The organism is Brevundimonas sp., from assembly GCF_035999125.1.
In the GTDB taxonomy this organism is placed as follows: Bacteria; Pseudomonadota; Alphaproteobacteria; order Caulobacterales; family Caulobacteraceae; genus Brevundimonas.
In genome coordinates this window covers 54,048-111,718 of record NZ_DASYGX010000004.1, presented here as the reverse complement: position 1 = coordinate 111,718, position 57,671 = coordinate 54,048, and the positions used below count along the sequence as shown (strand labels likewise).

The 57,671-nt window shown below is 68.9% G+C and carries 46 protein-coding genes and 1 pseudogene (2 of these 47 cut by a window edge); 25 read left to right on the top strand and 22 right to left on the bottom strand.

What is annotated here, in order from left to right; genetic code table 11:
- The 4 genes from VGN45_RS02220 to VGN45_RS02205 all read right to left on the bottom strand — a co-directional run.
- Positions 1–2,142 carry the 5' portion of a glucan 1,4-alpha-glucosidase gene (locus VGN45_RS02220; protein ID WP_327458841.1) on the bottom strand. Its footprint begins 228 nt before the window's first position, so the window shows 2,142 of its 2,370 coding nt (coding positions 1–2,142); it begins with the start codon at positions 2,140–2,142; its stop codon lies off the left edge, out of view.
- A gap of 8 nt (positions 2,143–2,150) precedes the next feature.
- Complete coding sequence (locus VGN45_RS02215; protein ID WP_327458839.1) at positions 2,151–3,071, bottom strand: alpha/beta hydrolase; 921 nt, start codon at positions 3,069–3,071, stop codon at positions 2,151–2,153.
- A complete protein-coding gene (locus VGN45_RS02210; protein WP_327458837.1) occupies positions 3,068–4,624 on the bottom strand; it encodes an MFS transporter in 1,557 nt (518 codons plus the stop codon). The genes VGN45_RS02215 and VGN45_RS02210 overlap by 4 nt, the downstream gene beginning before the upstream one ends.
- Before the next feature lie 100 nt (positions 4,625–4,724).
- Positions 4,725–6,788, bottom strand: a complete 2,064-nt coding sequence (locus VGN45_RS02205) for a glycoside hydrolase family 97 protein (protein WP_327458835.1) — start codon at positions 6,786–6,788, stop codon at positions 4,725–4,727.
- 29 nt (positions 6,789–6,817) lie between these two features.
- Between VGN45_RS02205 and VGN45_RS02200 the strand changes: the two genes are divergently transcribed.
- Positions 6,818–7,921: a LacI family DNA-binding transcriptional regulator gene (locus tag VGN45_RS02200; protein WP_414643378.1), complete on the top strand. Its 1,104-nt coding sequence runs from the start codon at positions 6,818–6,820 to the stop codon at positions 7,919–7,921.
- Between the two features lie 2 nt (positions 7,922–7,923).
- Here VGN45_RS02200 and VGN45_RS02195 read toward each other — a convergent pair whose 3' ends face one another.
- On the bottom strand, positions 7,924–9,558 hold the full coding sequence (locus VGN45_RS02195; protein WP_327458830.1) for an alpha-amylase family glycosyl hydrolase: 1,635 nt from the start codon (positions 9,556–9,558) through the stop codon (positions 7,924–7,926).
- On the bottom strand, positions 9,555–11,369 hold the full coding sequence (locus VGN45_RS02190) for an alpha-amylase family glycosyl hydrolase (RefSeq protein ID WP_327458828.1): 1,815 nt from the start codon (positions 11,367–11,369) through the stop codon (positions 9,555–9,557). Before VGN45_RS02190 ends, VGN45_RS02195 begins: the two co-directional genes overlap by 4 nt.
- Before the next feature lie 327 nt (positions 11,370–11,696).
- Between VGN45_RS02190 and VGN45_RS02185 the strand changes: the two genes are divergently transcribed.
- Positions 11,697–14,381: a TonB-dependent receptor gene (locus VGN45_RS02185; protein WP_327458826.1), complete on the top strand. Its 2,685-nt coding sequence runs from the start codon at positions 11,697–11,699 to the stop codon at positions 14,379–14,381.
- Positions 14,382–14,488: 107 nt separating this feature from the next.
- Here the strand turns inward: VGN45_RS02185 and VGN45_RS02180 are convergent, their stop codons facing one another.
- Together VGN45_RS02180 and VGN45_RS02175 are read right to left on the bottom strand one after the other, a co-directional pair.
- Positions 14,489–16,012 carry a tryptophan halogenase family protein gene (locus VGN45_RS02180; protein WP_327458824.1) on the bottom strand — a complete coding sequence of 508 codons (1,524 nt, stop codon included), beginning with the start codon at positions 16,010–16,012 and terminating at the stop codon, positions 14,489–14,491.
- Positions 16,013–16,059: 47 nt separating this feature from the next.
- The gene (locus tag VGN45_RS02175) at positions 16,060–16,845 is read right to left on the bottom strand and encodes a sterol desaturase family protein (protein WP_327458822.1); all 786 of its coding nucleotides are present in this window, start codon (positions 16,843–16,845) and stop codon (positions 16,060–16,062) included.
- Between the two features lie 78 nt (positions 16,846–16,923).
- On the opposite strand from VGN45_RS02175, the gene VGN45_RS02170 reads away from it, so the two are divergent.
- Complete coding sequence (locus VGN45_RS02170; RefSeq protein ID WP_327458820.1) at positions 16,924–17,409, top strand: sterol desaturase family protein; 486 nt, start codon at positions 16,924–16,926, stop codon at positions 17,407–17,409.
- Here the strand turns inward: VGN45_RS02170 and fni are convergent.
- The gene (fni, locus tag VGN45_RS02165; protein WP_327458818.1) at positions 17,376–18,419 is read right to left on the bottom strand and encodes a type 2 isopentenyl-diphosphate Delta-isomerase; all 1,044 of its coding nucleotides are present in this window, start codon (positions 18,417–18,419) and stop codon (positions 17,376–17,378) included. The two genes, VGN45_RS02170 and fni, sit on opposite strands and share 34 nt — an antisense overlap.
- 104 nt (positions 18,420–18,523) lie before the next feature.
- Between fni and VGN45_RS02160 the strand changes: the two genes are divergently transcribed.
- The 3 genes from VGN45_RS02160 to VGN45_RS02150 are packed head-to-tail and all read left to right on the top strand — an operon-like array spanning position 18,524 to position 21,379.
- On the top strand, positions 18,524–19,417 hold the full coding sequence (locus VGN45_RS02160; RefSeq protein ID WP_327458816.1) for a polyprenyl synthetase family protein: 894 nt from the start codon (positions 18,524–18,526) through the stop codon (positions 19,415–19,417).
- Positions 19,401–20,324: an ABC transporter ATP-binding protein gene (locus VGN45_RS02155; RefSeq protein WP_327458814.1), complete on the top strand. Its 924-nt coding sequence runs from the start codon at positions 19,401–19,403 to the stop codon at positions 20,322–20,324. The genes VGN45_RS02160 and VGN45_RS02155 overlap by 17 nt, the downstream gene beginning before the upstream one ends.
- Positions 20,321–21,379, top strand: a complete 1,059-nt coding sequence (locus VGN45_RS02150) for an ABC transporter permease (protein ID WP_327458812.1) — start codon at positions 20,321–20,323, stop codon at positions 21,377–21,379. Before VGN45_RS02155 ends, VGN45_RS02150 begins: the two co-directional genes overlap by 4 nt.
- 1 nt (position 21,380) lies before the next feature.
- On the opposite strand, the gene VGN45_RS02145 is transcribed toward VGN45_RS02150, so the two are convergent.
- From VGN45_RS02145 to crtY, 3 genes are read right to left on the bottom strand one after another with little or no spacing between them, the layout of a single operon-like run.
- On the bottom strand, positions 21,381–22,313 hold the full coding sequence (locus VGN45_RS02145; protein WP_327458810.1) for a phytoene/squalene synthase family protein: 933 nt from the start codon (positions 22,311–22,313) through the stop codon (positions 21,381–21,383).
- Positions 22,310–23,791, bottom strand: a complete 1,482-nt coding sequence (locus VGN45_RS02140) for a phytoene desaturase (protein WP_327458807.1) — start codon at positions 23,789–23,791, stop codon at positions 22,310–22,312. The genes VGN45_RS02145 and VGN45_RS02140 overlap by 4 nt, the downstream gene beginning before the upstream one ends.
- Positions 23,791–24,963 carry a lycopene beta-cyclase CrtY gene (crtY, locus tag VGN45_RS02135; protein ID WP_327458805.1) on the bottom strand — a complete coding sequence of 391 codons (1,173 nt, stop codon included), beginning with the start codon at positions 24,961–24,963 and terminating at the stop codon, positions 23,791–23,793. Before crtY ends, VGN45_RS02140 begins: the two co-directional genes overlap by 1 nt.
- Before the next feature lie 153 nt (positions 24,964–25,116).
- Between crtY and VGN45_RS02130 the strand changes: the two genes are divergently transcribed.
- Entirely contained in the window at positions 25,117–26,157 is a 1,041-nt protein-coding gene (locus VGN45_RS02130; protein WP_327458803.1) for a LacI family DNA-binding transcriptional regulator, read from the top strand.
- A 4-nt stretch (positions 26,158–26,161) separates the two neighbouring features.
- Here the strand turns inward: VGN45_RS02130 and VGN45_RS02125 are convergent, their stop codons facing one another.
- Entirely contained in the window at positions 26,162–26,821 is a 660-nt protein-coding gene (locus VGN45_RS02125) for an RpiB/LacA/LacB family sugar-phosphate isomerase (RefSeq protein WP_327458801.1), read from the bottom strand.
- A gap of 131 nt (positions 26,822–26,952) precedes the next feature.
- Here VGN45_RS02125 and kduD point away from each other — a divergent pair, with 131 nt between their 5' ends.
- A complete protein-coding gene (kduD, locus tag VGN45_RS02120; protein WP_327458799.1) occupies positions 26,953–27,702 on the top strand; it encodes a 2-dehydro-3-deoxy-D-gluconate 5-dehydrogenase KduD in 750 nt (249 codons plus the stop codon).
- 3 nt (positions 27,703–27,705) lie between these two features.
- Here the strand turns inward: kduD and VGN45_RS02115 are convergent, their stop codons facing one another.
- Complete coding sequence (locus VGN45_RS02115) at positions 27,706–28,998, bottom strand: pectate lyase (RefSeq protein WP_327458797.1); 1,293 nt, start codon at positions 28,996–28,998, stop codon at positions 27,706–27,708.
- Positions 28,999–29,204: 206 nt separating this feature from the next.
- Between VGN45_RS02115 and VGN45_RS02110 the strand changes: the two genes are divergently transcribed.
- Together VGN45_RS02110 and VGN45_RS02105 are read left to right on the top strand one after the other, a co-directional pair.
- Complete coding sequence (locus VGN45_RS02110) at positions 29,205–32,171, top strand: TonB-dependent receptor (protein WP_327458795.1); 2,967 nt, start codon at positions 29,205–29,207, stop codon at positions 32,169–32,171.
- An 80-nt stretch (positions 32,172–32,251) separates the two neighbouring features.
- Entirely contained in the window at positions 32,252–33,799 is a 1,548-nt protein-coding gene (locus tag VGN45_RS02105; RefSeq protein WP_327458793.1) for a carboxylesterase/lipase family protein, read from the top strand.
- Positions 33,800–33,805: 6 nt separating this feature from the next.
- Here the strand turns inward: VGN45_RS02105 and VGN45_RS02100 are convergent, their stop codons facing one another.
- The 5 genes from VGN45_RS02100 to VGN45_RS02080 are packed head-to-tail and all read right to left on the bottom strand — an operon-like array spanning position 33,806 to position 38,508.
- Positions 33,806–34,888: a sugar kinase gene (locus VGN45_RS02100; protein WP_327459259.1), complete on the bottom strand. Its 1,083-nt coding sequence runs from the start codon at positions 34,886–34,888 to the stop codon at positions 33,806–33,808.
- Complete coding sequence (locus VGN45_RS02095) at positions 34,885–36,165, bottom strand: TRAP transporter large permease (protein ID WP_327458791.1); 1,281 nt, start codon at positions 36,163–36,165, stop codon at positions 34,885–34,887. Before VGN45_RS02095 ends, VGN45_RS02100 begins: the two co-directional genes overlap by 4 nt.
- Before the next feature lie 3 nt (positions 36,166–36,168).
- On the bottom strand, positions 36,169–36,669 hold the full coding sequence (locus VGN45_RS02090; protein ID WP_327458788.1) for a TRAP transporter small permease: 501 nt from the start codon (positions 36,667–36,669) through the stop codon (positions 36,169–36,171).
- A gap of 37 nt (positions 36,670–36,706) precedes the next feature.
- Positions 36,707–37,708, bottom strand: a complete 1,002-nt coding sequence (locus VGN45_RS02085) for a TRAP transporter substrate-binding protein (protein WP_327458786.1) — start codon at positions 37,706–37,708, stop codon at positions 36,707–36,709.
- On the bottom strand, positions 37,705–38,508 hold the full coding sequence (locus VGN45_RS02080) for a 2-keto-4-pentenoate hydratase (protein WP_327458783.1): 804 nt from the start codon (positions 38,506–38,508) through the stop codon (positions 37,705–37,707). The genes VGN45_RS02085 and VGN45_RS02080 overlap by 4 nt, the downstream gene beginning before the upstream one ends.
- Positions 38,509–38,617: 109 nt before the next feature.
- On the opposite strand from VGN45_RS02080, the gene VGN45_RS02075 reads away from it, so the two are divergent.
- From VGN45_RS02075 to VGN45_RS02040, 9 genes and pseudogenes are all read left to right on the top strand, one after another.
- Complete coding sequence (locus VGN45_RS02075) at positions 38,618–40,003, top strand: pectate lyase (protein ID WP_327458781.1); 1,386 nt, start codon at positions 38,618–38,620, stop codon at positions 40,001–40,003.
- A 309-nt stretch (positions 40,004–40,312) separates the two neighbouring features.
- Complete coding sequence (locus VGN45_RS14640) at positions 40,313–40,399, top strand: potassium-transporting ATPase subunit F (RefSeq protein WP_414643383.1); 87 nt, start codon at positions 40,313–40,315, stop codon at positions 40,397–40,399.
- Between the two features lie 12 nt (positions 40,400–40,411).
- A complete protein-coding gene (gene kdpA / locus VGN45_RS02070) occupies positions 40,412–42,121 on the top strand; it encodes a potassium-transporting ATPase subunit KdpA (RefSeq protein WP_327458779.1) in 1,710 nt (569 codons plus the stop codon).
- Between the two features lie 19 nt (positions 42,122–42,140).
- Entirely contained in the window at positions 42,141–44,195 is a 2,055-nt protein-coding gene (kdpB, locus tag VGN45_RS02065) for a potassium-transporting ATPase subunit KdpB (protein WP_327458776.1), read from the top strand.
- 31 nt (positions 44,196–44,226) lie between these two features.
- On the top strand, positions 44,227–44,958 hold the full coding sequence (locus VGN45_RS02060) for a TorF family putative porin (RefSeq protein ID WP_327458774.1): 732 nt from the start codon (positions 44,227–44,229) through the stop codon (positions 44,956–44,958).
- Entirely contained in the window at positions 44,958–45,542 is a 585-nt protein-coding gene (kdpC, locus tag VGN45_RS02055; protein WP_327458772.1) for a K(+)-transporting ATPase subunit C, read from the top strand. Before VGN45_RS02060 ends, kdpC begins: the two co-directional genes overlap by 1 nt.
- Positions 45,539–48,223 (top strand): DUF4118 domain-containing protein, encoded by a 2,685-nt coding sequence (locus tag VGN45_RS02050; RefSeq protein WP_414643377.1) that lies wholly within the window; start codon positions 45,539–45,541, stop codon positions 48,221–48,223. Before kdpC ends, VGN45_RS02050 begins: the two co-directional genes overlap by 4 nt.
- Before the next feature lie 9 nt (positions 48,224–48,232).
- Positions 48,233–48,922 carry a response regulator gene (locus VGN45_RS02045; RefSeq protein ID WP_327458770.1) on the top strand — a complete coding sequence of 230 codons (690 nt, stop codon included), beginning with the start codon at positions 48,233–48,235 and terminating at the stop codon, positions 48,920–48,922.
- A gap of 121 nt (positions 48,923–49,043) precedes the next feature.
- Positions 49,044–49,717, top strand: a pseudogene (locus tag VGN45_RS02040) (IS6 family transposase).
- 27 nt (positions 49,718–49,744) lie between these two features.
- Here the strand turns inward: VGN45_RS02040 and VGN45_RS02035 are convergent.
- The gene (locus VGN45_RS02035) at positions 49,745–50,593 is read right to left on the bottom strand and encodes a glucose 1-dehydrogenase (protein WP_327458768.1); all 849 of its coding nucleotides are present in this window, start codon (positions 50,591–50,593) and stop codon (positions 49,745–49,747) included.
- Between the two features lie 288 nt (positions 50,594–50,881).
- On the opposite strand from VGN45_RS02035, the gene VGN45_RS02030 reads away from it, so the two are divergent.
- Positions 50,882–51,769, top strand: a complete 888-nt coding sequence (locus VGN45_RS02030) for a LysR family transcriptional regulator (protein ID WP_327458766.1) — start codon at positions 50,882–50,884, stop codon at positions 51,767–51,769.
- 89 nt (positions 51,770–51,858) lie between these two features.
- Here the strand turns inward: VGN45_RS02030 and VGN45_RS02025 are convergent, their stop codons facing one another.
- Positions 51,859–52,632, bottom strand: a complete 774-nt coding sequence (locus tag VGN45_RS02025; protein WP_327458764.1) for a LytTR family DNA-binding domain-containing protein — start codon at positions 52,630–52,632, stop codon at positions 51,859–51,861.
- Positions 52,633–52,878: 246 nt separating this feature from the next.
- Between VGN45_RS02025 and VGN45_RS02020 the strand changes: the two genes are divergently transcribed.
- The 5 genes from VGN45_RS02020 (at position 52,879) to VGN45_RS02000 (ending at position 56,980) form a co-directional block, all read left to right on the top strand.
- Positions 52,879–53,355, top strand: coding sequence for a DUF2141 domain-containing protein (locus tag VGN45_RS02020; RefSeq protein WP_327458762.1), 477 nt, complete (start codon positions 52,879–52,881; stop codon positions 53,353–53,355).
- Complete coding sequence (locus tag VGN45_RS02015) at positions 53,352–54,866, top strand: carotenoid oxygenase family protein (RefSeq protein ID WP_327458760.1); 1,515 nt, start codon at positions 53,352–53,354, stop codon at positions 54,864–54,866. Before VGN45_RS02020 ends, VGN45_RS02015 begins: the two co-directional genes overlap by 4 nt.
- Before the next feature lie 144 nt (positions 54,867–55,010).
- Positions 55,011–55,385 carry a PadR family transcriptional regulator gene (locus VGN45_RS02010; RefSeq protein ID WP_327458758.1) on the top strand — a complete coding sequence of 125 codons (375 nt, stop codon included), beginning with the start codon at positions 55,011–55,013 and terminating at the stop codon, positions 55,383–55,385.
- Positions 55,375–55,947 carry a hypothetical protein gene (locus VGN45_RS02005; protein ID WP_327458756.1) on the top strand — a complete coding sequence of 191 codons (573 nt, stop codon included), beginning with the start codon at positions 55,375–55,377 and terminating at the stop codon, positions 55,945–55,947. The genes VGN45_RS02010 and VGN45_RS02005 overlap by 11 nt, the downstream gene beginning before the upstream one ends.
- A 298-nt stretch (positions 55,948–56,245) precedes the next feature.
- Entirely contained in the window at positions 56,246–56,980 is a 735-nt protein-coding gene (locus VGN45_RS02000; protein WP_327458754.1) for a type II CAAX endopeptidase family protein, read from the top strand.
- 55 nt (positions 56,981–57,035) lie between these two features.
- On the opposite strand, the gene VGN45_RS01995 is transcribed toward VGN45_RS02000, so the two are convergent.
- Positions 57,036–57,671 carry the 3' portion of a hypothetical protein gene (locus VGN45_RS01995; protein ID WP_327458752.1) on the bottom strand. It continues 117 nt past the right edge of the window, so only the last 636 of its 753 coding nucleotides appear in the window; its start codon lies beyond the right edge, outside the window; the stop codon is at positions 57,036–57,038.

Genomic DNA, 57,671 nt, shown 5'->3' with positions numbered 1-57,671 from the left:
GGTCCGGCGGATCGCCGCCCGCTCGGCCTCGGTGACCGTGCCGTCCAGGGCGGCGACGGCCAGCTCGTAGTGGCCGCGCTCGCCGGTGAAGAAGGGCCAGACGCGGCCGCGCTGACCGGGGTGCATCTGGCCGCCGACGCCGTAGTTGCCGCCGGTGTCCGCCTGCTCGCCATAGCCGTCGTTGCCGTAGCGCCTGTAGCCCGGCGTGCGGTCGCCCGCGGGCCCGAAGTCGTAGCGGACGCGAAGACGGTCCTCGCGCGTCTGGTCGTCGTATTCGGGCAGGGTGGCGACGATGGACGGCGCGTCGGCGCGGCGCACGCCGTAGCGGACCAGCTCCAGGAAGCCGCCGTCGATGATGCGGTCCTCGGGCAGGCCGGGCTGGCCGTTGTTCTCACCCAGCGTCCCCTTGTCGTTGGGATCTTCGTTGCGCGACAGGCGCAGGAAATAGTCGCCGTCGCCCAGCGAGCCCTCGGTCGTGAACATCCGCGCCTCGACCCTGGCAGCATAGTCGTCGGCGGCGGCGAGGTAGCGGGCGGCGGACTCCGGGTCGCCGGACGCGGCGGCGATGTCGGCCGCGACGGTCAGCCCCGCGATCACCGCGGCGGTCGTCGACGGGCTGAACCCTTCCTGCTCCTCCCAGCGCTCCTGCTGAGTCCAGGGCGGGGTGACGGTGCGGTCGTTCCAGAGGATTCCGACCGTGCCGCCGTCGACCAGGAAGTCGGCCGCCGGCTTCAGCATGTCGCGATAAGCTTCGGCGATCTGAGCGTCGGTCAGGTGGCCGTCCTTCCACAGCCGCCAGCCCAGCATGATCGGCATGGCGGTCTGGTCCAGCTGGACGCCGACCCATTCGATGGTGCCGTCGACCCAGGTCTTCTGCAGGAACCAGCCGGTCGCGCCGCTGTTGCCCGGCGTGTCGGCCCTGACCTGGACCTGGGGCAGGTAGCGGAAGGCGGCCAGCGGCGTCTCGGCGTCGCCCAGCGCCAGGAAGGCCATGGCCACCTGATAGAAGTCGCGCGGCCAGACGGCCTTGTAGCCGGTCGAGGGGTTGGTGGCGTCCACCGTGTCGCCCCACGGATTGGACAGCGACGCGATCAGGGCGCCGGCGTGGGTGCGGTCTTCCTGCACCTTCAGCATCAGGGCCGAGGCGTAGGCCAGTTTGCCCCCGTCGGCGGACTGGGCCGCAAGGCGCGGCAGCTGATCCAGCGAGGCCGTCCAGTCGGACCACCCCACGGCGGCGCCCGTGCCGTCATAGGTGGCCTGGACCTGATCCAGCCCGGCTTGATGCGCGTCGCGCGCCTCGCCCTCGGCCGAGCCGGCGTCGGCGCCGAAGCCGATGACGAAGTCGCGGGACAGGGTCTGGCCGCGACGCACGCGCGGCAGGGCGCCGGTCAGCATGATGTTGCCGGTCGCCTCGCCCGTCGTTGGGTGAGCGCGGTTCATGCGGCCGTTGTCTTGAAGATCCGTCAGCCCGTCCGAGGCGCCGACGAAACCGACCGAGGCGGCGGTGAACGGGACGTCGGGGATCAGGGCCAGGTGGCTGGCGCCCTCGTGGGCGAACAGGCCGTCGACCGTGGCGCGGCCCGCGTCGCCCACGCCCGTGTTGGCCATATGCGGTTCCAGCAGGACGAAGGGCACGACCGAGGCGGTAAGGGCGCGCACCTCGACCCGAACCACCAGCGCCTGACCGTCCGGATCGGTGAAGAGGCGTTTCTCGATCTCGAACCGGCCCAGCCGATCCCGGGTGGTCACGCGATACGACGGCGACAGAGGACGGCCCTGATCGTCCCTGGTCAGATAGTCGACCGTGAAGTCGGTGCCCTCGCCTTCGACCACAACGTCGTCGCCGACGACGACGGCGAGGCGCATCTGCTTGATCTGGGCCTCGTGGATAAGGCCCCACATGGTCTCGGTCAGGACGCCGTCGGCGATGGAGAACCAGACTTTGGACACCTCGCCGGTCGGCCCGCCGTCGCGGTACTGGCCGTCCACGTAGGCCTCGTAGGACGCCCCGGCGCCGACCTTGGCCGCGTTGACCCACGTCGGGGCGTCGCCCGGCGCGCCCGGCGCGGGACCGACGTCCTGCGCGAGGGCAGGCGCGGCGGCCAGCAGGGCCAGGGCGGAGACGGCGGCGAGCAGACGCATGGCAGAACTCACGGAACGGGAGGAAGAAGGAAGGTCAGGGGCACGTCCAGCCGCTGGTTCCAGCTGGGCTCGTTGTGCGCGGCGCCGGGGAAGACCAGCGAGCGGAATCGGTCGGGCCCCCAGCCGGCGTCGCGGATCACTTGGTCGATCCGCGACTGGAAGAAGGGGTAGAACTGATCCAGCGTCTCGTCGCCGCGATCCATGTAGAGGCGGTGCGTCGCCGGATCGGGCAGGCCTTCGCGCACGACGCGGCTCCAGGTCTGGACCACGACCTCGCGCCAGGCCTCCAGCCGGCCTTCGTCCAGTCGCTCGATGCGCAGCGGCCAGTGGGTGGAGACGCAGCCGGCGGCGCCGAAGGTCTCGGGCCTCTGCATCATGGCGTAGAGCGAGATCAGGCCGCCCATGCTGGAGCCCATGATCGCCGTGTCGTCCCGCCCGGGCAGGGTGCGCCAGGTCCGGTCGACCAGCGGCTTCAACTCCTCGACCAGAAAGGCGAGATATCCGTCGGAGAGAGGCTCGCCGCCGTAGAGGCCGATCAGGTCCGCCCGCACCTCGGCCGGCAGGGCCGCGATCATCGTGGCGGGCACGTATTCGCGCAGGCGCAGGGGCGTGTTGTGCACCCCCACCACGATGGGCGTCCGCACCTGTCCGGTCTCGATCAGCCGCGCCAGATGCTCGTCCACGCCCCATTCGCCGAAGGGGGCGCGGGCCGGATCGAACAGGTTCTGGCCGTCGTGCATGTAGAGCACGGGGTGACGATCCGCCCCGGCCTCATACCCCGGCGGCAGCCATACGGTGACGTCGCGCGGGGCGACGTGGGCGGAGGGCATCTGCGGCAGCTCGACCAGCGTCCCGCCGGCGACGGGTCGCCGGAAGGCGGTCAGCGCCGGGGCGGCCAGGGCGGCGGCCAGCAGTCCCCGACGGTTCATCGGGCGACCTCGCGCACCCGCAGGCTGAGCAGGGCGGCGATCAGGAAGCTGCCGCCGCCGACCACCAGCGCCCAGATCGCCTGGCCGTCGAAGACCGCGTTCAGGATCAGGCCCAGCAGGGTCGCGGCCACCAGTTGGGGCACCACGATGAAGATGTTGAACACCCCCATGTAGACGCCCATCTTGCGCCCCGGCACGGCCCCGGCCAGCAGGGCGTAGGGCAGGGACACGATCGAGGCCCAGGCGATCCCGACGCCGACCATCGGCAGCCACAGCAAGTCCGCGTCGCGGATCAGGAAGATGCCGATCAGCCCGACCCCGCCGATCGCCAGCGCCACCGCGTGCGCGCCGCGCTTGCCGATCCTCTTGGCCAGCACGGGCAGCGCGAAGGCCGCCAGCGCCGCCACGCCGTTGTAGACGCCGAACAGCACGCCCACCCAGTCCGCGCCCTGGTTGTAGGCGGCCGAGGTCGTGTCGCTGGAGCCGAAATGGACCGCCGTGACGGCGGCAGTGGTGTAGATCCACATGGCGAACAGGGCGAACCAGCTGAAGAACTGGACCCAGGCCAGGTCGCGCATGGTCAGGGGCATGGCCGCCATGTCGTCGAGGATCTCGGTCAGGCCGTTGGATCGGCCGCCGCGCCCCATGAAGCCGGCCAGCAGCTTCAGCAGACCGAAGGCGGCGACGAATCCGGCCAGGACGTACAGTTCCTTGCCGACCGCCAGACGCCAGTCGTCGGCGCCCTCGGGCAGGGCTGCGGCCTGGGCGCGGATCGTCTGGATGGCGACGAACAGCGCCGCGCCGACGATCAGCCATCCGACGGCCCAGGCGGTCTGGCCGCCGGGCGCCGCGGTGGGGACCGGCGTGGCCTCGTGGGCGGCCTCGAAGCGGTCGATCTGTTCGGGGCTGTATTCCTTCGTCGTGAACACGGTCCACAGCACGGCCGTCAGCATGGCGGCGGCGCCGACGTAGAAGCTGATGCGGACGCTGTCGGGGACGATCCCCTCCGGCGCCGTGTTGGCCACGCCCATCTGCGTCAGCAGCCACGGCAGGCAGGAGGCGAAGACCGCGCCCGTGCCGATGAAGAAGCTCTGCATCGCATAGCCGGCGGTGCGCTGTTCCTCGGGCAGGTTATCGCCGACGAAGGCGCGGAAAGGCTCCATCGTCACATTGATGGCCGCGTCCATGATCCACAGGGTCGCCGCCGCCATCCAGAGGATGGGCGCGTTGGGCATGAAGATCAGGGCGATCGTCGTCGCGATCGCGCCGAACAGGAAATAGGGCCGCCGCCGGCCCAGCGGGCCCCAGGTGCGGTCGCTGAAATGGCCGATGATGGGCTGGACGATCAGCCCGGTCAGGGGCGCGGCGATCCACAGGATGGCCAGGCTGTCGACCTCGGCGCCCAGGGTCTGGAAGATGCGGCTGGTGTTGGCGTTCTGCAGGCCGAAGCCGATCTGGATGCCGAAGAAGCCGACGCACATGTTCCAGATGGCCAACCGGGTCAGGCGCGGGCGCACCGACATGGGGGGTGCGGCGGCGGTTTCCAGGGTCATGACGGAGACCGATCGGTGGTGAGGGACGTCAGCGAAACCGAGGAAGAATTCGACGACGGGGCGCGGGCGGAATTCAGAGAAAGGGAAGACGAAAAGGTGGTCATTGTCTCCGCCCCCTGCCGATCGGCACGAAGCGGATGGCCTGGCCGCCGCCGGGGGCCAGGCGCAGGGTCAGGACGTCGGCCGAGGTGACCTCACGCCGCTCGATGACGATGGCCTCGCGCTTGGTCTTCCAGTCGGCGTCGGGCGCGTCGCGATAGATCTCGGCACGGTATCGCCGCCCGGCCTCCAGGAAGGTCAGGGGCGCGGTCAGCACGCGCGGATGCTCGTCGGTCAGAGAGCCCAGGCACCAGACGTCGGAGTTGCGGTCCTTGCGCGCGATGGTGACGTAGTCGCCGATCTCGCCGTTCAGCACACGGGTCTCGGCCCAGTCGACGGGCACGTCCTTGATGAACTGGAACGGCCCCGGATTGGCCTCGTAGTTCTCCAGCAGGTCCGCCGCCATCACCAGCGGGCTGTAGATCGCGACGTACAGCGCCAGCTGCTTGGCCCAGGTCGTGGCGATGCCGTCGGGACTGCGCGTCTCCATGCCGAAGATGCCGGGGGTGTAGTCCATCGGCCCGGCCAGCAGGCGGGTGAAGACCAGGTTCGCCTCGTGCTCCGGCGGATTGCCCGGCTGGCCCCAGGCGCTGAACTCCATGCCGCGCGCGCCCTCGCGGGTGATCATGTTCGGGTATTTGCGGCGCAGGCCCGTGTCCTTGAACGGTTCGTGGGCGTTGATCGCCACCTTGTGCTTCGCCGCCGCCTTGATGACGCGCATGTGGTGCTGGGCCATGGGCTGGCCCTCGTGCCAGGCCAGATGCGGCTTGCCGTCCGGGCCGGTGACGCGCGCCCCGCCGGCGTCGGCGACGTAGCCGGTCTTAACCGCATGCTGGCCCAGCCGCGCCATCTGCGCGAAGGCGGCCTCCATCTGCTGCTCGTAGTGATGGCCGTTTCCGCCGGTCTCATGATGGCTGATCAGTTGCACGCCCTTCGCCCGCGCATGGGCGGCGACGCGCTCCAGGTCGAAATCCGGATAGGCCCGGGTGAAGCTGTAGTCCCATCCCGTGCCGAACCACTCGCCGTCCCAGCCGACGTTCCAGCCCTCGATCAGAACGCCGTCGAAGCCGTGCTGAGCGGCGAAGTCGAGGTGCCTGATGGCATAGTCGGTGGTCGCGCCGTGCTTGGGCCCGCTGTTCCAGGTCTTCCGGTCCAGGTGCATGTCCCACCAGATGCCGACGTACTTCATCGGCTTGACCCAGCCGACGTCGCCCAGGACGTTGGGCTCGTTCAGGTTCAGGATCAGGCTGGACTCGACCAGTTCGCCGGCGGTGTCGGTGATCTGCAGCGTGCGCCACGGCGTGACGCAGGGGGTGGCCAGCTCGACGGCGGCGGCCGACAGGCCGGGCGTCAGGGCGGCGCGGAACCGGCGGCCCTCGGCGCGCGACAGGTTCATGCCGGAATAGTCCTCGCACGCCGCCTCATGGATAGAAACGTGCAGGCCGGACGCCGCGCGCACGGTCATCGGCGTCTGCGCCGCGCCCACCGCGTCGATGGCGGTGCGGTTGTAGAGATATTCCTCGCGGTTCCATTCCCAGGCCGGGATCCACCAGGCCTCGCCCGGTTCGGCCAGGGAGAACTCGGTCAGCTCCACGCCGACGTTCAGCCGGGGCAGGGCGGCCTGCTGGGGGAACTCGTAGCGGAAGCCAAGGCCGTCCTCGTAGATGCGGAACACCACGTCCATGCGCCGGGCCAGCGCCCCGCGCTCGGTCAGGGGCACGCGCATCTCGGTGAAGCGGTTTCGGATCGTGCGGCGCTCGCCCCAGGGCTGCTCCCAGGTCTCGTCCGACGAGCGGATCACCGGCGCGCCGAGGCGGAAGCCGCGCTCCAGCTTGGGCGCGTCGGTCAGGATGAAGCCCAGCTTGGACGCCGTGATCACCGGCGCGCCCAGACGCGTGACCGAGTACAACGGCCGACCGTCGCCGTCGGTGGCGACCTGGACCTCGATCGTGCCGTCGGGAGAGGCGGCCTTGGCGACCAGCGGCGCGGTCTGGGCGGCGGCGGTTCCGCCCAGCGGCAAAAGCGAGGCGCCGGCCAGGGCCAACAGGTGACGGCGGGCGATCATGCGGCGCTCCCAAGGTCAAGCTTGCCCTCTTGCCAACCCCGGGTCTCGGGGCGCATGACGGCCGTCACAAACTTTGCAGCAAATTTTGCAGCAAGGGCGTTCGAGGGGCGAGAATCCGCGTGAGCCGCAAGACCACCCGTCTGGAGGATCTGGCCAAGCTGGCCGGCGTCTCGATCTCGACCGCCTCGCGCGCGCTGAACGACAGCCCGGCGGTCAACGACAGGACCAAGCAGCTGATCTGGAAGCTGGCGCGCGAGCACGACTATCCGTTTCGCCGCCACATGCCGTCCGGCCCGATCGGGGCGGAGGCGACCCTGGCGCTGGTGGTGCCGCGGCCGCAGGGGCGCGACGGACGCCTGTTCGACCCCTTCATGCTGGAGCTGATGGCCGGGGTCAGCGAGGCCGCGCGCGACCGCGACTGCGACCTTCTGGTCAGCCATTTCTCGCCGACGTCTTACGACGACCTGATCTCGGCGATGACGACCAGCCGGGCCGAAGGCTTGATCTTTTTGGGTCAGAGCACCCTGCATGGAGCCTTCAACCGCCTGGTCCAGACCGAAGCTCGTTTCGTCGTATGGGGCGCCCAGTTGCCGGATCAGGACTACTGCTGCGTCGGATCCGACAACATCGCGGGCGGGCGCCGCGCGACGCTCCATCTGGCGCGGCTGGGTCGCAAGCGGATCGTCTTCCTGGGCGATCTCGATCCCCCCGAGGCCATGCAGCGCCAGCGCGGTTACGTCGACGCGCTGGAGGCGGCGGGCCTGCCGTTCGATCCGGACCTGGTCGTCGACGCCCATTTCGAGGTCGAGTCGGCCGAGGCCTCGCTCGACTCGCTGATCCACCGCGGCGTGGCCTTCGACGGGGTGGTCTGCGCCTCGGACCAGATCGCCCTGGGCGCCATGCGGGCGCTGGAACGCGAGGGCCGCCGCGTGCCGCACGACGTCTCGGTGATCGGCTTCGACAACGTCCCGTTCAGCCGCTACAGCCGCCCCGCCCTGACCACCATCGCCCAGGACACCCAGAAGGCCGGTCGCCTGATGGTGTCCAAGCTGCTGGACGCCGGCGGAGAAACGGCCGGTCGCTCCGAGCGGGTGCCCGCGGACCTGATCGTGCGGGAAAGCTGCGGCGGCTGAGCTCATCCGACCGGCGCCAGGATGACGCCCGCCAGCGGGGGCAGGGCGTCGATCGGATCTTCCGGCGCGTTGACGCGCTCGACCACGGCCCAGCCGTCGGGCGCCGACCATGTCTCCGGCTTGAAGCCCAGATTGAAGACGCACAACCGGCGCTCGGCGCCCGAGCCCCGTGTGAAGCCCAGCAGGTCTCCAGCCATGTCGAGCATGGTCATGTCGCCGGCGCGCAGGCCGGGATGGCGGCGGCGCAGGGCCGCCGCGCGGCGCGCGGCGTGCAAGGTCGAGAAGGAATCGGCTTCCTGCCGGTCCACGGCCAGGTCGACGTGGGCGGGGTCTACGGGCAGCCAGGGCTCGGCGGTCGAAAATCCCGCGAACGGCGCGTCGGCGCGCCAGGGCAGGGGGGTGCGCGCCCCGTCGCGGCCCAGGGTCTGGGGCCAGTTGGCGATGGCTTCGGGATCCTTCAGCCGGTCGAACGGCACCTCGGCCTGCGGCAGGCCCAGCTCCTCGCCCTGATAGACGATGGCGGTGCCGCGCAGACACATCAGCAGGACCAGCGCCATCTCCGCGAAGGCCTTGCGGTCGCGACCGGCGGCCCAGCGCGACACCGCGCGCGGGGCGTCATGGTTGGAGAAGGTCCAACTGGGCCAGCCCTGGTGATCGCGCCCGTGCCATATTTCCGCACCCTCGCGCGCCAGTTTGGCGGTCAGGGCCGGGGCATAGAGGTAGAGAAAGCCATAGGCGCTGTTCAGCCGGTCGTCGCCGTGAGTGAAGGCCTGCATCTCGCGTTCGGCATGGTCGCCGCCGACCTCCGCCACGGTGAAGCGGCCTTCATATGAGTCCGTCAGCGCGCGTATGCGCTTGAGGAAATCGACGATGCCCGGCTGGGACTGGTTGTGGACCTTGTCCTGAAAGTCGAACGGGCGGCTGCGCTTTCCGCCGGGCGGCAGGGGCGGATTGTCGGCCAGCGACGGGTCGTGCATCGAGAAGTTGATGGCGTCCAGGCGGAAGCCGTCGACACCCCGGTCCAGCCAGAACCGCGCGACGTCCAGCAGGGCGTCCTGAACCTCCGGCAGGTGCAGGTTCAGCTGTGGCTGCTCGGGCAGGAAGTTGTGCATGTAGTACTGGCCGCGCCGCGCGTCCCAGGTCCAGGCCGGGCCGCCGAAGACGGACTGCCAGTTCGACGGCGGGCTGCCGTCCGACTTGGCGTCGGCCCAGACGTACCAGTCGGCGTAGGGGCCGGTGCGGGCGCGGCGGCTCTCCTGGAACCAGGCGTGACGGTCCGAGGTGTGGGCGAAGACCAGGTCGGTGATGACCTTCAACCCCAGCTCATGCGCGCGGGTCAGAATGCGGTCGAAGTCGTCCAGATCGCCGAAGATGGGATCCACGGCGCGATAGTCGGCGACGTCGTAGCCGAAATCCTTCATCGGCGAGGCGTAGAAGGGCGACAGCCAGACGGCGTCCACGCCCAGCGAGGCGACGTGGTCGAGGTTAGCCAGAACCCCCGGCAGATCCCCCACGCCGTCGCCGTTAGAGTCGGCGAAGCTGCGCGGATAGATCTGATAGATCACCGCGCCGCGCCACCATTCGGTCGGCTGATCCGTGTAAGACGCGGTGGGCTTGGTCAGGGTCTGAACGGTCAACGCGGGTCCTCGGATACGCAAACGATGTAGTCGAGCGGCGCCACCCGCACGTCGACGGAGCCCGGCGCCGTCGCCCGCGGGGCGCACGCGCCGTGAAGCGCGCGCCAAGCGAGCGACGTGGGCTCAACCGCGACTCGGGCCTCGATCGGCGTGGCGCCGGTGTTGAACACCACCAGAACCTCGCCCGGCAGATCGTCGGCCAGACGCGAGAACGCGTAAAGCCCCGGCCCGTCGTCGGCGTGACGCGTCACCTGCAGGCCGCGACGCAGCAGCGGAGTCTCGCGCCGGATGCGAGCCATCTGGGACAGGCGGACATAGAGGGGGGCTGAGGCGTCATAGGGGTCGTGCCGTCCGCCGACCCGGCGTCCGTCGCGATAGTCCGGCACGTCGGACCCCCACATGTCGTGGCGCGACCGGCCATAGTCGCCCTCGCCCATGAAGCCCTGCTCGTCGCCGTAGTAGATCACCGGCACGCCGCGCGAGAACATCATCAGGGCGTGGGCCAGGGTGGTGCGGGCCAGAAGTTCGTCGTCGGAGACGTCCGGTCGGTCCTTGGCCAGGAACCAGCCGATCCGCCCCATGTCGTGGTTGCCCAGGAAGGTCGGCAGGGTCAGCGCCGCCTGCTCTCCGCCCTCGTAAACCGGGTCCGCCGCGTGGACGCGCGCCAGGGCGTCGGGACCCGCGCGCCCCGCGGCCACGTCCGTCGCCTTGGTCTGGAAGGCGAAGTCCAGCACCGACGGCAGGCCGTCGACGCGCGTGTGCCGAGCCAGGGCGGCCGGGTCGTGGTCGTAGACCTCGCCGAAGATGTGGAAGTTCGGGATGCCGCGTGCCGCCGCCCGCGCCCGCATGGCCGGCACGAAGGCCTGCCAGAACTCCGGGTTCACGTGCTTGGCCGTGTCGATCCGGAAGCCGTCGATGCCCAGCCGGTCGATCCAGTCGCCGTAGACGTCGATGAAGCCCTGAACGGCGCGCGGGTGCTCGGTCATCACCCCGTCCAGCCCGGCGAAGTCGCCCAGCAGCGAACTCTCGCCGCGAAAGGTCGAGTCGCCGCGGTTGTGATAGACGCCCGGATCGTTGAGCCAACCGGGTGCCTTGGAGTCGCGCTCGACGTCGGGGACATAGGGCTGATAGGCCCAATCGACGCGCGTCAGCGCCGCGAAGGTCTCGGGGCGGGCGGGGTCGAAGCCGGCGTTGATCGCGGGCCCGTCCACGCCGCCCGCGCGGGTCCACGGATGGTCCGCCGTGCCGCGATAGGCGCAGTTCGTGCATCCCCGGTACTGGATCACGTCGGCGGTGTGGTTGGTGACGATGTCCAGATAGACCTTGATGCCCCGCGCGTGGGCCGCGTCGACGAAGGCCTTCAGATCGGCGTCGGTCCCGAAATGCGGGTCCACGGAGGTGAAATCCAGGATCCAGTAGCCGTGATAGCCGGCCGACTCGCGGCCCGGGGCACCCTGCACCGGTTTGTTGCGGAACACCGGCGCGATCCAGATCGCCGTGACGCCCAGCCTCTGGATGTAGTCCAGACGCCGCGTCAATCCGGCCAGGTCGCCCCCGTGATAAAAATCGGGATGGGCGGAATCGAATCCGGTCGCGAGGCGATCGCCCATGAGGCCGCCCCGGTCGTTCGACGGATCGCCGTTGGCGAAGCGGTCCGGCAGCAGGAAATAGATCACCTCGTCCTGCGGGAGGCGGGCCCGCATGGCCGAAGTCGGGTTCGGCGCCTGTGCTGAGGCCATGCCTCCCGCGGCCGCCAGCGCCAGCGCCAGCATGCCGGCCAAGGCGGTCGCCCGGGGTCGTCTTCCCGCCATGTCGCCCGTTCCTCCCCGCCGGCGCGGTTCATTGCCGCAGCGTGCGTTTGCAAGTTTTTGCAGCGATTTCCACGCCTGTCAACGCGACAGTCGGGCGCCGGGACGGGGGCAATAATGTGTCATGTAGGACAACGAGTCCGCCAAATAAGGCGAAGAAGGTCGCCCTGATCTCGACGCGGAGATTAATCGCTTGCAATGCGTCGCCGTGTTTGCATTGATTTGCGAACCGCGGATCGCTTCAGGAGAAGGCGGCCGCTCGGGAGGATCGAGATGAGAACCACGCACACCCGTCGCGCGCGCCTGCTTACCGGCGCCGCAGCATTCGCAATGAGCCTGGCCCTTGTCGGCGTCGCGCACGCCCAGTCGGCCGATCAGGACCCCGAGGTCACCGAGGTCGACGAGATCGTCGTCACCGGCATCCGCGCATCGATCGAAAGCTCGATCGCGACCAAGCGGGACGAAACCTCGATCGTCGAGGTCGTGACCGCCGAAGACATCGGCAAGCTGCCGGACGTCTCCATCGCCGAATCGCTGGGCCGTCTGCCCGGCCTGGCGCTGCAACGGCTGGACGGCCGCGGCCAGAACATTTCGATCCGCGGCCTGGGCCCGGACTTCACCACCGCGCTGCTGAACGGCCGCGAGCAGGTGTCCACCGGCGACAACCGCGGCGTCGAGTTCGACCAGTATCCGTCGGAACTGCTGGGCAGCGTCGTGGTCTACAAGACGCCGGATTCGGCCCTGACCGGTCAGGGCCTGGCCGGCACTGCGGACCTGCGCGTCGTCCGGCCGTTGGAGTACGGACGGCGGGCCTTGGCTGCCAACATCCGCTATGAGCGCAACGACATCGGCGCCCTGAACGCGGGAACGACCGACGACGGCAATCGCTTCAGCATCTCCTACATCGACCAGTTCGCCGACGACACGATCGGGATCGTGCTCGGCTATGCTCACATCGAGAGCCCCTATCAGTCCGAGCGCTTCAACGCCTGGGGCTATCCGGAAGTGACGGGCGGCGGGCCGCGCGTGATCGGCGGGTCGAAGCCTTATGTGATGTCGTCGGAGCTTGAACGCGACGGTTGGATCGGCGTGCTGGAATACCGGCCGAACGATCAACTGCACATGACGTTCGACGCCTTCTATTCGCAGTTCGACAACACGCAGATCCTGCGCGGCATCGAGCTGCCGCTGTTCTGGTCGGCGGCGACCCTGCAGCCGGGCTATACCGTCGAGGACGGTTTGGTCACATCCGGCACCTACACCGGCGTCAAGGGCGTCGTCCGCAACGACGTCAACACCCGCGACAGCGAGCTGCTGTCGCTGGGCTGGAACATCGAGCAGCAGATCAACGAAAACTGGTCGTTCTCCGCCGACCTCAGCTTCTCGTCGGTGGAGCGCACCGACGTGGTCCTAGAGACCTACGCCGGCACGGGCCGGGGCCCGGCGGGCGTCACCGACACGATCGGGTTCCGAACTGGCGATGACATCACCCGGTTCACGCCGGCCCTGGACTACGGCGACTTCAACCTGATCCGGCTGACCAGCCCGCAGGGTTGGGGCGGGGACATCATCCCGGGCGGCCAGGACGGCTATCTGAACAACCCGTCCATCACCGACGACCTGACGTCTCTGCGCACCTCCGTGAAGGGGGACGTCGATTTCGGGGGCTTCATCGACGGCGTCGAGGTGGGGCTGCACATGTCCCGGCGCGAAAAGGAGTTCATCAACGATCAGTTCTTCCTGGGCATTCCGGGCGGGGCCACGGTCGTGGTGCCGAACGAGTTCCGTCTGGCGCCGACGTCGCTGGCCTATCTCGGCATTCCGCGGATGATCAGCTACGACGCCCTGGGGCTGGTCAACAGCGGCTTCTACAACATGGTCCGCAACCCCAACGCCGACGTGGCCGCGGGCAACTGGCGGGTCACCGAAAGCGTGATGACGCCGTTCGTGAAGTTCGACGTCGACACCACGATGTTCGGACTGCCGACCCGCGGCAACTTCGGCGTCCAGTTCGTCCACACCGACCAGGACTCGCAGGGCTTCGCTTCGCGCCAGCTTGGCACCGGCGTGTCGGCGACCCAGGCGGTCGAGGGCGGCGACGACTACTGGGAGATTCTGCCCAGCACGAACCTGATCTTCGAGCTGGAAGAAGGCCGCATCGTCCGCTTCGCCGCGGCCCGCACCCTGGCCCGCGCCCGTATGGACGAGATGCGTGCCAGCCGGACCTTCAACTACAACGCCACGCTGGATGATCCGGCGGCTCCGGGGACCAACACTCCGCCGTTCAATCCGTCGAACCCGCCCTTCACCGGCAGCGGCGGCAATCCCGAACTTCGGCCCTGGATCGCCAACGTCGTCGACCTGTCGTTCGAGCAGTATTTCGGGCGCCAGGCCTATTTCTCGGTCGCGGTCTTCTACAAGGATCTGGAATCCTACATCTACAACCAGACGCTTCCGTTCGATTACACCGGCTATGCGCCCACCACGGCGGTCTATCGCCAGGGCACTGTGTCCACGCCGGAGAACGGAACGGGCGGCGAAATCTACGGCGTCGAAGCGGCCGTCTCCATGCCGTTCGACATGTTCCACCCGGCGCTTGAAGGCTTCGGCGGCAACTTCTCGATCTCGCAGACCGAGAGCAACATCGAGACCAGCCCCGGCAGCTCCAACCCGATCCCTGGCCTGTCGGAGACCGTGGCCAACGTCACGATCTACTATGAGAAGGACGGCTTCCAGGCCCGCGCCTCGAACCGTTACCGCTCGGAGTTTCTGGGCGAGGTCGCCGGTTTCGGCAACGGGCGCACCTTCCGTCAGGTCGGCGCCGAAAGCATCATCGACGCCCAGATCGGCTATGAGTTCCAGTCCGGTCCGCTGGACGGCTTCTCGGCCCTGTTCCAGGTCAACAACCTGACCGACGAGCCCTTCTACACCTATGAGGCCGGCGACGAGCGTCGGGTCATCGACCATCAGACCTACGGCCGGACCTTCCTGATCGGCCTGAACTACCGTTACTGATCTCCTGGGACGGTCCGGGGCCTTCGGGCTCCGGGCCTCTCAACTGAAAGCCGGACGCGAAGGCCCCTTCGGCGTCCGGCTTTTCTTTTGTCCGGAGTTGGGCCGCCTCAGGCGGCGCGGACCGTGCCGCCGGCCCACATGCCGCGCGCCTTCAGGAAATCCTCGTGATCCGGCAGGGCGCGGGCCGCTTGGGCGACGCGCCCTGCCGAGGCGTCGAGGAAGGCGTCGACGCGCGCCGGATCCTGGAAGCCGTACAGGGGATTGCGTCCACGCGGCCGGATGCCTTGACCCCACATGACGGCCAGCCAGCTTCCCATCGAGAAATATTCGTCGGCGCCGACCTGGAACAGCTGGCCGCGGTCACGGAAGGGCTCGACCCGCTCCGCGAGGCTGTCTGGAATGGGCATGTCGCGCACGTGCCGCCACAGGGGTTCGTCGTCGCGCAGCGTGGCGTGGTAATGCAAGATGACGAAGTCGCGCACCAGCTCGACCTCGCGGCCCAGGCGACGGTTGTAGGCGTCGATGTTGGCCTGGCTGAAGCCCATGTCCGGGAAATGCTGCAGCAGACGCGTCACGCCGGACTGCACCAGATGGATGCTGGTCGATTCCAACGGTTCGATGAAGCCCGACGACAGGCCGAGGCTGACGACGTTCTTCAGCCAGTACGCCTTGCGGCGGCCGGTGACGAACTTCAGCTGTCGGGGTTCGGCCAGCGCCTCGCCGTCAAGGTTGGCGAGAAGGGTTTCCCGCGTTTCCTCGTCGGTGGCGAAGTCGGAGCAGTAGACGTAGCCGTTGCCTGTCCGGTGCTGAAGAGCGATGCGCCACTGCCAGCCCGCCGGGCGCGCCGTGGAGGTGGTGTAGGGCGTCGCTGGGCCGACACGCGCGCATGGCACGGCCCAGGCGCGATTCATCGGCAGCCAGTGCGACCAGTCCTCGTAACCCGCTTTCAGCGCACCTTCGATCAGCAGGCCGCGGAACCCCGTGCAGTCGATGAACAGGTCGGCCGACAGGCTGCGGCCGTCCTTCAGCGTGACCGAGGCGACGAAGCCGTCCTTCGGCCGCTGCACGACCTCGACGACCTGGCCCTCGATCCGCTGTATGCCGCGGCCTTCGCAGACCTTGCGCAGGTATTGGGCATAGAGCCCGGCGTCGAAATGATAGGCGGTGAACAGGCTGGCCAGCGGCGATCGGGGGTCGGCGTCGCGAACGCCCACCTTGCCCAGCTTCGCCGCCTCGGCGCAGATCGAATGCGCCTCCAAATCGCCGCCCTTGCCGCGCGCGTGGGCGGTCATCCAGGTCTGCTGGAAGTCGCCCAGCGTCGGCCCCGGTCCGAAGGTGCCGAAGGGATGGAAATAGCGCGTGCCCTTCACGCCCCAGTCGATGAACTCAATGCCCAGCTTCAGGGACGCCTGGGTGGCGCGCATGAACTCCGCGTCGTCGAGGCCGATCATGGCGTTGAAGTCGCGGATGGGGGGCACGGTGGCCTCGCCCACACCGACGATGCCGATGTCTTCGGACTCCAGAAGACATACCTTCACATGGGGACCGCACGCGCGTTCCAGCGCCGCGGCCGCCATCCACCCGGCTGTCCCCCCGCCGACGATCAGGACGCTGCGGATCGGTTCGGTCATCTGACTGGTTTCTCCCTCGGTTCAGCCTAGTTTCGGGCCTGTCGAACTCAAGCGGAACCAGCGCGCTCGGGGCGGTCATGCGTAGTGGCGGCCGGCCGTGCGGCCCGCTCAACGAACTCGGTCCCGGCCAACTGGTCCCAGAAGCGGAAGTAGAGGCCGTAGTTGCCGTTGAAGCGCTTGTGGTGGCCGTCGTGGTGGGTGGCGGTGATGAGCCACTTCAGCGGGGCGCGCGCCAGCCAGCCTTCGGGCCAGACCTCGCGTCCGGCGTGGTTGAGCACGGCGCTGAGGCTCATCAGCGTCAGCAGGGCCAGGGCGACGCCCCAGTGAATCGGCACTACCAGCGCCAGCGCCGGCAGGAACCAGGCTGTGGCAGCCGCCTCGGCCGGGTCGAAGGCGAAGGAGGCGAAGGGGCTGGGGTCGCGTGAGCGGTGGTGCTCGGCGTGGGTCCAGGCGAAGAGCCGCGGATGATGCAGGGCGCGGTGCAGCCAGTAGTAGAAGGCGTCGTGCGCCAGCAGATAGAGCACGAAGCTGGCCGGCAGCCACCACAGGGGATGCTGCGTCACATCGGCATAGACGGCCGTGCCGCCGCGCTTCCACAGTTCGACCACCACGGCGGCGGGCAAGGCGTAGATGGGCGAGGAGATCAGGGAGGCCACGATCTCGCGCCGCAGGCGGGCCGGCACGAACGGCGTGCGGTTCAGCGGGCGGCCGCGACCCGCGCCACGCCACAGCAGGGCGTGCGTCGCCGCGGCCACGATCAGATAGCGCACGGCGATGATCAGGCTGAGGGCCAGGGTCGTGACCGCGACGTCGAGCGCGAAGGACGTGGACATGGGCTGAAAGGGCGGCATTCGGTCGCCCCGGTCAAGCGCCATGGCGACGCGCCGGGCCTTGCTTTAGACTGACGCCCGATGTCGCCGCTCGCCTTCCTTCTGATCCTGGTCGTGACCTTCCTGGGGATGGAGGTCTTCGCCTGGGTCATGCACCGCTATGTGATGCACGGCTGGCTGTGGAGCTGGCACCGCAGCCATCACGAGCCGCGCGAGGGGGCGTTCGAGCTGAACGACCTGTTCGCAGTCGTGTTTGCCCTGCCGGCCATCGTTCTGATCGCGATCGGGACGTGGTCGAACGTCTGGGCCCTGCCGGTCGGGCTGGGGATCACGGCCTATGGCGCGGTCTATTTCTATTTCCACGACGGACTGGTGCATCGCCGATTCCCGACCGGCTTCGACGGACGGTCGGGCTTCTGGCAGCGGCGGATCCAGGCGCACCGGCTGCATCACGCCATCCACACCAAGCACGGCTGCGTGTCCTACGGCTTCCTGTGGGTGCGGTCGGCGCGCGCGCTGAAGGCCGAGCTGGTTCAGAAGCGCGGGTCGTCCAGCAGCGGCGCCTGAGCCAGGGCCGTCAGGTCCGGCGAGCCGGTGCAGAAACAGGCCAGCCGCAGCTGGGTCGCCAGCACCTCGAAATGGTCGATCACAGCTTCGGTGGAGGTCAGGGCCGCGTCCAGCACGCCGGCGGCCTGACCCACCAGACGCGCGCCGAGGCGGATGGCCCGCGCCGCGTCCAGCCCGTCGCGCACCCCGCCTGACCCGATCAGTTCCAGCTCCGGCGCGGCGCGGGCGCAGTCGATCAGGCTGCGCGCCGTCGGCACGCCCCAACCGGCGAAGGGGGCGGCCACGGCCTCGGCCCGGCCGCCGATCTGCCGCGCGCCCTCGATCAGCCCCCAGTTGGTGCCGCCGGCGCCCGCCACGTCCAGCGCTGCGACGCCCATGTCGGCCAGCCGCCGCGCTGCGGCGCCCGACAGGCCGGCGCCCGTCTCCTTGACCACCAGCCGTCCGGGGAAGGCGGCGGCGACGGCCTCGATGCCGGCGGCGACGCCGCGCCAGTCGCGGTCGCCCTCGGGCTGAACGGCCTCCTGCAGCGGATTGAGGTGCAGGATCAGGGCGTCGGCGCCGATCATCTCCACCGCACGGCGGGCATGGTCGAGGCCGTAGCCGCGCGCGAACTGCACCGCGCCGAGGTTGGCCAGGATCAGGGCGTCGGGGGCCCGGCGACGCAGGCCGTCGTCGAGCCCGTGCCCGCCGTTCGTCTCCAGAGCCACCCTCTGCGATCCGACGGCCAGCGCCAGCCCCAGCGTCTGGGCCGCCTCGGCCAGCCGGGCGTTGATCGCCTCGGCCCGCGAGGGTCCGCCGGTCATGGAGCTGATCAGGAAGGGCAGGGCCAATGGACGGCCGAGGAAGCGGGTCGAGAGGTCGATGGCGTCGTGGTCGAGATCCGGCAGGGCTTCGTGCACGAAGCGGACGGCGTCGAGGCCCGGGCCGACGGCGGCGCGCCCGCGCCCGGCCAGGACGTGGTCGATGTGCTCGTCCTTCCTCCGGATCAGGTCGTCGGCGTCGGACGGCATCCGAATCGGCTCCAAGGCGGCTTGCATCCGGGACGGTCGTGATGCCTCATGCCGACCATAGCGGTTCGGATCGTGGCCGCAACGCAGGGTCGGGGAGTGTGTGAATGGGGAGCGTCGGCGCCATGCCCATGGCCGTCGAGTCGCCTGACCTGGCGTCGCCCGAAGACCTGCGCGCCCTGATCGAGGCGCGGCTGCCGCAGCTGATCCCGGCGGACGACGGCAAGCTGGCGCAGGCGGGGCGCGACGCCCTGCTGTCGCCCGGCAAGCGGGTCCGGCCCGTGCTGACGATGATGGCGGCCGAGCAGGTGGGCGGACGCGCGGCGGACGCGCTGGATTTCGGCTGCGCGGTGGAGATGATCCACGCCGCCTCGCTGACGCTGGACGACCTGCCGTGCATGGACGACGCGGAGCTGCGCCGAGGGGCGCCGGCCCTGCACCGCCGGCTGGGCGAGGATGCGGCGATCCTGGCCGCGGTGGCCCTGCTGACCGAGGCGACGCGCGTGGTTGTGGCGGGCGCCCTGCCGGCCGAGGCGCGGCTGGACCTGGTCGATCTTCTGACCGGAGCGGTGGGTTTCGACGGCCTGGCCGAGGGCCAGATGCGCGATCTGCGCGACGCGGGCGAGGCGCGCGACGTGGCGGGCCTGCGCCGGATCAACGATCTGAAGACGGGGGCGCTGTTCGTGGCGGCCCTGCGCGGCGGGGCCCTGCTGGGCGGGGCGCGCGGCGAAGAGCTGGAGCGGATGACCGAGTTCGGCCGGGCCATCGGCTTCGCCTTCCAGCTGTGCGACGACCTGCTGGACGTCAACGCCACGGCGGCGGAGGTCGGCAAGGACGTGGGCAAGGACGGGCGGATGCTGACCTTCGTCGACGTCTGGGGCGAGGGCCGGGTGCGCGCGGCGGTGCGGCAGTCGCTGAACAAGGCGGCGGATGCGGCGGGGCCGGACGGTCCGATGACGCGGTATGTGATCGACCTGTTCCGGCATGCCGGGGCCGTCTGAGGCCGCGCCGGCGCTGCTTCTGAGCGGCGTCGTGTGCGGCTATGGCCCCGAGCCGGTCCTGCGCGGACTGGACCTGACGGTTCCGGCGGGCCGCATCTGCGCCCTGCTGGGCGTGAACGGGGCGGGCAAGTCCACCGCGGCGCGTGCGGCGTGCGGGTTGATCCCGCTGCGGGAGGGCACGGCGACGGTCGGCGGACGCGCGCCGGCGGCCGCGCGGATCGGACTGGCGCCGCAGGAGAGCGCCATGTTTCCCGCCCTGACGCCGAGGGAGAACGTCGCGGTGATGGCGCGGCTGTGCGGCGTGCCGCGCGCCGACCGGGCCGGGGCGGTGGAGGCGGCGCTGCGCCTGACCGACTGCCTGCCGATGGCCGACCGGCCGGTACGGGCCCTGTCGGGCGGCTGGCGGCGGCGCGCCAACCTGGCGGGGGCGCTGGTGGGGCGGCCCACGCTGATCGTGGCCGACGAACCGACCGAGGGCGTGGACGCTGGCACGCGCGACGCCCTGGCGCGGGCCCTGCGCGCGGCGGCGGAGGCGGGGGCGGGCTGCCTGCTGATCAGCCACGACGCGGAGTTCGTGGCGGCAGTCGCGGACATAGCGGCGGTGCTGGTCGCCGGGCGCGTGGCGGCGGAGGGGCCGCCCGAGAGCCTGCTGAGGGAGGCCTTCGGCGGGCGCCGGCTGCTCACCGTCGCCTTTCCGGCCCCGGCGAGCGAGGCGACGAGGACGCGGCTGGCGCGCGCGGGGCTGAGCGAAGGCGACGACGGCCGGGTCTGGAGCGTGCTGGCCGAAGGCGCGCTGGCGCGGGCGCGCAGCCTGTCGGACCTGATCGACGGGGAGGCGGGCGAGGTCTCGATCCGCCGCCCCGGCGTCGACGACCTGGTGCTGACCCTGACGCGCGAGGCGGCATGATCGCGGTGGTGGGCGCCTGGGCGCGGGGATTCACGCGCGACCTGCCGGGGGTGGCGCTGACGCTGCTGCTGCCGCCACTGGTGTTCCTGATGTTTTCGGCGATCTTCGGCGCGGGGGCGCGGGGCGAGATCGACTCGGCCGTGGCCCTGCACGACGGGGTCGGCTCCGCTTCGACGCGGGCGGCCGTGGAGCGGGCGCTGGAGGGGCGGGTCCGGATCATGGACGACGCCGGGGCCACGAGGGCCGCCGTGGTCGACGGGCGGGCCGACGCGGGCGTGCTGATCCGGCCGGGGCCCGACGGGCGGCCGAGGCTGGAGGTGATCGCCGCAGCCGACCGCACCGTGGCCGCCACGGCCCTGCAGGCCCGGCTGGAGCCGGTCGCCGCCGCCCTGGCCGGGGTCGCGGCGCCGCCGAGGCCCGCCGTGATCCGCACCAAAGTCGGGCCGGAGGGCGACGTGCAGTCGGCCTATTACGCCGGGGCGGTCGGCGTGATGTTCGTCTTCTTCGCGGCCATGCACGGCGCTATGCAGGGGCTGGACGAGCGGCGGTCGGGGCTTCAGGCGCGCATGGCGCTGGCGGGCGGCGGGCTGGCGCCCATCCTGGCCGGGCGGGCCGTCTGGCTGACGGCGGTCGGGATGATGCAGTCGGCGGCGGTGTTCGCGGCGGCGTGGACGCGGCTGCCGCCATTGGACGCCTGGCAGATCGGCGCGGTCGCGCTGACCGCCGCGCTGGTGGGGCTGGCGGCGGCGGGGCTGGGGCTGGGGCTGATCGCCCTGTGCCGGTCGCGGGATCAGGCGCAGCCGCTGACGACCTTCGTGGTGCTGTTGCTGGCGGCGCTGGGCGGATCGATGGCGCCGCGGTTCCTGATGCCCGAAGCGTTCCGCCAGCTGGGCTGGATCACGCCGCACGCCTGGGCGATCGAGGCCTATGGCGCGGTGATCTGGCGCGGCGCCCTGTCGCCGACGGTGGTCGCGGCCTGGGTCGTTCTGGCGGGCTTGGGGATCGGCGGGCTGGCGGTCGCCTGGATGCTGGAGACGCGGCGCGCGGCGCGGTGAGCTAGATGCGCGTCCAGAGCGCCGGGCGCGGCGGCGGGGTGCGCCAGGCGTCCAGCGTCTTGCTCCAGACCGCGATCAGGCCGCCGCGGCCCAGCAGCAGCAGCTTGGCGGTGCGGTCCACCCGGGTGCGGCCGTCCCAGGCCGTGGGGCCGGCGCGCGACACGTGGCGGCCGATCGAGCGGTAGACCCCTCGGGCCGTGGCGATGGCCCAGGCCGAGCGCGGGTTGAGGTCGCGCAGACCCCACCGGGCCGAGGCGTAGAAGGGCTCCGCCGCCTGCACCAGCCGGCGTGCGGCCTGGGCCACCGCCGCGCGGTGCTCGGGCGCATGCACGCGGTCGCGGGGGACGCCGGCCTCGTCCAGCCAGGCGCCGGGCAGATAGACGCGGCCGCCGCGCGCGTCCTCGACCACGTCGCGGGCGATGTTGGTCAGCTGGAAGGCCAGCCCCAGATCCTGGGCCCGACGCAAGGTGGGGGCGTCGTCCACCCCCATGATGCGCGCCATCATGACGCCGACCACGCCGGCCACGTGGTAGGAATAGTCCAGCGTGTCCTCCAGCGTGTCGTAGCGGCGGCCCAGCACGTCCATCTCGAACCCTTCCAGCAGGTCCATCGCCTCTTCGGCCGGGATGGCGTGCCGCACCGCGACTCGCTGGAAGGCGGCGAAGACGGGGTCGGTGGTGGGCTCGCCGGCCAGGGCGGCGGCGGTGCGGGCGCGCAGCTCGTTCAGCTTCCTGCGGGCCAGAACCGGATCGACGCCCACGGCGCCGTGGCCCAGAACCTGGCCGTCGATCTCGTCGTCGCAGTGGCGGCACCAAGCGTAGAGCATCCACGCGTCGTCGCGGACCGATCCGGGAAACAGGCGCGAGGCCACGGCGAAGCTGCGCGATCCCTGATCGATCGCACGCCGGCTGTGGTCCAGCACCGCGTCCGTCATGCGGGCTGCCTTGCGTCGGCCAGCATCAGGCCGGCGGTCGCCTTGGCCGATCCCACGACGCCCGGGACGCCCGCGCCCGGATGGGTGCCGGCGCCGACGAAGTAGAGGTTCGGGATCTGGTCGTCGCGGTTGTGGACGCGGAAGTAGGCGCTCTGCGTCAGGATCGGCTCAAGCGAGAAGGCCGAGCCGTTGTGGGCGTTCAACTGGTCGCGGAAGTCGAACGGCGTGAAGATGCGGCACGTCTCCAGATCCGCGGTCAGGCCGGGGATATGACGCTCTTCCAGATAGGCCAGGATGCGGTCGCGATAACGCGGGCCCTCGACCTCCCAGTCCAGGTCGGCGGAGGCGAGGTGCGGCACCGGCGCCAGCACGTAGAAGGCGTCGCAGCCCTCCGGCGCCAGCGACGGATCGGTGCGCGTCGGGGCGTGCAGATACAGGGAGAAGTCGTCGGGCAGGTCCGGACCCTTGAAGATCTCGGCGATGAGCTCGCGATAGCGGGGCCCGAAGATGACCGTGTGGTGGCGGATGTCCGGGTGTTTCCGCTTCAGACCGAAGTAGATGACGAACAGCGACATGGAATGGCGGCGCGTCGCCAGGCGTGCGCCCTCCTGGCGCCCCCTAGGTTCTTGTCCCAGCAGGCGACGATAGGTGTGCACCACGTCGGCGTTGGAGGCGACCATGTCGAACGGCAGGCTTTCGCCGCCCACGGTCACGCCCGCGACCCGGCCGCCGGCCATGTCGATGCGCTCCACCGGGCTGTTCAGGCGGATCTCGCCGCCCAGATCCTGCAGCAGGCGGAGCATGGCCTGGATCAGGGCGCCCGTGCCGCCGCGCGGGAACCAGACGCCCCACTTGCGCTCCAGCGCGTGGATCAAGGCGTAGATCGACGAGGTGGCGAACGGGTTTCCGCCGACCAGCAGGGAATGGAAGCTGAAGGCCTGGCGCAGGTGGTCGTCTTTGATGAACTCCGACACCTTGTCGTGCACCGACCGCCAGGCCTGCAGCCGCATCAGATCCGGCGCGGCCTTCACCATGCTGCCGAAGTCGAGGAAGGGGACAGAGCCCAGCTTAAGATAGCCGGCGCTCAGCAGCTCCTCCGAATAGGCCAGGAAGCGGCGATAGCCCTCGACGTCGGCGGGGTTCCGGGCGGCGATCTGGCGGTCCAGTTCGGCCTGGTCGTTGACGTAGTCGAAGACGTCGCCGTCTTCCCACGCCAGCCGGTAGAAGGGCGTGACGGGCAGAAGCTCGACGTAGTCCGACAGTTTGCGGCCGCTCAGCGCGAACAGCTCCTCCAGCGCCGAGGGGTCGGTGATGACGGTCGGCCCGGCGTCGAAGACGTATCCCTTGTCCTCATAGACGTAGGCGCGGCCGCCGGGCTTGTCCCGGGCCTCGAAGACCGTGGTGGCGACGCCCTGCGACTGCAGGCGAATGGCCAGCGCCAGGCCCCCGAAACCCGACCCGATCACCGCAGCCCGCATCAGTCACGTCCTCGTTCAAACAGGGCGCCCAGCGCGGCCCCGATCGGCACCGGCGGCTTGCCCACCAGAACCCTAGCCTGATCGGCCCAGGTTGACCCTGCGGCGTAGAAGCGCTCGATCAGCGGCTGGGGCAGGCGGTAGAAGCGCTCCAGAACCTTGTACCTCTGGCCCGGTCGGGCCGCGTGGAACAGCAGCCGGTTCAGCATCCGGTAGAAGCCGCGTGCGCGCCAGAGGGCCAGCGCGTGGATCCGCGCATCGAGCACGGCCTCGGGCCCGTCGCGCGCGATCGCCTCGGCCAGCCGGTCCGCCATTCGCACGGCGTCGGGCAGGGAATAGCCCGTCGTGGGGTGGAACAGCCCGGCCCGCAGGCCCACAAGGGGCGTCGGCCCCATGCGGTCGAAGTGGGCCTCCAGATCGCCGCCCAGCGCCACGGGCAGGACGCCGTCTTCCTCGCGGACGACGGACTCGACCTGCCAGCCTTGCGCCGCGGCATAGTCCAGGGTGTCGCGCCGCAGGGCCGCGCGATCCAGCTCCGCCCCGTCGGCGTAGCGGGTGTCCTCGATCAGCAGGGTGCGGTCGTCCAGCGGCAGGGTGTAGACGAAGCGGTAGCCGTCCAGCTGATCCACCGTGGCGTCCATAATGATCGGCTCGGTCAGGTCGTGGGGGACGGCGGTGCGCACCTCCAGCCCCACGAATTTCTGGAAGCCGAGGTCCAGGTCCGGCGTGGCGGCCGGGCCCCGCCCGTCGATCACGGCGCGGGCCCTGAGCACCGTCTGATCGGCCAGGGTGACCGAGTTCGGCGCCACGGCCGCGACCGGCGTCGACAGACGCACGACGTCGCCCAGCGCCTGGCGCAACACGGCGTCGAACCGATCCGCGGTGACTGTCAGATAGCCCGTGGACAGCCGCCGTCGCGTCCGTGGGAACCGCACCGAATAGGCCGGCCAGCGATGCGCCACCATCGTCGCGATCCGGGCCGACTGATCGGCCGTCAGGTCGGTGGCGAAGAAGGACCAGGTGTGATTGCCGCCCAGCCGGTCCTCGCCCTCGATCAGGCGCACCCGCAGGTCCGGACAGGTCCGCGACAGCCGCAGGGCCAGCAGCCCGTTGGCCAAGCCCCCTCCGACCAGCAGCAGGTCGGCGTCATCCGCTGAAATGCCGTCGCCCTGCATCGCCGTGTGGTCGCATGCGGCAAAGCATGGAGCAAGGGAGATGGTCGGCTTTGCCCATCCGACAGGCGCCGGGCGCCGCGTTTGCATCGCGCCCGCCGTGCCGTTACCGAGACGTTCGTGCGGCTGTGGTCGGCCGCTCGGACGAGAACTCGCTTGAGCGACTGGGAACGCGGACAGAAACACGCAACGATCAACGACATCGCCCGGCTCGCGGAGGTGTCGAAGAAGACCGTCTCGCGCGTGATCAACAACTCTCCGTCAGTGAAGGCGGAGACGCGTCGACGCGTCGAAGCGGTCATAGCCGAACATGGCTATTCCCCGGATCCGCAGGCGCGGGGACTGGCGTTCCGGCGGTCGTTCCTCGTCGGGCTGATCTACGACAACCCCAGCCCCAACTACGTCGTCAACATGCAGCAGGGCGTGCTGGAAGGCGTTCGGGGCTCTGGTCTTGAGTTGGTCGTGCATCCCTGCGACCGCGCTTCGCCGCGGTTCCTGGATGACGTCCGCAGCTTCGTCGTTCGCCAGAAGCTGTTCGGCGTGGTCATGCCGCCCTCGGTGTCGGAGGACGAGCGCGTGGTCGAGGTGCTGAAGGCGGCGGACTGTCCCTATGTGCGCATCGCCTCTGTGGCGCTGGACGAGGTCGGCGCCATGGTCGTCACGCACGACAGCCGTGGCGCCGCGCGCGCGGCCCGCCATCTGGCCGGGCTGGGTCACCGGCGCATCGCTTTCATCTCGGGCCCCGAAAGCTTCCGTTCCTCGCACGAGCGGGGCAGGGGGTTCCGCGAGGGACTGGCCGAACATGGGCTGGAGCTGTCCCGCGACCTGGTGCGCCAGGGCGCCTACACCTTCGAGTCGGGCGTCGAGGCCGCCCGCGATCTGCTGGCCCTGCCGGATCGCCCGACCGCCATCTTCGCCGGCAACGACGAGATGGCCATCGGCGTCATGAAGGCGGCGCGGGACCTGGGCCTCGACGTGCCCGGCGATCTGTCCATCGTGGGCTTCGACGACCTGCCCATGGCGTCGCGGGTCTGGCCGAACCTGACCACGGTGCGCCTGCCCATCCGCGACATGGGCCGCATGGCCGCCGAAAAGCTGACGGCGCGGCTCCGGGGCCTGGATCCTGCCGAACTGGACCAGCCCACCGTCGATCCTCAGCTTGTGGAGCGGGACTCGACCGCCGCGCCGTCCACCTGACCGATCAGGCGGTTTGCGGCGCTCGGGCGTCGACGACGGACTTCAGATAGGCGCGGATGCTCTCGTCCCTGGCGTTGGCGAAGAACAGATTGGAGAACTGCGCGCCCGCGATCGCCGCCTTCAGGAGGTCCTGATCCATCGACTTCAGCACCGTCAACATGTCCCGGCACGTGACGGCCTTCAGATCCTTCAGGATGCCCCGGTTCCGGCGCATGATCTCGGCCCTCTCCTTGGGATAGCCCAGGCCACGCTCGCCCTCGAACAGCTTGCGATAGCAGTCCTGCAGGTTCAGCTCGGCCGCCCATCCGAAACCCTTGGCATAGGGCATCGAGATGGCGTTGCCGTCGTTGATCTGGCCGAACAGGAAGGCGTCCGTCGGATCGTTGATCAGGCCGCAGAACACCCCCGGCATGCTGTTGCATGCCAGCATGGAGCCCATGCCGGTGCCGCAGCCCGTGACCACGAAGTCGGCCGCGCCGGAGTTCAGCAGAATGCCGGCCAGCAGGCCGTTCATGACGTAGGTCAGCGACGCCTGATCTTCGGCCGAATACATGCCGTAGTGGTGGACCTCGTGGCCCAGCGGCTCGACGACGGCCTTCAGGGCGGCGTGGACGGTCTCGCTCTTGGCGGCCTGGCTGTTCTCGATGATCAGGGCGATCTTCATGGCGTTCCCATCCTTGCGGCACATCGGGTCCGCGTCATTGCCTGAGAATATGACACCGGTTACCTATGCACAATCCTCAGCGGGCGGCAGGATGGCCGCCAGCGTCAACCATCAGCGGATATCGGGGCCTCATGTTCGATCTCACCGGCCGCACGGCCCTGGTCACGGGCGCCAACACAGGTTTGGGGCAGGCGATCGCCGTCGGCTTGGCGCAGTCCGGCGCGAACATCGTCGCCGTGGGCCGGTCCGCGCCGACCGAGACGGCCCGGCTGGTCGCCGACGCCGGGCGTGCGCTCCACGCCATATCGGCCGACCTGGAATCGACCGCGCCCATCACCGACGTCGTGGCCCGGGCGACGGCCGCCGTCGGCGCGATCGACGTCCTGGTCAACAACGCCGGCATCATCCGCCGCGCCGACAGCCTGGACTTCACCGAGGAAGACTGGGACGCGGTCATCGACGTCAATCTGAAGTCGGCCTTCTTCCTGTCTCAGGCCGTGGCGCGGACTTGGGTGGGCGCGGGCCGGGGCGGGAAAATCCTCAACATCTGCTCCATGCTGAGTTTCCAGGGCGGCATCCGCGTGCCCAGCTACACCGCGTCCAAGAGCGGTCTTGCCGGCCTGACGCGCCTGCTGGCCTGCGAGTGGGCGTCCAAAGGCATCAACGTCAACGGCATCGCACCCGGCTACTTCGCCACCAACAACACCGAGGCCCTGCGCGCCGACGAGACGCGCAACCGCGACATCCTGGCCCGCATCCCCGCCGGCCGCTGGGGCTCGCCCGATGACCTGAAGGGCGCGGCGGTGTTCCTGGCGTCGGACGCCTCGGCTTATGTCCACGGCACGATCCTGACCGTGGACGGCGGCTGGATGGCGCGCTGAGCGTCAGGTCAGGCTGTTCAGCCAGTCTTCGAGATTGGTGTAGCCGTCGCCTTCGGGGTCCGCCGTCCCATCAGTCGCGTTCTCCGGGTTCAGCCCTCTTGCGCGTTCCCAGTCGTCCGGCATGCCGTCGCCGTCCGCATCGATCCACGGCGTTCCCGCCGGCAACTCGGGCCAGCCGCCGACGTCGGCTTGCGAGTCGATGATGCGGCCCTCGCCCCCTTGCACGCCGTCGACCACGCGGGCGTCGACGGCGTCACGCGGCCAGGCCCCCGCACGCGCCAGAACCCTCTCGGCCGTGGCGTCGGGGTCGGCGTCCGCCGCCTGCGCCCAGTCCGGCCGCGCCGCCAGCCGCTCGCCGGGACCGCCGTCGAAGCGCACCAGGCTCCATGGGTCGTCCGGCACGGCGCCCGCCATGGCATTGCCCTCGAACCAGGCACGGGCCAGCGGATTGGAGTCCTCGAACGCCCATCTGCCCTCGCTGTCGGGCCCGGGAAGATAGGCGTTGCCGATGAAGGCGTATGTCGAGATCGAACCTGTGTCGGCGTCGTATCCCGCGTGCGCTCCACCCCAGTTGAAGAAGACGTTCTGGCGGAACTCGAACAGGGGACCGATCGGGTCCACGTCCGGCGGACTGTAGTTGCCCGGCCGGGGCATGCGGGCGCGGTGGCTGGCCCACAGGTTGCCGACGAAGCTGATCCGCGCGCCGTGTCCCCCGCGGGCCAGGGTGCCGTAGCCGTGCTGGCCCTTGGCGTGACCCGAGGCGTTCAGCGACTCGGAGATGATCGAGTTCTGGACCGTGACGTCGTAGATCCCCCGCTCCGGGGGGTCGTACCGGCTGCCGATCGACAGGGTCTCATCCACCGACCAACTGGCGGAAACGTGGTCAAGGAGGATGCGGCGGCCCCGCTCGATGGAGACGGCGTCGGCCTCCACGCCGCTTTCGTCACCCAGCCGGGCGCGCAGGTGGCGGATCACCACGTCGTCGGCCCGCACGATCAGCGGCTGGTCCCGGATGGCGACGCCGCCGCCCGGCGCCGTCTGTCCCGCCAAGGTGAGACGACCGTGTCGGATGATCAGCGGGGAATCCAGGCGGATCGTCCCGCCGACGTCGAACACGATCGTGCGCGCCCCCTCGGTCTCCACGGCAGCCCGCAACGACCCGGGTCCGGAGTCGTCGAGCGTGGTCACCCTCAGCACGGCTCCGCCGCGTCCTCCCAGGGCGTGACGTCCCGCGCCCTCCGCTCCGGGGAAGGCCAGCTGCTGCGCCCGAGCCGCGACAGGCAGCGCGAGCGCCACGGTCGCCGCGAGGATTGCAGCGCCTTGAGAGAACGGGGTTGCCGAAGGGGCGAACATGAGTCTAGGCTCTGGATTGATACCGGTGTCAGTCCAACTTCATCTGGATTTGACACCGGTGTCAAATCGGCCCGCTCGAAGGCGAGGCCGCAATAAACAGATAGACCGGGGACACCCCGGCGTCCTGTATGCCCATTGGGAGGAGGCATATGTCGCAGTTCATCACGGCGCGGTCGTCGCGCGCCCTTCGCCGCAGCCTGATCGCCGGCACGTCCGGCCTCGCCATGGCGATGACTTTCGGCGTCATCGCCGCCGCCGCCCAGTCGCAAGATCCGGAAACGGAGGTCGACGAGATCGTGGTCACCGGCTATCGCGCCAGCCTTCAAGCCGGTCTCGCGGCCAAGCGTCGTGAAGCGACAGTGGTCGATGTGATCGTGGCTGAGGACATCGCCGACTTTCCCGATCTCAACCTGGCGGAAGCGATCCAGCGTGTACCAGGCGTCGCCATCGACCGCGACGCGGGCGAGGGGCGATCGATAACCGTCCGTGGCCTTGGCTCGGACTTCACCCGCACCCGCATCAACGGCATGGAGGCTCAGGCCACCACGGGCGGCACCGATTCCTCAGGCGGCGCCAACCGCGGTCGCGGCTTCGACTTCAACGTCTTCGCGTCCGAGCTCTTCAACTCCATCACGGTCCGCAAGACCGCGGCGGCGGAGACGGAAGAGGGCTCGCTGGGCGCGACCGTCGATCTGCAGGCCTCACGTCCCTTCGACTATCCGGGCCAGGCCTTCGCCTTCTCCGGTCAGGCCGGCTACAACGACCTGTCCGAGCAGTGGAATCCGCGGATGGCGCTGCTGGCCAGCACCACCTTCGGCGACCGGGACCAGTTCGGGGCCTTGATCTCCGTGGCCTACAGTGAGCGAAGCCTGCTCGAAGAAGGGTTCAGCACCGTCCGTTGGGCTCCGGCGACAGGCACCGGCAGTTCGGGCGGCTTCTGCAGCCCGATCGGCGTCACGCCGCAGAATCCGGGCAACAGCGGAACGACGGGGTCGAGCGCGGCGAACTGCTCGACCGGCAATCCTCGAGCGCCGAACACGCCGGCGAACGTGACGGCCTATCAGACCGCGAACCAGGCCAACGTCTTCATCCCCCGATTGCCGCGCTATGGGCGATTGACCCATGAGCAGGAACGCTTGGGCGTCACCGGGTCGTTCCAGTGGCGACCGGCCGACACGACCCAATTCTCGGTCGACGTGCTATATTCCAAGCTGGATGCGACGCGACAGGAGGATTTCCTCCAGGCCCTGTCGTTCAGCCGCAACGCGGCGGCGGGCGGCCAGACGCAGGTGATCGTGCGCGATGCGGCCATCGACAACGGAATGCTGGTCTACGGCCTTTTCGACAACGTCGATTTGAGATCGGAAAGCCGCTTCGACGTGCTTTCGACGGAGTTCATCCAGGTCAGTTTCACCGCCGAGCATGAGTTCACCGATCGCCTGCGAGGTCGCTACTACATCGGTCGCGCGGAGTCGTCGTTCGAGAACCCTATCCAGACGACCGTGACCCTCGACGCCAACGACGTCGATGGATACGGCTGGGACTTCCGCGGGAACATGAACTCGCCGGTCATCACCTACGGCATCGACGTCACCAATCCCGCGTCGTGGGCCTGGCGGCCCTCGACGGCCTCCACGCCCCGATCCGAGATCCGTATCCGCCCGAACGGCGCCGACAACGTCTTCATGTCGTGGCAGGGCGACGTCGAATACGACGCCTCGGACTGGCTGACGCTCAAGGCCGGAGTGAACTACAAGTCTTACGAGTCGTCGACGTACGAGTTCCGCCGCACGGACGAGACCGTGGTACCCGTGCTGCCCGGCACGACGACGGTGGCCGACATTTCCAACCAACTTACGGGCTTCGGGCGAGACCTGATCCCGGGCGGCACGCTCAACTGGCTGCGCCCGGACCTGAGCGCCATCGCTTCGCTGTTCAACATCTATTGCAACTGCAACACCGGCGTGGCGGGCGGCGATTTCACGCTGACCAGCATCACCAACGGCAATGCGCGCGGCGGCAACCGGTCGATCGAGGAGGAGGACGTCGCGGTCTACCTCCAGGCGGACTGGGACACGGAGCTGTTCGGCATGCCCTTCCGCGGCAACGTGGGCGTGCGTCAGGCCAACACGCGGATCTACGCCGAGGGCTACAGCTCGACCGGCGGCGGCACGCTGGTGAGCGGCGAGCACGAATACACCGACACCCTGCCGTCGCTGAACCTGGTGTTCGAGCCGATGGACGACCTGCTGGTCCGCTTCGGCGCGGCCAAGGTCATGGCACGGCCCCAGATCGGCAACACCCTGGCGGGCACCAACTACCTGGTGCCGACCACGTCGCTGAACGCCACGGGGCCGAACTTCACCGCCTCGATCGGCAACGTGAAGCTGGAGCCGTTCCGGGCCGACACATACGACTTTTCGATCGAATGGTACTTCGCGCCGGAAAGCCTGCTGTCTTTCGCCTATTTCTACAAGGACATCGACACCTACATCCAGATTCTGCGTCAGGACTTGCCGTACTCGGATCTGACGGCTCTGAACCCGTCGGCCTTCGCGCCGGCCTTCTGCACGGGCGTTTGCAGTTCCTCGACCATCTTCCAGCTGACCAGCGCGGTGAACACCGAGGGCGGGCCGTTGAAGGGCTTCGAAATCAGCTGGCAGCAGCCTTTCCGCTTCCTGCCCGGACCCTTGGGCAACACCGGGGTGCAGGTGAATTACACCCGCGTCGAGAGCGAGATCGACTACTGCAACGACGCCCTGTGCTCGACCTTCGTCACGGCGGACCTGATCAATCTGTCGCCGGAGTCGTGGAACGCGACGCTCTACTACGAGGACGAGCGGTTCTCGGCGCGAGTGTCGGGGTCCGCGCGGGACCAGTACCTGCAGAACATCCCGGGCCGGAACGGCAACGCCCAAGAAGGCAAGATGGAGACGTTCAACCTGGACGCCTCCGCCTCGTTCAAGGTGACCGACCAACTGGACCTTACGTTCGAGGCCATCAATCTGACCGACGAGTTCAACCATCAGTGGGTCGGCGACGACACCCGGCAGAGCACGTCCGTCTATCATCACACTGGACGCCAGTTCTACGTCGGCGCCCGCGCGCGCTTCTGACCCTCATCCTCTCCTGAGGAGCCAACTGGGCCGGTTCGCCACCCCAAGGCGAGCCGGCCCTTTTTGTCGGAGACGAGACGATGCTCAGGCGTCACTTCCTCGCCGCAGCTCCCGCAATTCCCATCTTGGCGCGCCCCCTGCGTGCGTCGCCGGTGCTCACCACCGCGCATGGTCCCGTGGTGGGCGGCTGGAACGAGGGGATCGCCGTCTTCCTCGGCGTCCGCTACGGCGCCGACACCGGTCTGGATCGCTTCGGACCCCCGCGAAGGCCCTCGCACTGGTCGAAGCCGTCGCCTGCGGACGCCTACGGCGCCTCGGCTCCGCAGCACGGTGAGGCCGCTCCCATGTCGGAGGACTGCCTGTTCCTGAACGTCTGGACGCCTGCCCTGGACCGGGCCCGGCGTCCGATCATGGTCTATGTTCATGGCGGCGGCTATGCGACGGGGTCTGGGTCCGATCCATTGTATGACGGCGCCCGGCTGGCGCGCCGTCGAGACGTCGTGGTGGTCACGCTTAACCATCGCCTCGGCCCCCTAGGCTATGCCTCGCTCAGGCGGATCGCGACGGGCTTCGACGTCTCGGGCAACGCCGGTCAGCTGGACCTGATCCTTGCGCTCGAGTGGGTGCGCGATCACGCCGTCGCCCTCGGCGGGGATCCGTCAAGAGTCATGCTGTTCGGGCAGTCCGGCGGGGGAGCCAAGATCGCGACCCTCATGGCCATGCCCGCCGCCGCAGGCCTGTTCCATGCGGTCGCCACCATGAGCGGGCAACAGGTCACCGCTTCGGGCCCGCTCAATGCGGAGCGGCGGGCGCGGGCCTGGCTGACCGAACTGGGGGTGGCGCCGGACGGGATCGACGCCGTGCGGCGGATGCCTTGGCGACGCCTCGTGGAGGCGTCGCGGATCGTGGATCCGATTCTCGGATACGGCTCGCTGCACTTCGGCCCCGTGCTCGACGGAGTCAGCCTGCCGCGGCATCCCTTCCATCCCGACGCGCCCCCGCAGTCGTCAGGGACGCCGATGATCATCGGCCAGACCCGAGACGAGACCCTCGCTTTCCTCGGCGCCGACCCCGCCAACGCCGGCCTGACCTGGGACTCGTTGCCCGGGCGTCTGACTCCGGACCAGTTGCGCCTCGACGTCGAGGCGGAGACTGTGATCGCCTTTCATCGCGCGCTGCATCCGACGATGACGCCGGACGAACTGCTTATCGCCGCCACGACGGCCGGACGGTCTTGGCGGGCGGCCCTGATCGAGCTCGAGGCGCGTGCAGCCCAGGGCGCGCCGGCCTGGGCCTATCGGCTGGACCTCGCCGGCGCCCTGCCGAACGGCAGGCGCGGCGCGTTTCACGGGGCGGACATCGCTCTGGCGTTCGACAACGTCGACCGGCCCGGCTCGCCCTTCACAGGCCCGGACGCGCACAGGGTGGCCGGCCAGCTGTCCACCGCCTTCGCGACGTTGGCGCGCAGCGGAACCCCGGCCCATTCGGGCCTTCCCCATTGGCCCCAATGGCGACCGCCGGAGCGCGAGACCCTGATCCTCGACGTCGATGCACGGATCGAGCAGGATCCGCGCGGTTCGGAACGGGACTTCTTCAACCGGTACCCCTACGTCCAGCCCGGTACCTGAACGGCGTCAGCGAACCACGCGTGCGGATCCTCCAGCCGCAAAGTGTTCGACCTCATGCGCCGTGCATACGGCGTTGTCTCCCGGCGTCGTCATGGCGAGCGCGCCATGAGCCCATCCCAGTCGAACGGCTTCATCGCCGCCCCGGCCGTCGAGAAGAGCGTGGATGATCCCGGCGGCGAAGGCGTCGCCGCCGCCGACACGGTCCAGAACCTCGACGTCGCGCGCTGGAACCTCATATCGAACGCCGTCAAGCCACAGAACGGCGCCCCAGGCATTCAGGCTGGCCGAGCGTGGATCGCGCAGCGTCGCCGCGAACGTTGAGGCGTGCGGGAATGCCTCTCGCAGGCGGGGCATGAGATGATCGAATGGGCCGGAATCCAGAGGATGGATTCTGTCCTGACCACCATCGAGGCCCATGCAGTCCCGATAGGCATATTCGTCGCCCAGCAGCACGTCGGCCAACTCCGCGATCTCGCGATTGACGCGTCGCGCGGCGTCCGGGTCGGCGTGGGCGGTCCAGAGGCTGGCACGGTGGTTGAGGTCGTGACTGACGACGGCCCCAGCGTCGCGGGCTGCGCGCACGGCCGCGACCGCGGCGCGGGCCGTCGACTCCGAGAGCGCCGCGAAGATGCCACCGGTGTGCAGCCACCGAGTCTCGCCGAGCAGCGTCGACCAGTCGAAGTCTTCCGGTCCGATCCCGGCCGCGGCCGAGCGGGCGCGGTCGGACAGACCCAGGGCGGCCCTGGGTCCAAAGCCCCGCTCTGTGAAGTTAAGGCCCATGCGCATGTCGCGCCCGATCGGGTCGGCGGGCCGCATCAGGATTTCGGAGTCGTCTACGCCGCCCATCCTGATCAGGTCACGGCAGAGCAGGCCCAAGTCGTTGGCGGGCAGCGCGGTGAGCACCGCGGTGCGGCGCCCGAAGGTGGCCGCGAGGCCACGCGCAACATTGTACTCTCCGCCGCCCTCCCACACCTGAAAGCTGCGTGCCGAACGGATCCGGCTCTCTCCGGGATCGAACCGGAGCATGACCTCGCCGAGGGCGACGCAGTCCCACCGACGAACGGCCGGGAGCTTGAGAGATGAGTTCATTTCATCAGCGAGGGCAGCCACAGAGAAAGCGCCGGCACGAATGTGACCAGCATCAGCACGCCGGCGCAAGCCAGCCAGAAGGGCCAGATCGTCTTAAGCGCCGCCGTCATCGGCACGCGCGCGATCGCAGAACCCACGAACAGCACCGACCCCACCGGCGGCGTGATCAGGCCGATGCCGCAGTTCAGCAGCAGGATCACCCCGAACTGCACCGGGTCCACGCCGAACGCCTTGGCTACCGGCAGGAAGATAGGCGTGCAGATGATGATCAGCGGCGCCATGTCCATGAAGGTGCCGAGGATCAACAGGATCACGTTGATCAGCAGCAGGATCAGGATCGGGTTGTCGGTCAAAACCTGCAGCAGTTCGACCATCTGGGCCGGGATCTGCAGATAGGCCATCAGCCAGCCGAAGGCGCCGGCCGTGCCGATGATGAACAGCACCGCCCCGGCCGTCCGCGCCGCGCCGGTGCAGGCCGCCTTGAACCCGTCCCAAGACAGGTGGCGATAGACCACGCCGGTGATCACCGCGGCATAGACCGCCGCGATCGAGGCGCTTTCCACCGCCGTGAAGACGCCGGCCCGGATGCCGCCGAATATGATCAGCACCAGCATCAGCCCAGGGATCGCCGCCACGAACCGCGTCGCCACGACCCCGAAGCCCGGGAAGGCCTCGGCGGCATATCCCCTGCGCCGGGCGATGACGTAGGCCGTGACCATCAGCGCCCCCGCCAGCAGCAGTGCCGGAATGATGCCCGCCGCGAACAGGTCGGAGATCGAGACACCGCCCCCGGCCGCCGCCGAATACAGGATCATGTTGTGCGACGGCGGCACCAGCAGGGCCACCAGTGCCGCCGAGATGGTCACGTTGACCGCGTAGTCGGACTGATACCCCCGCTTCTGCATCTGCGGGATCATGGTGCCGCCGATGGCCGAGACGTCGGCGATGGCGCTGCCCGAGACGCCGCCGAACAGGGTCGATCCGACCACCGTCACCTGACCCAGCCCCCCGCGCACATGTCCGACCATGGACGACGCCAGCGCGATCATCCGGTCCGCCAGACCGCCCTTCATCATCAGTTCCCCGGTGAAGATGAACAGGGGAATGGCCAGCAAGGCGATGGACCCCATGTCGGACCCCATCTGCTGGAACACCACCACCGGCGGCAGCAGCAGGTAAAGCACCGTCGCCAGCGTCGAGGCCAGCAGGCAGAACGCCACGGGCACGCCGATGGCCAGCAGGCCGAACAGGACGCCGAACAGGATCAGATATTCCACGGCTCAGTCCTCCGTCCGCGCGTCGACGAAGTCGCCGGTCATCAGCCGCTCGATCGCGAACAGGGCGATCAGCGCGCCACCGACGGCCAGCCCAGCGAACTTCAACCCGGACGGCAGCGGCGCCCCCGCCATGGCCACGTCCCAGTCGTCGATCATGAGGAGGGCGCCGTAGCCCAGCAGGCCCAGACCGGCGGCGAGCGTGATCAGGCGCGACAGGGCCTTGGCCGCCGCCTGCAACGGCGCGGGCAGGGCGTCGCGAAATCCCTGAAAGGCGAAATGGCTCTCGCGCCGCACGGCCACCGCCGCGCCCAACATGACGGCCAGCGCCATCAGCAGCAGGGCGACCGGCTCGGTCCAGCCCGGGCTGTCGTTCAGCACATAGCGGGCGAACACCTGCCACGCCTGCACCAGCGCCATGCCGACCAAGCACGCGCCCGCCGCGCCCAGGGCCAGGGCCGCCAATCCGTCCAGCGCGCGCCGGGGCGCGGGCGATGGGTCGCTCATGGGCTCCTCCCTCTCGAAGCCGTTTCTGTTCGCGGCCTTATCCGGCCGTCGTCGTCACGCGGTCGTGCAGCCGGGCCAGCACGGGATCGGCCAGATGGCGGTCCAGCACGGGCTTCACCGAGGCGACGAACGCGTCCCGATCGACCTGCGTCACCACCGTGCCCGCCTCCACGACCTTCGCCCGTGCTTCCGTCTCGCGCGCGTCCCAAAGCGGCCGCATCACCCGCACCGAGCGCCGCGCCACGTCTCGCACCAGGTCGCGGTCAGCTGCGCTCAGTCGCTCCAGACTGGCCTTCGACATCAACAGGGCGTCCGGCGAAAACGAATGCTGGGTGTCGCTCCAGTGGCGGGCCACCTCGAACTGCCGACTGGACTGATAGCTGGGCCAGTTGTTCTCGGCACCGTCGATCAGGTGGGTCTGCAACGACGAGAACACCGCCCCGAACGTCAGCGGCGTCGGGTTCGCGCCCATGGCGCGGATCGATTCCAGGAAGATGTCGGACTGCGGAGCCCGGATCTTCAGCCCTCTCAGCTGCCCCGGCTCCGCCACCGGCCGCCGCACGTTGTAGAAGCTGCGCGGCGCCGCGTCGTAATAGGCCAGCCCCACCAGACCCCGCTCCTCGAACACGTTCAGCAGGTCGGTCCCTATCGGCCCGTCCACGACGGCGCGCACATGGGCGACCGAGCGGAAGACGTAGGGCAGGGCCAGGATGCGCGTCTCGGGAAAGGCGTTGTTCAGCGCCGCCACCGCCACCCGGCACACGTCGACCGCCTGAAACCGCGTCAGGCCGATGGAATCGTCCTCGGTGCCCAGCTGGCCCGCCGGGAACTGGCGCACGCCCAGGCGGCCGTCGGTCAGACGAGACAGCTCGTCGCCCATCCATTTGACCGCCTCGACGGTGGGATAGTCCGCGGGGTGCACGTCCACGCATTTGAACTCGGTGGCGGCGCCGGCGCGGGCCGTCGGGGCGCAGCCCGAAGCCGCCAGTCCGCTCAAGCCCAGCGCGCCCAGCGCCAGTCCGCGTCGCGTCGCCGTCATCCGTCCGCCCCCCACGCCACCGCCCGCGCCGACAGGCTCCCGTCCGGGCCGAAGTCGGCACGGCAGTCCTGACCGGCGAAGATGCGGTGCACCCCGGTCGCCGCCCCGGTGGAGATCAGCTGTCCGGCCTCCAGAACGCGCCCCCGCGCGTGCAGAAGGTTCAGCAGGAAGGCCAGCGAGTCCAGCGGCCCGCCCGGCACGCTCATGGCGCCCCCGCGCCCCGCCTCGGCCCCGTCGATCTCCATGCGGCAGGTCAGCCGCTCCAGCCGCCCGCGCCAGTCCGGCACGGACGGACCCAGGATCAGACCCTGATTGTTGCCGAAGTCCGACGCCGTGACGGCCGGGCCATGGTCGTTGATCCCGGGAAACGGGCTGCCCGCGATCTCCATGCCGATCCGCACGTCGGAGACCAGGTCGGCGACCGTGGCCGAGGTCCATCCCGCCCGGTTGGGCGCGTCCTCGCCCAGCACCAGCACATACTCCGCCTCGACCGCCGCGAAGCCGCCGTCGATGACCGGAAAGACGGCCTCGGTCGTCGTTTGCACCTGATGTTCGAAGATCGGTCCGGCCAGCCGCCCCGCGCCGAAGCGGACGTCCCAGGGCGGGGGCACGCGGCCCAGCTTCCAGCCCGCGATCAGGTCCGGCCACAGCGCGACGGCGTCGTCCTGGATCGCATAGGCGGCGGCAAGGCTGGTGGGTTCATTCCCCGGATAGTCGGGCAGGGCGCGCCCGCGCTTGCGGGCCTCCACGAAGGCGCGGGCGATCGGCGAAACGCTTGAACTGTCGTGCGCGTGGGCCACGCATCCTCCCCGGTTGAGGCGGACATTGCGCAGGAAGGAAACCGGTGTCAATTTGAATCCGGAACAGACGGGCGCACAGTGAGGCGGCCCGCTCACAGGGATGGAAATCATGCGCCTGACCCGCTCGCTCGCCGGCTTGCTCGCTTTCGCGGCCCTGCTGACCGCGCCCTCGCTGGCCTCGGCCCAGCTGTTCGGAATCGGCCGTCGCGCCGAGCCGGCGCCTCAAGCGGCTACGCCGATAGCCTTCCCCGGCGCGCTGGGCTGGGCGGCCGCCACTCCGGGCGGACGCGGGGGGCGCATCATCCGTGTGACCACCCTGGCGTCCGAAGGTCCGGGCTCACTGCGCGAAGCCATCGAGGCGGAGGGACCCCGCATCATCGTCTTCGAGGTCGGCGGCGTCATCGACCTGCAGAAGAAGACGCTGGTCCTGCGCAACCCCTTCGTCACCATCGCGGGCCAGACCGCGCCGTCGCCGGGCATCACCCTGATCCGCGGCGGCATGGACATCCGCGGCCACGACGTGATCGTGCAGCATCTGCGCATCCGGCCCGGCTCGGCCGGCGGCGAATGGATGAGCGGCTGGGACGAGGACGGCATCGCCACCGTCGGCGCCTGGAACGTCATCATCGACCACAACAGCCTGACCTGGGCCACCGACGAGAACCTGTCGGCCTCGGGCCCGCGGTTCACCGGCTCGACGCCCGAGGAATGGCGCGCGGGCACCAGCCACAACATCACCTTCTCGAACAACATCTCGGGCGAGAGCCTCGCCTATTCGACCCATTCCAAGGGCGAGCACTCCAAGGGCTCGCTGATTCACGACAACGTCACCGGCCTGCTGATCGTCGGCAACCTGTATGCTCACAACTATGAGCGCAGCCCCCTGTTCAAGGGCGGGGTGCACGGCATCATCGCCAACAACCTGATCTACAACCCCGGCCCGCGCGCCATTCACTACAACCTGGCCCCTGAGGAGTGGGGCGACGTGCCGTTCGAGGTCGGCAAGATGACCGTCGTCGGCAACGTCCTGCGCGCCGGACCTTCGACGCCGACCGAGCATCTGGCCTTCATGATGATCGGCGGCGCCGGCGACGTGGAATACTACGGCCGCGACAACATCGCCGTGGACCAGGTGGGCGAGCCGTTGCGCATGTTCGGCCGCTACACGACGACCAATGCCCGCATCATCGAGGTGCGTCGCCCGCCGGTGTGGTGGGAAGGCCTGCAGCCGATCCCGGCCGTGGACGTGCAGGTCTCGGTGCTGCGCAACGTGGGCGCCCGCCCGTGGGACCGCGACCAGCGCGACGTCCTGCTGATCGCCGAGGTGGCCGAGGGGCGCGGCGAGATCATCGACCATGAGCGGGAGGTCGGGGGGTATCCCGCCGTGACCGAGCCCACGCGCAAGCCCTTCGTCGAGGCCGACTGGGATCTGTCCACGATGACGCCTCTGCGCGACGACGTCCTGGATCGGCCCTCGGTCAGGAGAGGCACGTGAGCTGGGTCGTCCCGTACCTGGATGGGCGCAGTCTTTGTGCCAATCCGGCTGCTGGGCGTCGGATCTTCGGTTGACGGGCGAAAGGTCCGTGTTTCGATCGGCGCGCATCGGCTGAGAGCCCTGGTCTTTACGCGCAGCTTACGCGCCAGGCCGTAACTCCGAATGGCTCCCTTACGCGGCGACGGCGTCTGATCTCTCCCTGTCGAACACAGGGGAGCGCGGCATGGCCGACGTGATCTATCTGGCGATCGGCGGCGGGGCGTTCGTGCTCTTCGCCGCCCTCGCCGCTGGACTGAAGCGGATCTGACGATGGCGATCGGTCTGCTCTGGGCTTTGGGCGCGCTCGTCGTCGCCGTCTATATGGTCGCGGCCCTGTTGCGGCCCGAGCGGTTCTAGGAGAGCCGCGTCGTGAACATTCAGGGATGGGCGGAGATCGCCCTGACGCTCGGTCTGGCCTGCCTGCTCGGTTGGCCGATCGGGGTCTACATGTCGCGCGTCTGGAACGGCGAGCGGACCTGGCTCGATCCGGTGCTGAAGCCGGTCGAGGGCGTCTTCTATCGCGCCGCCGGGGTCGACTCGAGCCGTAGCCAGGGCTGGCTGGGCTATGCGGGCGCGCTTCTGGCCTTCAACGCGGCGGGCTTCGTCCTGCTCTACGCGATCCTGCGGCTGCAGGGCCTCTTGCCGATGAACCCGCAGGGGTTCGACGGCCTGTCGCCGCATCTGGCCTTCAACACCGCGGTCAGCTTCGTCACCAATACGAACTGGCAGAGCTATGGCGGCGAGACGACGATGTCGACGCTCAGCCAGATGCTGGGCCTGACCACCCAGAACTTCCTGTCGGCCGCCACAGGCGCCGCCATCGCGGCGGCGCTTGCCCGTGCCTTCGTGGCCGATCGGGGCCAGGGCGTCGGCAACTTCTGGTCCGATCTGACGCGCACGACGCTCTATGTCCTCCTGCCCCTGTCGATCGGCCTGGCCGTGGTTCTGGCCGGGCTCGGCGTCGTCCAGTCGCTGTCGGCCTCGGCCACGGCGACGACGATGGAGGGCGGATCGCAGACCATCAGCCTGTTCCCGACCGCCAGCCAGCTCGCCATCAAGCAGCTGGGCATCAACGGCGGCGGCGTCTTCAACGTCAACTCGGCGCACCCGCTGGAAAACCCCTCGCCGCTGACGAACTTCATCACCGCCGTCTCGATCAATGTGCTGGGCTGGGCCGCCTTCTTCGCCTTCGGCCGCAGCGTCCTGGCCAGGAAGGACGTGCGGGCGCTCGCCATCGCGGCCCTGATCCTGCTCGGCGCCTCGGCCGCGGCCCTCTACGCCGTCGAGACCCAGACCGTGCCGTCCCTGGCGGCCGCGGGCGTCGAGGCGACCCAGAATCTGGAGGGCAAGGAAGTCCGCTTCGGCGTCCCCTCGTCCGTAGCCTGGGCCGCCATGACCACCGGCGCATCCAACGGCTCGGTGAACTCGATGCACGCCAGCTACATGCCGCTGGGCGGGGCGGTGCAGATGTTCCTGATGCAGCTGGGCGAGATCCTGCCGGGCGGCATCGGCTCAGGCATCGCCGTCATGGTCCTGATGGCCGTGCTGGCCGTCTTCGTCGCCGGCCTGATGGTCGGGCGCACGCCGGAGTATCTCGGCAAGAAGATCGAGGCGCGCGAGATCCAGTACGCCATGATCGCCGTGCTGATCCTGCCGCTCGCCGTCCTGGGCTTCGCCGCTACCGCCGCCGTCCTGCCCACCGCGCTGGAGGGCCTGCTCAACGACGGTCCGCATGGGCTGTCGGAGATCCTCTACGCCTACACCTCGGCGGCGGCGAACAATGGCTCGGCCTTCGCGGGTCTGACCGCCAACGCGCCGTGGTGGAACACGACGCTGGGGATCGCCATGCTGGCGGGCCGCTTCGTCCCGGCCATCGCCGTGCTGGCCGTCGCGGGCAGCCTGGTGGCCAAGCCCAAGCTGGCGCCGTCCGCAGGGACGCTTCCGACCCACGGGCCGCTGTTCATCGGCCTCCTGATCGGCGTGATCCTCATCCTGGGGGGGCTTCAGTTCTTCCCCGCCCTCGCGCTGGGCCCGATCGTAGAGCATTTCGACATGCTCCAGGTCGTGGCCCGCTTCTGATCCGAACGGACTTCACGACATGACGGACATGTCCATCAATCCGGCGCGCTCGCCCATCGCGGGCGGCCTGTCGGGCGCCATGCTGGGCCGCGCGCTCGGCGACGCCTTCATCAAGCTGAACCCGGTCAAGCTGCTGAAGAACCCGGTGATCTTCACCACCTGGATCGTGGCGCTTCTGGCCAACGTCTCGGCGGCGGCGGAGATCGCTTCGGGCCAGCCGTTCGGCTTCGCGCTTCAGATCGCGCTCTGGCTCTGGGCCACGGTGCTGTTCGCCAACGTCGCCGAAAGCGTCGCCGAGGGGCGGGGCAAGGCGGCGGCCGACAGCCTTCGCGCCACCCGCGTCACGACCAAGGCCAAGCTGATCGTCGACCCCAAGACCGGTACGGTGGTCCCGACCCCGGCGCACGAACTGGCGATCGGCTCCATCATCCTGGTCGAGGCCGGGGACGTCATCGCCTCGGACGGCGAGATCATCGAGGGCGTCGCCTCGGTGAACGAGGCCGCCATCACCGGCGAGAGCGCGCCGGTGATCCGTGAGAGCGGCGGCGACCGCTCGGCCGTGACCGGCGGCACCACCGTGGTGTCGGACTGGATCAAGGTGCGCATCACCGCCAAGCCCGGCTCGACCTTCCTCGACCGCATGATCGCGATGGTCGAGGGCGCGAATCGGCGAAAGACCCCGAACGAGCTGGCTCTGGCCGTCCTTCTGGCCGGTCTGACGCTGGTGTTCCTGATCGCGGTCGTGACGCTGGTGGGGCTTGGCGCCTATTCCGGCGTGGACCTGGACCCGATCGTCCTGGGCGCCTTGTTCATCACCCTGATCCCCACGACCATTGGTGGGCTTTTGTCAGCCGTCGGCATCGCCGGGATGGACCGCCTGTTGAAGGTCAATGTGCTGGCGACCTCCGGCCGGGCGGTCGAGGCGGCGGGCGACGTCGACACCCTGCTGCTCGACAAGACAGGCACCATCACCTTCGGCAACCGCATGGCGACCGAGGTCCTCCCAATCCCTGGCGTCCGGCCCGAAGCCGCTTTGAAGGCCGCCGTCATGGCGTCCCTGGCCGATGAGACGCCGGAAGGTCGCTCCATCATCGAACTGGGCAGGAACGCCGGTCTGACGGCCGAACTGCCGGAAGGCGCGACCGCCATCCCCTTCACCGCCGTCACCCGCCAGTCCGGCGTGGACGCGGGCAAGGACAGCTGGAGGAAGGGCGCGGTCGACGCGGTGCTGAAGTCGCTGGACCTGACCGAAGCGCAGGCTCCGGCCGAGTTCCGTCAGGCCGTGGACCGCATCGCCCGCTCCGGCGGCACGCCTCTCGCCGTCACCCACAACGGCGCCCTGATCGGGGTCATCCACCTGAAGGACGTGGTCAAGCCGGGCGTGAAGGAGCGGTTCGCCGACCTGCGTCGAATGGGCCTGCGCACCGTCATGATCACCGGCGACAACCCGGTCACGGCCGCCGCCATCGCCAGCGAGGCGGGCGTGGACGACTACCTCGCCGAGGCCACGCCCGAGGACAAGATGCGCCTCATCAAGGCCGAGCAGGCCAAGGGCCGTCTGGTCGCCATGTGCGGCGACGGAGCGAACGACGCGCCCGCCCTGGCCCAGGCCGACGTCGGCGTGGCCATGCAGACCGGCGCCCAGGCCGCCCGCGAGGCCGGCAACATGGTCGATCTGGACTCGGACCCCACCAAGGTCATCGAGATCGTCGAGGTCGGAAAGCAGCTGCTGATCACGCGCGGGGCGCTCACCACCTTCTCCATCGCCAACGACGTGGCCAAGTATTTCGCCATCATCCCGGCCATGTTCGTGGTCGCCCTGCCGTCGCTCGGCGCGCTGAACGTCATGGGCCTGCACAGTCCCGAAAGCGCCATCCTGTCGGCGGTGATCTTCAACGCCCTGGTGATCGTGGCGCTGATCCCGCTGGCCCTGGGCGGCGTGAAATACCGCGCCATCGGCGCGGGCGCCCTGCTCGGCCGCAACCTCCTGATCTACGGCCTGGGCGGTCTGATCGCGCCCTTCGTCGGCATCAAGCTGATCGACCTGGTCGTCTCCGGGCTCGGCCTCGCCTGAGCCCCCTCCTACCCAAGTGAAAGCTCATTCCATGACCCGCAAATCCCGCTTCAAGGCCTCCGGCTCAAACGACGCCTGGTTCGCCGGCGCCTGCCTGGTCGGCCTGATCGTCTGGGGCCTGGCGTCCCACGCCAAGGCCCAGGAAACCGACACGGCCTTCAATGTCGCGGCCTCCACAGACTATGTCTTCCGGGGCGTCAGCCAGACCGAGGAGGACCCGGCGATCTCGGCCGGTATCGACCTGACCTCGGGCGCCTTCTACGCCGGCGCCTGGGCGTCAAACGTGTCTTTCCCCGGCGACGACGACACCAACGCCGAGGTCGACCTGTATGGCGGCTGGCGCGGAGAGGTCGCGGGCTGGGCGCTGGACGTGGGCGGCGTCGCCTATCTCTACACGAACCAGCCGGGCGGCGCGGACTACGACTACGTCGAGGCCAAGGTCGCGGCGTCACGCGCCATCGGCCCGGCCACGATCGGCGCCGCCGTCTTCTGGTCGCCCGACTTCTTCGGAGCCGCCGAGGACGAGGCCACCTACGTCGAGGCCAACGCCGCCTTCACCCCGGCCGACCGCTGGACCGTGTCGGGCACCCTGGGCCGCCAGTTCGTGTCTTCCGACTTCGACTACACGACCTGGAACCTGGGCGCGGCCTATCAGCTGACCGATAACCTCACCGTGGACGTCCGCTATCACGACACCGATGAGCACGACTTCGGCGAAATCTACGGCAGCCGCGGCGTGGCCACGCTGAAGGCGGTGTTCTGATGCTCAATCAGCTTCGTGCGGCGGTCGTGATGATCGCCCTGTTCACCCTGCTATTGGGGCTGGCCTATCCGCTGGCGGTGACGGGTTTCGCCCAGGTGGCCTTCCCGAATCAGGCCAACGGCAGCCTAGTCCGCGACGCCGATGGGACGGTACGCGGCTCGGCCCTGATCGGCCAGACCTTCGCCGAGGCCCGCTATCTGCACAGCCGGCCTTCGGCGGCTGGGGACGGCTACGACGCCTCCGCCTCGTCGGGCTCGAACCTCGGCCCGCTGAATCCTGATCTGGCTGAGCGCGTCAGGACCGATGCCGAGGCCATCCGGGCCGAAACGGGCGCGACGACGATCCCCGCCGACGCCGTCACCACCTCGGCTTCGGGGCTCGACCCGCACATCTCGCCCGCCTACGCTCGGCTTCAGGCGGCGCGGGTCGCCCAGGCGCGAGGCGTGAGCGTGGACCAGGTCCAGCAGGTGATCGACGCACAGACCGAACAGCCGCTGCTGGGCTTCATCGGCCAGCCGCGCGTCAATGTCCTGATGACCAACCGCGCTCTGGATAACCGCTTCCCGGCGGCCGCCGCCGGGTGACGATCGAGCCGCCGCCTTCGCCGCCCGATCCGGCCAAGGTCGGGTCCAAACGCCCCAGGCGCGGGCGGCTGAAGGTGTTCCTCGGCATGTCGCCGGGGGTCGGCAAAACCTATGAGATGCTGCGCGCCGCCCGTCGCCGAAAGGCCGAGGGCGGCGACGTCGTCGTGGGGGTGGTCGAAACCCATGGCCGGCGCGAGACCGAGAGCCTGCTGCGCGGCATGGACGTCATGGCCCGCGCGCCCATTGAGTACCGCGACCGCACACTTTTGGAATTCGACCTCGACGGCGCTCTGGCGCGGCGGCCGGAACTGTTGCTGGTCGACGAGTACGCCCATTCCAACGTGCCCGGTTCGCGCCATCCCAAGCGCTGGCAGGACGTGGAGGAGCTGCTGGACGCGGGCATCGACGTCTGGACCACGCTGAACGTGCAGCACCTGGAAAGTCTGTCCGACGTGATCCTGCGCATCACCGGCGTGCGCCAGCGTGAGGCGGTGCCGGACGGCGCCCTGTCGCGGGCCGACGAGATCGAGGTCGTCGACGTCACGCCCGAGGAGCTGAGGAAGCGCCTCGCAGAAGGCAAGGTCTATGTGCCTGAGACCGCGCGCCTGGCCGCCGACCGCTTCTTCAAGGTCGAGAACCTGATCGCGCTCAGAGAACTGGCTCTGCGCCGCGCGGCCCAGACCGTGGACGATCAGCTGGTCGCCACCCTGCGGGATCGCGGCATGGAGGGCCCCTGGGCGGCGGGCGAACGCATCCTGGTTCTGGTCGGCGGCGACCCCATGGCCGCGTCCCTGGTCCGCACCGGGCGAAGACTGTCCGACATGATGATGGACGCGCCGTGGACGGTGGCGCACGTCGAACGGCCGAACCGCGCGCCGTCGGGGCCACAGGCGGCGGCCAAACTGGGCGAGGCCTTCGTCCTGGCGGAGCAGCTCGGCGGGCGCACGGTTCTGCTGACAGGCGACGACGTGGTCGCCGCCGTGATGGACTACGCCCGACGCGCCAACGTCACTCAGATCGTCATCGGCAAGGGCGTCGACAGCCGGATCAGCGAATGGCTGGGCCAGTCGCTGGCCGCCGAGCTGCTGCGAGCCGCCCGGGGCGTCGCCATCCATGTCGTGACGGACGCGCCGCACGACGACGATCAACCCGCGAAGGCCATGCGTCTCAAGCCCATGCGGCACGACTGGCAGGGGTATGCCATCGGCGCGGGCTTCATCGTCGCGGCGACCGGACTGGCGACTCTGCTGGACCGCACCTTCGCCCGCGTGGACCTCGGGGTGGTCTATCTTTCGGCCGTTCTGGCCGCAGGCGTGCTGCACGGCCTCAGACCGGCGCTCGCCGCCGCGACGGTCGCCTTCCTGACCTACAACTTCCTGTTCCTGGAACCGCGCTACACCTTCCTGATCGGCTCACCGACCGACATTCTGACCCTGCTCGTCTTCTGGGCGGTGGCTCTGGCGACAGGCGGACTGGCGGGACGGGTCCGAGATCAGGCGCGCAATGCGGAGAGGCGTGCCTCGGCCGTGTCCGCCCTGCTGGCCGCCAGCCAGAGTCTCGCGGCCGCCGACGACCGGCCCGAGACGGCCAGGGTGCTGGCCGAACAGACTGCCGCGGCGGTGGGGGGCAAGGCCGTGGTCCTGCTGCCCGACGGCGGCGACGTCACGGTGGCCGCCTCGGCGCCCAGGGTCGAGTCGTTGGATTCGTCCGCCATGGCTGCCGCGCGCTGGGCGTGGGAGAGGGGCGAGGCAGCTGGCCACGGCACGGGGACCTTGCCCCAAGCGGCGTGGACATTCCGTCCCCTGGACGGCCTCAGGTCGCGTGCTGGCGTGGTGGGCATCGAGGCCGGAGCGCAGAAGCCCGGATCTGACGAAGAGCGCCTGGTCCTGGCCATGATCGAGCAGGGCGCCGTCGCCATCGAGCGGGCACAGCTGGCCGGCGACGCCGTCGAGACCGAGACGCTGAAGCGCACCGACCGCTTCCGGGGCGCCCTGATGAACTCCGTCAGCCACGATCTAAGGACGCCGCTGTCCACGGTGCTGGGATCGGCCACCACCCTGATCGACTACGGCGACGATCTGAAGCCCGCCGTCCGAAAAGATCTGCTGCTCAGCATCCGTGAGGAGGCTGAGCGGTTGAGCCGCTACGTCGGCGACTTGCTGGACATGACTCGACTGGAGGGCGGGGCGCTCAACGTGCGCTCGGACTGGACAGACGTCCGTGACGTGCTGAACGCCGCCGCCGACCGCGTGTCGCGTCGGCTTGGCGCCCGGCGCATGACGCGCGACTTCCCCGACCGGCTCACGGCCGTCCCCGCCGATCAGGCTTTGCTGGAGCAGGCCCTGGTCAACATCCTGGAGAACGCCATCGCGTACAGCGCCGACGGCACGATCATAGAACTGGCCGCCTATGAGGATCGCGGCTCTGTGGTCATTTCCGTCGAGGACGACGGCCAGGGCATCCCGACCGCGGAACTGGAGCGCGTCTTCGACAAGTTCCGCCGCATGGAGGAACCCTCGGACCGCTCCAAGGGGGCCGGCTTGGGTCTGGCCATTTCCAAAGGTTTCGTCGAGGCGATGAGCGGCCGGATCGCCGCCGCCAGCCCGATCCATGACAGCAAGGGCACCCGCATCCTGATCAGCCTGCCCAAGGCCGTCGCCACCCACCCCGACCTGCTTTAGCGTGCCCTCATGTCCGCGCTCCGCCCCCAGGTGCTCGTCATCGACGACGAGCCGCAGATTCACCGCTTCCTCTCGCCTGCACTGGACGCCGCCGGCTATGAGCCCAAACGCGCCGACGGCGGGCAGGAGGGCCTGCGCGGCATCGCGCTCTGGAACCCCGACGCCGTCGTCCTCGACCTGGGCCTGCCCGACATGGACGGCAAAGACGTGCTCGCGCGCGCGCGGGAATTCTACAAGGGTCCAATCATCGTTCTGTCCGCGCGCGACCGCGAGGCTGAGAAGATCGCCGCGCTCGATCTCGGGGCCAACGACTATGTCGAGAAGCCGTTCGGCGTGGGCGAGCTGCTGGCCCGCATCCGGGCGGGGCTTCGCCAGATCTCAGCGCAGGATACGCCTTCCGGCCCAGTGCAGGCGGGCGACGTCGTCGTCGATCTGGAGCGCCGCCTGGTCTCGCGCGGGGGCGGCGCCGTACGATTGACGCCCAAGGAGTTCGAGGTTCTCGCCGTCCTCGTGCGCAGCGCCGGCAAGGTGATCGGACATCGAGACCTCTTGACCTCAGTCTGGGGCGCCGCCCATGCGACCGACAGCCAATACCTGCGCGTGGTCATCGGCCAACTGCGCCAGAAGCTCGAAACCGATCCCGCTCGCCCCGCGCTCATCGAAACCGAGCCCGGCGTCGGCTATCGCCTGAAGGTCTAGGCGGCCTGAAGGTCTAGGCGTATGGGGGCGGTGGCGGTGGCGGTGGCGGTGGCGGTGCTGTCAGTCTAACCCTAACCGGTCTCTACTGATATGATGAGAAGTCCATGCAGGGCAGGGACTTATGGCGAAACTCAGCTTCAAGCGGCACCGGTTCGAGAGCGACGTCATCAAGCGTGCGGTCTGGCTTTACTACCGCTTCAATCTGAGCCTTCGGGACGTCGAGGAGATCCTCGCCGAACGTGGCATCGACGTGTCCTACGAGGCCATCCGCGACTGGTGCCGGAAGTTCGGACTGCAGATCGCGAGGAACCTTCGGCGACGCCGCCCGGCGCCTTCGCCGCGGCGGCATCTTGACGAGATGGTGAGCTCGATCGGCGGCCGGCACATATACGTGTGGCGGGCGGTCGACGACGAAGGGAGGTGCTCGGCTCCGCCGTCGAGAGACGGCGGGATGCCGCCACTGCAGAGAACTTCCTGAGAAAGCTGCTGCGGGATCAGACGGTTGTGCCGGAAGCTATCGTCACCGACGGCCTCGGCTCCTACAAGACCGCGCTGGATCGGCCGGGCCTGAGCGACCGCCATCGACCGGGTCGCCTCCGCGAGAACAATCGCGCGGAGGCCTCGCATCTGCCGATCCGAAGGCGCGAGCGGCAGATGATCGGCTTCAAGTCCGCCGCCTCAGCCCAGCGGTTCCTGACGGTCCACGCCGCCGTCCACAACACCTTCTACACCCAGCGGCATCTCGTCAGCCGGAGCACATTGCGGACCTTTCGGGCGCAGGCGCACGCGGCCTAGAAGGCGGCTGTGGCGTCGTGACGGAAGTCATTCACCTTGGCGATGCGCGGAAGTTAAGTTGACAGCACTGACGGCCGTGACTGGGCGCGGGCTCGCCGCCGCGCCTGCAAGGATGCCGCCGTCGATATGAAACTCCGCCCCCGTAATATAGGTCGCCTCGTCGCTCGCGAGAAGCACGGCGAGGGCCGCCACTTCCTCAGGCGTGCCGAAGCGCCGCAGAGGCGTATCCGAGACGAAGGCTGCCATGTTGGCCTCTCTCTGCGGGCCGGTTCCGAGCATCGGTTCCCACATCGGGGTCAGGATGGCTGCCGGATGCAAAGAGTTGCACCTCACCTTCAGGCCTTGCTCTGCGCAGTAGAGAGCGACGGTCTTGGTGTGATTCCTAACCGCCGCCTTCGAAGAGGCGTAGGCGGCCGCCGCGGAAATACCGACGATCCCAGACCGAGAAGAGACGTTGACGATCGACCCGACGCCCGTCTGCCGCATCGCTCTGATCGCGTGTTTGCAGCCCAAAAACACCCCATCGAGGTTGGTCGCGTGCACCGCGTGCCAGTCCTTAAGGCTCGCGTTTTCGGGATCGTGCGCCACCAAACCGGACTCGAACCCGGTGATCCCGGCGTTGTTGACCAGCACGTCCAGTCGGCCAAACCGCTCGAGGATGGTCTCGTGCGCCGTCTGCCACTGTTCCTCATCGCGCACGTCGAGCCCAAGTTCCCAGGCGCGCGAACCGATCCGTCGGGCGCTCGCCTCGACCTCGTCGATGCGCAGGTCGCTGAGTACGACCCAAGCTCCCTCTCTTTCAAACGCCTCGGCGATCGCTGCGCCGATGCCGCGGGCGGCCCCGGTGATGTGGGCGACTTTGTCTTTCAGGCGCATGGAAGGCGGTCCTCGATTGCCAGGAAGGTCGAGACCGTCGTCTCTCGCCTCAGCTTGGTTTCAGCCGGTCAAGAGCCAGTCAATAGGCTGGACCGTGCTAATGCGCGGACCTGAACTCGCTCGCGTACGGCGACGTCGCGATAAGGCGGTCGTTGGCGAAGCGCCTTGCGAAGCCTCGTCCCACAGCCGAGACTCAGAGGCCGGAGTCGTTTTCAGTCAATCGATCGGCCTTGGACAAGAACAGCCTTACGCGCTTGTCGCCACGACGATGGGAATTTGGAGACTGGCATGGACTGGCGCTCGGTCAATTTCGATTGGAACAAGGCAAGATCGTTTCTGGTCGCGGCCGAAGAGGGGACGCTGTCTGCGGCCGCTCGGGCGCTCGGGTTGTCGCAACCGACGCTGAGCCGACAGATCGACGCGTTGGAAACCGAGTTGCGGGTAGTCCTGTTCGAACGGGTGGGCCGGGGCTTCGTCCTCACGCCGGCTGGCCGAGAACTGCTGGAACATGTGCGCGGAATGGGGGAGGCGGCGACGCGGTTTTCCCTATCTGCCTCGGGTCAGTCACAATCGATCGACGGTCTGGTGCGCATCACAGCCACCGACGTCGCTTCCGCCTTCGTCCTGCCTCCAATCATCAAGCGACTGCGCCGCACGCATCCTGGAATTGAGGTGGAGTTGGTCGCCTCGAACGCCTCTGCGGACCTGCGCCGCAGAGAAGCGGACATCGCCGTCCGCAACGTCGCCTCGACCCACCCCGACATCATCGTGAAGAAGATCCGGGACGACCCTGCTCACTTGTACGCGACCGAAACCTATCTCAGGTCGGTCGGAGATCTCCGGAGTCCGGCCGGCCTCGCCTCTGCCGAGTTCCTCGGCTATTCGGACAATCGCCCGATGCTGCAGGTGATGCAGAGCGTCGGCGTGCAGGCTGCGGAAAGCCAGTTCCCCATCGTTTGCGACAACCAGCTGGTGCAGTGGGAGCTCGTGAAGCGCGGCCTGGGAATCGGCTTCATGCTGGCGGAGGTGGGCGATGCGGAGCCGCTGGTGCGCCGCGCGATGCCGGACGTCGGTCCCGTCATGGTGCCGATGTGGCTGGCCGCCCATCGCGAGTTGAACACCAGCGCACGCGTCCGGACAGTGTTCGATTTCCTGGTCGCCGAGCTGGCTCCCTGACAGCCTGCAAGGCCGGTCGATACGCGGCGGATCGGGCGTCTCGCCGTGCCATCCGGTGGACACGGCGCGCTGGACCGATGGCGAGCCCGTCAGCCTTCGTCCTCGTCGTCAGTCTGGAACCATCCTTGGTCACGCAGCGACTGGCGGCGCGACCTCGAGACCGGCACCTCCAGACCGTTGGTCAGGTTCAGCCGTACGGCATCGGGCGTCGTCGTCGCCGATTTCACGGCGGCGCGGGCTACCCACCAGCTTCGGTGCACCCGTTGACCGGCGGCCCGCCCCAGGGACGCCTCGGCGTCGCTCATGCTCATCAGGATCAGCGCGTCGCCGGCCGTCGTGTAGACCCGCAGATAGTGATCCTCCGTCTTGAGACAGAGCAAGTCGCGGCCCAGTCGCGCGGGAACCTTGTCGAACAAGGGAGAGCGAGGAGCTGTGACGGCGTGAGGATCCGGCGCCGGCGCCGGCGACTGGCGCGGCGCGGTCCGCGCCAGAAGAAGCATGACGATCTGCAAGGGGATGCAGATGATGAGAACCGAGGGGAACAAGGACCAGAACGGAAGGAGCCTGGTCCCGTCGTCGATGGCGGGCGCCGTCGCATGGACGATCAGGGTGATCGGCACGGCCGCGGCGAGGACGCCCAGTGAGGCCGACAGCGGTCGCGAGACGCCGTGCTCGCGACCCAGCGTCGTCGCCACGCGGTCGAACGCGGTCAGCAGCAGCGCTCCCGCGACGCTGCACCAGATCCAGAAGATGTAGCGTTCGGCGGCGTCGAAGATCGCCCCGGTCTGATAGGGCGCAAGAAGTGCGAGGATCACGCCCGAAACGACGCCGGTGGCCACCGGTCTCACAAGCTCGCCGAGCATTCCTCGGCTCGAACGGGCAGTTGCGTCCTGCTGCAAGTCGGATCCCCCACGCGCCTCATATCGCATCGGCGCGGAGAGGCCAAACATGGACGCCGGCGCACCCTGCCGGCCGTTCGCGAAGACGCTGGCGCAGCTCGCGAAGCGCGAACGACCGACCGCGAAATCCGCGTTGGTGAGGATCGATCAGGCCGTCATCGAGGAAGCGCAAGGGGGCTTCGGGCCCCGCAATCTAGGAGCCAGGTCACCGTGACACGTTTCAACACCCCCGCACTTTCGCACAGCCTCGCGCTCGTGCCCCTGCTCGCCGCACTGGCGGGCTGCGGTCACGCACCGGCGCCGTCCGAGCCGGCGGCGGCCGGGCATGTCCTCACCTTGCGCGTCGAAGGCGTCAGATCCGCCGACGGGCAGTTGCGGGCTGAATTGTTGGGTCGTCTCCCGGGTGAGGCCGAGGCGAAGCGCGTGACCTTCGCGGCTCAGGACGCCGTCCAGGGAACGAACGAGATCCGCTTCCCGGGGCTGCCCGCCGGAGAATACGCGGTTCAGCTTTACCACGACGAGAACGGCAACGGCAAAGTCGACATGAACGTCGTGGGCATTCCGCGGGAGGGATACGGCTTCTCCAACGTGCCCGTCGTCCAGGGAGGCATTCCCCCGTTCGACCGCATGAAGGTGGCCGTCAACGCCGACGCGTCGGCCACCGCAGTCCTGATCTATCAGCCATGAGCCCGCCCATGACACCGACCAGCCGTCGATCGTTTCTGGGCGGCGCCGCAGGGGCTGGCGTCGTCGCGAGCGCGTGGCCGGCAATGGCCGCGCCGTCGCCCGGAGGTGCGATCGCCCCGCGGGCGCGGGCCCTTCTTCCCGGTTCCAGGGTCGCGGCGTTCGAGAACGGGCGTGAACTCGATGCCGCGCGACTTGAGGTCGAGGGCGCGTTCCCGGCCGATCTGAAGGGCGTGTTCCATCGCAACGGTCCTGCGATGTTCGAGCGCGGCGACGTTCGCTATCGCCACTGGTTCGACGGCGACGGTTTCGTTCAGCGGTGGCGCATCGAGAACGGCGGCGTCCGCTATCGGAGCCGCTTCATCCAGACGTCCAAGTTCCGGACTGAAGCCGCCGCAGGAGCGTTTCTGTTCCCCGTCAGCGGAGGCGGCGTCGCCGCATCGCCCTCGGCCGCCTTCAGCGGCGCGGACAGCGCAAACCCCTCGAACACCAGCATCGTCGCCGTGGGCGCCGAGAGCTGGGCTCTCTGGGAAGGCGGCAGCGCCATGCGGATCGATCCCGAGAGCCTCGACACGCTTGGTCTGGTCCGACTGGGCGGCGAGATCGACGGGGCGCCGTTCTCGGCCCATCCGCGTCGCGGCGAGGACGGGCGGATGTGGAACATCGGCTCGCTCGGCCAGCGGGTTCTGCTGTACCGGCTGGATGCGGCGGGCGCGCTCGAAAGCTTCAAGGTCCAGCCTTTGGGGCAAGAGGGATACGTCCACGACTTTCTGCTGACCGCGCGGTCGCTGGTCGTGGTGCAATGCTCCACCGAGACGCGGGGGCCGCGGTCGCTGGAGAGCGGAACGTTCGGCACCATCCGTGGTGTGCCGGACAAACCGATGAGGGTTCACGTTTTCGATCGTGAAACCTTCGATCTCGTCCGTCAGGCCGAGCTCCCGAGCGGCTTCGCCTTCCATTTCGGCAATGCCTGGGAGGAGGGGAACGGCACCATCCACTTCGACGTCGTCCACTACGTGGACGGAGATCAGATGCTGGAGTTCTTCAAGCCCCTGAGCGGGCAGTTTCCGACCTGGCAGGGCGTGTCGCATCGCGTGACCTTGCCGCCGGCCGGCGCCCCGCGGTTCGAGCGCATGCACGCGCGGGCGGAGTTCCCCAAGATCAATCCTCGCTTCGACGCCCGTCGCCACCGCTATGTCTACGCCACGGGGTTCGAGGAGCGCGATCGTGAGGACTGGTTCGACGCGGTCATCAAGATCGATCTCGACGAAGGGCGGAACGGCGTCTTCTCCTACGGCCCCGACTGGATGGTCGAGGAACACGTCTTCGTTCCGCGGCCTGGTGGGATTCGCGAAGACGACGGCTGGGTCGTCGGCACGGCGCTGAACTGGGCGAGAGGCCAGACGGCCCTGACCGTGTTCGACGCCGCACGGCCCGACGTCGGCCCCCTGGCCAGGGCGTGGCTGGATCAGGCCATGCCGCTCGGGCTTCATGGAGACTTCCGCAGCTCGTGACCGCAGGGACGCTCGGCGGGCCGGGGCTGCCGAGCGTCTCCTGGTCAGGAGGTTCTGTGAACGAAAGCCTGCATCACGGCGTCGAACGCGCGAAGGCCAAGGCGGCTTGTGTTTCGGGAAAGTCATGATATCTTGCAATACAAGATGTCATCGAAAGCCAAAATCGACGAAGCCGTGGGCGGCCCTCGCAGCCAGATGCTGAAGGGCCTGGCTGAGCTGGCGTTGCTGAGCTTGCTGGACGAACAGGCCTGCTACGGTCTGGACATCCTGGAGCGCCTGCGTCGCGATGCGGGCCTGCAACTGGCCGAGGGGGCCGTGTATCCCTTGCTCCATCGTCTGGAGAAATCCGGATGGACGGCCGCCGAGTGGCGCATCGACCCAGATAACGGACGGCCGCGGAAATACTACGCCGTCACCGCGGCGGGACGGGAGGAACTGCGGGCGCAACTGGCCGCCTGGTCCGAAATCTCGTCGCGGCTCGATCAATTCCTCGCGCGGAGGGCGAGACATGACGGATGAACGGGAGCTGGATCATTGGCTCAGCCGCCTTGGGTGGGCGCTCAGCCATCTGTCGGAGTCTGAGCGCGCCGACATCGTCAAGGAAGCCGTCGAAGATCGGGTCGCGGCCGGCGCTTCAGTGCGTGACGTGCTGCTCGACTTCGGCCCGGCGGAGCGTCATGCGCGGTGCTTCGTCGACGAGATCGAGGCTTACGAGGCCTTGGGATCCCAGAAGGCCGGCGCCCTAGCCCGCTTCGTGGTCAATCGTGCGCACAGAAGCGTCGTCGCAGCCTCGGCGCTGCTGGCCCTCGTCCTGCTCGCCGTGCTCGCATCCGTGGCGGTCCTCACGGTCGCGCTGAAGATTTTCGACCCGGTTCACGCGGGTCTTTGGCTGGGGCCGGGCGTGGCTTTCGTGGGCGTCATCGACGATCCGTCGACCGCCCGGGAGCTTCTCGGGGCCTGGCTTTTCCCCGGCGTCGCCGTGTTTTTGACCCTGGTCGTGATCGCGGCCCGACTGCTGCTGTCCTTGGTGGTACCACGACTGACGACGCGGTCTCACCTGCCTCCCGCAAGCTTGTCGTGAACGGGTTCTGATCCGGCGTTCACCCCGACGCCTCCGGTCAGACCTCTCGCCCGCCGCGCTGCGGCTGACGACCCCCACTCCTGATCGTGGACCGCCTTCCCGGATGCCATCTGGGACGGGCCGCACGCCTGCGCCTCCCACTTCTCAACACTGCTCGACCGTCACGTTCGAGCCTGCACCCCTTTCGATGAGCTGGGCGTCGATCGCCCTGTACGTCGGACTGGCTCTGGCCGTGTCCTGGGCGCTTCAGCTTTTCGCTCTTCAGGCTTGGGGGCTGAACAGCCCGCAGACCGTCCTGATGTTCATGGTCCTGATGTGGTCGCCGACCGTGATCGCCCTCGGGTTCATCGCCTTCAATCGCGCAGCGCGATCCGGATTACTGTGGAAACTTGGGCGTGTCCGCTATCTCCCCGTCGCCGTCGTAGTGCCGACCCTTCTGGCGTTCGCGATGCTGGCGATTCTGATCGGGGTGGGCGCCGCGACCTCCGGATGGTTCGCATTCACGACGAGTGGCGTTGTGATCAGTGAAGGCCCGTGGGTGCTGGGCGAGGGTTTCCAGATATGGCCTCTTTTCGCAGCGAACGTGGCGGCGACCGCCGTGGTCTTCTCTGTGGTCACCCTCGGGGTGACGGTTGGCGAGGAGTTCGCCTGGCGCGGATTTCTGCAAGGGCATTTGACCCGCCGCGCCGGCGTCATCCGCGGCATTCTGATCTTGTCCTTCATCTGGTCGATCTGGCACTTGCCGGCACTGTTGGCGGGATACAACTTCCCGAACTATCCGGTGCTGGGCGCCTTCGTCCTTTTCCCGCTCCAGACGCTAGGGCTGTCCTTCTTCTTCGGCTGGCTGACCATCCGGTCCGGCAGCTTCTGGCCGGCGGCTTTGGGACATGCCGCACTGAACTCCATCCAGCAGGGCGTGATCGACAATCTGCAGCTTTCCGTGGGGATCATCTACGTCGACATCCTTCGCACGGTGCTCGGGCTCATCGTCGGCCTCATGTGCTGGGCCAGCCTTCGCCGTGATCCGGACTGATCGGCTCGACCGGGGAGTGGCCCGTCTTCACGAGAAGACGGGCGCTCGCCGCGTCTTACGAGCTGCGGCGTCGCACGCAGGCCGCCAGTCGCTCGCGGGCCGCGTCGCCGCTGTGCCACTCGCCCCAGACCAGCGTCTGGTCGACCAGCTTCACCTCGAAATCCTGAACGGCCTCGATGTTGTCCAGGAGAGCCGCCGTGGAGGGCACGGCGAACATCACCATGCCGAGCTGCGGCTCCCACGGAAACGGCGCGTGGAAAGCCTCGACGGTCTGTTCCTCCCCTGACTGGATCAGGGTCACGCGAAGACGCTCGATGCGATCCACGGAGCCGATCGCGCCTCCGAAGAAGGCGATGAAGGTGCCGGGATTGTCGCCGGTCCAATCCATCAGCACCACGCCGCCGCGGGGGGTCAGGAACGTGGCAATGCAGGTTTGCCAAGGGTCGCCCGACTCGAACTCGAAGTGCTCCCAATAGCCTTCGCTCAGTCGCCGATAGACCGGATCCTTCATCCGTTCGCTTTCCCGATAGGCGTCGGCTCGAATCGAGGCTTCGGCCCACATGCGGGTCTGCTCGGGATCGTATCTCATGGGCGGCAGGCCGCCGCCGTAGCCTTCGCCGGCAAACTCCTCGGGGGCCTCCTCTTCCTCGATCGGTCCAACCGGAGCGCAACCGACCCAACCGGCGTTTCC

Coding starts and splice junctions, on each gene's coding strand:
- VGN45_RS02100 (WP_327459259.1), bottom strand. CDS start 34,888: ATGAACTCATCTCTCAAGCTCCCGGCCGTTCGTCGGTGGGACTGCGTC.
- VGN45_RS02045 (WP_327458770.1), top strand. CDS start 48,233: ATGTCCGCGCTCCGCCCCCAGGTGCTCGTCATCGACGACGAGCCGCAG.
- VGN45_RS02090 (WP_327458788.1), bottom strand. CDS start 36,669: ATGAGCGACCCATCGCCCGCGCCCCGGCGCGCGCTGGACGGATTGGCG.
- VGN45_RS02155 (WP_327458814.1), top strand. CDS start 19,401: ATGCCGGGGCCGTCTGAGGCCGCGCCGGCGCTGCTTCTGAGCGGCGTC.
- VGN45_RS02000 (WP_327458754.1), top strand. CDS start 56,246: ATGTTCATGGTCCTGATGTGGTCGCCGACCGTGATCGCCCTCGGGTTC.
- kduD (WP_327458799.1), top strand. CDS start 26,953: ATGTTCGATCTCACCGGCCGCACGGCCCTGGTCACGGGCGCCAACACA.
- VGN45_RS02030 (WP_327458766.1), top strand. CDS start 50,882: ATGGACTGGCGCTCGGTCAATTTCGATTGGAACAAGGCAAGATCGTTT.
- VGN45_RS02035 (WP_327458768.1), bottom strand. CDS start 50,593: ATGCGCCTGAAAGACAAAGTCGCCCACATCACCGGGGCCGCCCGCGGC.
- VGN45_RS02175 (WP_327458822.1), bottom strand. CDS start 16,845: ATGTCCACGTCCTTCGCGCTCGACGTCGCGGTCACGACCCTGGCCCTC.
- VGN45_RS02110 (WP_327458795.1), top strand. CDS start 29,205: ATGTCGCAGTTCATCACGGCGCGGTCGTCGCGCGCCCTTCGCCGCAGC.
- VGN45_RS02015 (WP_327458760.1), top strand. CDS start 53,352: ATGAGCCCGCCCATGACACCGACCAGCCGTCGATCGTTTCTGGGCGGC.
- VGN45_RS02145 (WP_327458810.1), bottom strand. CDS start 22,313: ATGACGGACGCGGTGCTGGACCACAGCCGGCGTGCGATCGATCAGGGA.
- VGN45_RS02180 (WP_327458824.1), bottom strand. CDS start 16,012: ATGACCGAACCGATCCGCAGCGTCCTGATCGTCGGCGGGGGGACAGCC.
- fni (WP_327458818.1), bottom strand. CDS start 18,419: ATGCCGTCCGACGCCGACGACCTGATCCGGAGGAAGGACGAGCACATC.
- VGN45_RS02170 (WP_327458820.1), top strand. CDS start 16,924: ATGTCGCCGCTCGCCTTCCTTCTGATCCTGGTCGTGACCTTCCTGGGG.
- VGN45_RS02005 (WP_327458756.1), top strand. CDS start 55,375: ATGACGGATGAACGGGAGCTGGATCATTGGCTCAGCCGCCTTGGGTGG.
- VGN45_RS02085 (WP_327458786.1), bottom strand. CDS start 37,708: ATGACGGCGACGCGACGCGGACTGGCGCTGGGCGCGCTGGGCTTGAGC.
- VGN45_RS02075 (WP_327458781.1), top strand. CDS start 38,618: ATGCGCCTGACCCGCTCGCTCGCCGGCTTGCTCGCTTTCGCGGCCCTG.
- kdpC (WP_327458772.1), top strand. CDS start 44,958: ATGCTCAATCAGCTTCGTGCGGCGGTCGTGATGATCGCCCTGTTCACC.
- VGN45_RS02205 (WP_327458835.1), bottom strand. CDS start 6,788: ATGATCGCCCGCCGTCACCTGTTGGCCCTGGCCGGCGCCTCGCTTTTG.
- crtY (WP_327458805.1), bottom strand. CDS start 24,963: ATGCAGGGCGACGGCATTTCAGCGGATGACGCCGACCTGCTGCTGGTC.
- VGN45_RS02210 (WP_327458837.1), bottom strand. CDS start 4,624: ATGACCCTGGAAACCGCCGCCGCACCCCCCATGTCGGTGCGCCCGCGC.
- VGN45_RS02125 (WP_327458801.1), bottom strand. CDS start 26,821: ATGAAGATCGCCCTGATCATCGAGAACAGCCAGGCCGCCAAGAGCGAG.
- VGN45_RS02140 (WP_327458807.1), bottom strand. CDS start 23,791: ATGCGGGCTGCGGTGATCGGGTCGGGTTTCGGGGGCCTGGCGCTGGCC.
- kdpB (WP_327458776.1), top strand. CDS start 42,141: ATGACGGACATGTCCATCAATCCGGCGCGCTCGCCCATCGCGGGCGGC.
- VGN45_RS02010 (WP_327458758.1), top strand. CDS start 55,011: ATGTCATCGAAAGCCAAAATCGACGAAGCCGTGGGCGGCCCTCGCAGC.
- VGN45_RS02185 (WP_327458826.1), top strand. CDS start 11,697: ATGAGCCTGGCCCTTGTCGGCGTCGCGCACGCCCAGTCGGCCGATCAG.
- VGN45_RS02105 (WP_327458793.1), top strand. CDS start 32,252: ATGCTCAGGCGTCACTTCCTCGCCGCAGCTCCCGCAATTCCCATCTTG.
- VGN45_RS02160 (WP_327458816.1), top strand. CDS start 18,524: ATGGGGAGCGTCGGCGCCATGCCCATGGCCGTCGAGTCGCCTGACCTG.
- VGN45_RS02215 (WP_327458839.1), bottom strand. CDS start 3,071: ATGAACCGTCGGGGACTGCTGGCCGCCGCCCTGGCCGCCCCGGCGCTG.
- VGN45_RS14640 (WP_414643383.1), top strand. CDS start 40,313: ATGGCGATCGGTCTGCTCTGGGCTTTGGGCGCGCTCGTCGTCGCCGTC.
- VGN45_RS02190 (WP_327458828.1), bottom strand. CDS start 11,369: ATGGCGGGAAGACGACCCCGGGCGACCGCCTTGGCCGGCATGCTGGCG.
- VGN45_RS02150 (WP_327458812.1), top strand. CDS start 20,321: ATGATCGCGGTGGTGGGCGCCTGGGCGCGGGGATTCACGCGCGACCTG.
- VGN45_RS02060 (WP_327458774.1), top strand. CDS start 44,227: ATGACCCGCAAATCCCGCTTCAAGGCCTCCGGCTCAAACGACGCCTGG.
- VGN45_RS02025 (WP_327458764.1), bottom strand. CDS start 52,632: ATGCTCGGCGAGCTTGTGAGACCGGTGGCCACCGGCGTCGTTTCGGGC.